This window comes from Actinoplanes auranticolor (assembly GCF_018332655.1).
GTDB classification, from domain to species: Bacteria; Actinomycetota; Actinomycetes; order Mycobacteriales; family Micromonosporaceae; genus Actinoplanes; species Actinoplanes auranticolor.
Window position 1 is genome coordinate 1 of sequence record NZ_BOQL01000102.1, and the last position, 44,348, is coordinate 44,348.

General features: G+C 69.9%; 48 protein-coding genes and 1 riboswitch. Of the genes, 25 read left to right on the forward strand and 23 right to left on the reverse strand.

Features of this window, described 5'->3' with window-relative positions; all coding sequences use genetic code 11:
• The first annotated feature begins 355 nt into the window (after positions 1–355).
• The 4 genes from Aau02nite_RS45285 (at position 356) to Aau02nite_RS45300 (ending at position 3,198) form a co-directional block, all read left to right on the forward strand.
• Positions 356–1,039: a YncE family protein gene (locus tag Aau02nite_RS45285; RefSeq protein WP_212994895.1), complete on the forward strand. Its 684-nt coding sequence runs from the start codon at positions 356–358 to the stop codon at positions 1,037–1,039.
• Positions 1,040–1,306: 267 nt separating this feature from the next.
• Entirely contained in the window at positions 1,307–1,804 is a 498-nt protein-coding gene (locus tag Aau02nite_RS45290) for an NUDIX domain-containing protein (RefSeq protein WP_212994896.1), read from the forward strand.
• An 86-nt stretch (positions 1,805–1,890) separates the two neighbouring features.
• Positions 1,891–2,082 (forward strand): hypothetical protein, encoded by a 192-nt coding sequence (locus Aau02nite_RS45295; RefSeq protein WP_212994897.1) that lies wholly within the window; start codon positions 1,891–1,893, stop codon positions 2,080–2,082.
• Between the two features lie 54 nt (positions 2,083–2,136).
• Positions 2,137–3,198 carry a LacI family DNA-binding transcriptional regulator gene (locus Aau02nite_RS45300; protein WP_212994898.1) on the forward strand — a complete coding sequence of 354 codons (1,062 nt, stop codon included), beginning with the start codon at positions 2,137–2,139 and terminating at the stop codon, positions 3,196–3,198.
• 50 nt (positions 3,199–3,248) lie between these two features.
• Here the strand turns inward: Aau02nite_RS45300 and Aau02nite_RS45305 are convergent, their stop codons facing one another.
• A complete protein-coding gene (locus Aau02nite_RS45305; RefSeq protein ID WP_212994899.1) occupies positions 3,249–4,091 on the reverse strand; it encodes a PHP domain-containing protein in 843 nt (280 codons plus the stop codon).
• Between the two features lie 292 nt (positions 4,092–4,383).
• Between Aau02nite_RS45305 and Aau02nite_RS45310 the strand changes: the two genes are divergently transcribed.
• Positions 4,384–5,397 carry an alpha/beta hydrolase family protein gene (locus Aau02nite_RS45310; RefSeq protein ID WP_212994900.1) on the forward strand — a complete coding sequence of 338 codons (1,014 nt, stop codon included), beginning with the start codon at positions 4,384–4,386 and terminating at the stop codon, positions 5,395–5,397.
• A 47-nt stretch (positions 5,398–5,444) separates the two neighbouring features.
• Here Aau02nite_RS45310 and Aau02nite_RS45315 read toward each other — a convergent pair whose 3' ends face one another.
• Positions 5,445–6,104 carry a TetR/AcrR family transcriptional regulator gene (locus Aau02nite_RS45315; RefSeq protein ID WP_246595934.1) on the reverse strand — a complete coding sequence of 220 codons (660 nt, stop codon included), beginning with the start codon at positions 6,102–6,104 and terminating at the stop codon, positions 5,445–5,447.
• An 85-nt stretch (positions 6,105–6,189) separates the two neighbouring features.
• On the opposite strand from Aau02nite_RS45315, the gene Aau02nite_RS45320 reads away from it, so the two are divergent.
• Both Aau02nite_RS45320 and Aau02nite_RS45325 read left to right on the forward strand, forming a co-directional pair.
• On the forward strand, positions 6,190–6,687 hold the full coding sequence (locus tag Aau02nite_RS45320; RefSeq protein ID WP_212994901.1) for a DUF1579 family protein: 498 nt from the start codon (positions 6,190–6,192) through the stop codon (positions 6,685–6,687).
• 2 nt (positions 6,688–6,689) lie between these two features.
• Positions 6,690–7,688, forward strand: coding sequence for an LLM class flavin-dependent oxidoreductase (locus Aau02nite_RS45325; RefSeq protein WP_281421199.1), 999 nt, complete (start codon positions 6,690–6,692; stop codon positions 7,686–7,688).
• On the opposite strand, the gene Aau02nite_RS45330 is transcribed toward Aau02nite_RS45325, so the two are convergent.
• From Aau02nite_RS45330 to Aau02nite_RS45340, 3 genes are all read right to left on the reverse strand, one after another.
• Positions 7,638–8,531: an alpha/beta fold hydrolase gene (locus Aau02nite_RS45330; protein ID WP_246595935.1), complete on the reverse strand. Its 894-nt coding sequence runs from the start codon at positions 8,529–8,531 to the stop codon at positions 7,638–7,640. The two genes, Aau02nite_RS45325 and Aau02nite_RS45330, sit on opposite strands and share 51 nt — an antisense overlap.
• Before the next feature lie 19 nt (positions 8,532–8,550).
• Positions 8,551–9,120 carry a DJ-1/PfpI family protein gene (locus tag Aau02nite_RS45335; protein ID WP_212994903.1) on the reverse strand — a complete coding sequence of 190 codons (570 nt, stop codon included), beginning with the start codon at positions 9,118–9,120 and terminating at the stop codon, positions 8,551–8,553.
• Between the two features lie 90 nt (positions 9,121–9,210).
• On the reverse strand, positions 9,211–9,954 hold the full coding sequence (locus Aau02nite_RS45340; protein ID WP_246595936.1) for a GntR family transcriptional regulator: 744 nt from the start codon (positions 9,952–9,954) through the stop codon (positions 9,211–9,213).
• 363 nt (positions 9,955–10,317) lie between these two features.
• Between Aau02nite_RS45340 and Aau02nite_RS45345 the strand changes: the two genes are divergently transcribed.
• The 7 genes from Aau02nite_RS45345 to Aau02nite_RS45375 all read left to right on the forward strand — a co-directional run bounded on the left by Aau02nite_RS45345 (position 10,318) and on the right by Aau02nite_RS45375 (position 18,473).
• Positions 10,318–11,670: an extracellular solute-binding protein gene (locus Aau02nite_RS45345; RefSeq protein WP_246595937.1), complete on the forward strand. Its 1,353-nt coding sequence runs from the start codon at positions 10,318–10,320 to the stop codon at positions 11,668–11,670.
• A gap of 80 nt (positions 11,671–11,750) precedes the next feature.
• On the forward strand, positions 11,751–12,617 hold the full coding sequence (locus tag Aau02nite_RS45350; protein ID WP_246595938.1) for a carbohydrate ABC transporter permease: 867 nt from the start codon (positions 11,751–11,753) through the stop codon (positions 12,615–12,617).
• Complete coding sequence (locus Aau02nite_RS45355) at positions 12,617–13,528, forward strand: carbohydrate ABC transporter permease (RefSeq protein ID WP_212994907.1); 912 nt, start codon at positions 12,617–12,619, stop codon at positions 13,526–13,528. The genes Aau02nite_RS45350 and Aau02nite_RS45355 overlap by 1 nt, the downstream gene beginning before the upstream one ends.
• Entirely contained in the window at positions 13,528–14,595 is a 1,068-nt protein-coding gene (locus Aau02nite_RS45360; RefSeq protein WP_212994908.1) for an ABC transporter ATP-binding protein, read from the forward strand. The genes Aau02nite_RS45355 and Aau02nite_RS45360 overlap by 1 nt, the downstream gene beginning before the upstream one ends.
• Complete coding sequence (locus Aau02nite_RS45365; RefSeq protein ID WP_212994909.1) at positions 14,595–15,671, forward strand: ABC transporter ATP-binding protein; 1,077 nt, start codon at positions 14,595–14,597, stop codon at positions 15,669–15,671. The genes Aau02nite_RS45360 and Aau02nite_RS45365 overlap by 1 nt, the downstream gene beginning before the upstream one ends.
• 44 nt (positions 15,672–15,715) lie before the next feature.
• Positions 15,716–17,176 (forward strand): NAD-dependent succinate-semialdehyde dehydrogenase, encoded by a 1,461-nt coding sequence (locus Aau02nite_RS45370; RefSeq protein ID WP_212994910.1) that lies wholly within the window; start codon positions 15,716–15,718, stop codon positions 17,174–17,176.
• A gap of 55 nt (positions 17,177–17,231) precedes the next feature.
• A complete protein-coding gene (locus tag Aau02nite_RS45375) occupies positions 17,232–18,473 on the forward strand; it encodes an iron-containing alcohol dehydrogenase (protein ID WP_212994911.1) in 1,242 nt (413 codons plus the stop codon).
• 65 nt (positions 18,474–18,538) lie between these two features.
• Here the strand turns inward: Aau02nite_RS45375 and Aau02nite_RS45380 are convergent, their stop codons facing one another.
• Genes Aau02nite_RS45380 through Aau02nite_RS45400 form a run of 5 tightly spaced genes read right to left on the reverse strand, consistent with a single transcriptional unit; the run spans position 18,539 to position 23,588 of the window.
• Positions 18,539–19,198 carry an ABC transporter ATP-binding protein gene (locus tag Aau02nite_RS45380; RefSeq protein ID WP_212994912.1) on the reverse strand — a complete coding sequence of 220 codons (660 nt, stop codon included), beginning with the start codon at positions 19,196–19,198 and terminating at the stop codon, positions 18,539–18,541.
• On the reverse strand, positions 19,195–20,142 hold the full coding sequence (locus tag Aau02nite_RS45385; protein WP_246595939.1) for an ABC transporter ATP-binding protein: 948 nt from the start codon (positions 20,140–20,142) through the stop codon (positions 19,195–19,197). Before Aau02nite_RS45385 ends, Aau02nite_RS45380 begins: the two co-directional genes overlap by 4 nt.
• Complete coding sequence (locus Aau02nite_RS45390; RefSeq protein ID WP_212994913.1) at positions 20,139–20,990, reverse strand: ABC transporter permease; 852 nt, start codon at positions 20,988–20,990, stop codon at positions 20,139–20,141. Before Aau02nite_RS45390 ends, Aau02nite_RS45385 begins: the two co-directional genes overlap by 4 nt.
• The gene (locus Aau02nite_RS45395) at positions 20,983–22,023 is read right to left on the reverse strand and encodes an ABC transporter permease (RefSeq protein WP_246595940.1); all 1,041 of its coding nucleotides are present in this window, start codon (positions 22,021–22,023) and stop codon (positions 20,983–20,985) included. Before Aau02nite_RS45395 ends, Aau02nite_RS45390 begins: the two co-directional genes overlap by 8 nt.
• Positions 21,993–23,588: an ABC transporter substrate-binding protein gene (locus Aau02nite_RS45400; protein ID WP_212994914.1), complete on the reverse strand. Its 1,596-nt coding sequence runs from the start codon at positions 23,586–23,588 to the stop codon at positions 21,993–21,995. Before Aau02nite_RS45400 ends, Aau02nite_RS45395 begins: the two co-directional genes overlap by 31 nt.
• A 178-nt stretch (positions 23,589–23,766) precedes the next feature.
• Positions 23,767–23,948, forward strand: a riboswitch (cobalamin riboswitch).
• A gap of 28 nt (positions 23,949–23,976) precedes the next feature.
• Here Aau02nite_RS45400 and Aau02nite_RS45405 point away from each other — a divergent pair.
• Genes Aau02nite_RS45405 through Aau02nite_RS45420 form a run of 4 tightly spaced genes read left to right on the forward strand, consistent with a single transcriptional unit; the run spans position 23,977 to position 27,922 of the window.
• Entirely contained in the window at positions 23,977–24,996 is a 1,020-nt protein-coding gene (locus Aau02nite_RS45405; RefSeq protein WP_212994915.1) for an ABC transporter substrate-binding protein, read from the forward strand.
• A 5-nt stretch (positions 24,997–25,001) separates the two neighbouring features.
• Complete coding sequence (locus Aau02nite_RS45410) at positions 25,002–26,057, forward strand: FecCD family ABC transporter permease (protein WP_212994916.1); 1,056 nt, start codon at positions 25,002–25,004, stop codon at positions 26,055–26,057.
• Entirely contained in the window at positions 26,057–26,842 is a 786-nt protein-coding gene (locus Aau02nite_RS45415; RefSeq protein WP_212994917.1) for an ABC transporter ATP-binding protein, read from the forward strand. The genes Aau02nite_RS45410 and Aau02nite_RS45415 overlap by 1 nt, the downstream gene beginning before the upstream one ends.
• Before the next feature lie 39 nt (positions 26,843–26,881).
• On the forward strand, positions 26,882–27,922 hold the full coding sequence (locus tag Aau02nite_RS45420; protein ID WP_212994918.1) for a serine/threonine-protein kinase: 1,041 nt from the start codon (positions 26,882–26,884) through the stop codon (positions 27,920–27,922).
• Between the two features lie 17 nt (positions 27,923–27,939).
• Here the strand turns inward: Aau02nite_RS45420 and Aau02nite_RS45425 are convergent, their stop codons facing one another.
• Positions 27,940–29,115, reverse strand: coding sequence for a D-alanyl-D-alanine carboxypeptidase family protein (locus Aau02nite_RS45425; protein WP_212994919.1), 1,176 nt, complete (start codon positions 29,113–29,115; stop codon positions 27,940–27,942).
• A gap of 145 nt (positions 29,116–29,260) precedes the next feature.
• Between Aau02nite_RS45425 and Aau02nite_RS45430 the strand changes: the two genes are divergently transcribed.
• Positions 29,261–29,683, forward strand: a complete 423-nt coding sequence (locus Aau02nite_RS45430; protein ID WP_281421200.1) for a family 43 glycosylhydrolase — start codon at positions 29,261–29,263, stop codon at positions 29,681–29,683.
• Positions 29,684–29,799: 116 nt separating this feature from the next.
• Here the strand turns inward: Aau02nite_RS45430 and Aau02nite_RS45435 are convergent, their stop codons facing one another.
• The gene (locus Aau02nite_RS45435) at positions 29,800–30,522 is read right to left on the reverse strand and encodes a hypothetical protein (RefSeq protein ID WP_212994920.1); all 723 of its coding nucleotides are present in this window, start codon (positions 30,520–30,522) and stop codon (positions 29,800–29,802) included.
• Positions 30,523–30,696: 174 nt separating this feature from the next.
• Here Aau02nite_RS45435 and Aau02nite_RS45440 point away from each other — a divergent pair, with 174 nt between their 5' ends.
• The 3 genes from Aau02nite_RS45440 to Aau02nite_RS45450 all read left to right on the forward strand — a co-directional run bounded on the left by Aau02nite_RS45440 (position 30,697) and on the right by Aau02nite_RS45450 (position 32,308).
• Complete coding sequence (locus Aau02nite_RS45440) at positions 30,697–31,239, forward strand: MarR family winged helix-turn-helix transcriptional regulator (protein ID WP_246595941.1); 543 nt, start codon at positions 30,697–30,699, stop codon at positions 31,237–31,239.
• An 82-nt stretch (positions 31,240–31,321) separates the two neighbouring features.
• A complete protein-coding gene (locus Aau02nite_RS47200) occupies positions 31,322–31,612 on the forward strand; it encodes an RICIN domain-containing protein (RefSeq protein ID WP_281421201.1) in 291 nt (96 codons plus the stop codon).
• 195 nt (positions 31,613–31,807) lie between these two features.
• On the forward strand, positions 31,808–32,308 hold the full coding sequence (locus Aau02nite_RS45450; protein ID WP_212994921.1) for a cupin domain-containing protein: 501 nt from the start codon (positions 31,808–31,810) through the stop codon (positions 32,306–32,308).
• Positions 32,309–32,401: 93 nt separating this feature from the next.
• Here Aau02nite_RS45450 and Aau02nite_RS45455 read toward each other — a convergent pair whose 3' ends face one another.
• Both Aau02nite_RS45455 and Aau02nite_RS45460 read right to left on the reverse strand, forming a co-directional pair.
• Positions 32,402–32,545 carry a proprotein convertase P-domain-containing protein gene (locus Aau02nite_RS45455; RefSeq protein WP_212994922.1) on the reverse strand — a complete coding sequence of 48 codons (144 nt, stop codon included), beginning with the start codon at positions 32,543–32,545 and terminating at the stop codon, positions 32,402–32,404.
• A 143-nt stretch (positions 32,546–32,688) separates the two neighbouring features.
• The gene (locus Aau02nite_RS45460; RefSeq protein ID WP_212994923.1) at positions 32,689–33,333 is read right to left on the reverse strand and encodes an isochorismatase family protein; all 645 of its coding nucleotides are present in this window, start codon (positions 33,331–33,333) and stop codon (positions 32,689–32,691) included.
• Positions 33,334–33,417: 84 nt separating this feature from the next.
• On the opposite strand from Aau02nite_RS45460, the gene Aau02nite_RS45465 reads away from it, so the two are divergent.
• A complete protein-coding gene (locus tag Aau02nite_RS45465) occupies positions 33,418–33,993 on the forward strand; it encodes a TetR/AcrR family transcriptional regulator (protein ID WP_212994924.1) in 576 nt (191 codons plus the stop codon).
• Positions 33,994–34,033: 40 nt separating this feature from the next.
• On the opposite strand, the gene Aau02nite_RS45470 is transcribed toward Aau02nite_RS45465, so the two are convergent.
• From Aau02nite_RS45470 to Aau02nite_RS45500, 6 genes are all read right to left on the reverse strand, one after another.
• A complete protein-coding gene (locus Aau02nite_RS45470; protein WP_246595943.1) occupies positions 34,034–36,499 on the reverse strand; it encodes an ATP-binding protein in 2,466 nt (821 codons plus the stop codon).
• A gap of 343 nt (positions 36,500–36,842) precedes the next feature.
• Positions 36,843–37,118: an NmrA family NAD(P)-binding protein gene (locus tag Aau02nite_RS48000; RefSeq protein WP_212994927.1), complete on the reverse strand. Its 276-nt coding sequence runs from the start codon at positions 37,116–37,118 to the stop codon at positions 36,843–36,845.
• Between the two features lie 84 nt (positions 37,119–37,202).
• Complete coding sequence (locus Aau02nite_RS45485; RefSeq protein ID WP_212994928.1) at positions 37,203–38,267, reverse strand: alkene reductase; 1,065 nt, start codon at positions 38,265–38,267, stop codon at positions 37,203–37,205.
• A gap of 29 nt (positions 38,268–38,296) precedes the next feature.
• The gene (locus Aau02nite_RS45490; RefSeq protein WP_212994929.1) at positions 38,297–39,247 is read right to left on the reverse strand and encodes an alpha/beta hydrolase; all 951 of its coding nucleotides are present in this window, start codon (positions 39,245–39,247) and stop codon (positions 38,297–38,299) included.
• Between the two features lie 44 nt (positions 39,248–39,291).
• Positions 39,292–40,236: an NADP-dependent oxidoreductase gene (locus Aau02nite_RS45495; protein ID WP_212994930.1), complete on the reverse strand. Its 945-nt coding sequence runs from the start codon at positions 40,234–40,236 to the stop codon at positions 39,292–39,294.
• A 115-nt stretch (positions 40,237–40,351) separates the two neighbouring features.
• Positions 40,352–41,176 (reverse strand): helix-turn-helix transcriptional regulator, encoded by an 825-nt coding sequence (locus Aau02nite_RS45500; RefSeq protein WP_212994931.1) that lies wholly within the window; start codon positions 41,174–41,176, stop codon positions 40,352–40,354.
• A 481-nt stretch (positions 41,177–41,657) separates the two neighbouring features.
• On the opposite strand from Aau02nite_RS45500, the gene Aau02nite_RS45505 reads away from it, so the two are divergent.
• Positions 41,658–41,855, forward strand: a complete 198-nt coding sequence (locus Aau02nite_RS45505; RefSeq protein ID WP_246595944.1) for an alpha/beta hydrolase family protein — start codon at positions 41,658–41,660, stop codon at positions 41,853–41,855.
• Here Aau02nite_RS45505 and Aau02nite_RS45510 read toward each other — a convergent pair.
• Together Aau02nite_RS45510 and Aau02nite_RS45515 are read right to left on the reverse strand one after the other, a co-directional pair.
• Positions 41,836–42,666 (reverse strand): helix-turn-helix transcriptional regulator, encoded by an 831-nt coding sequence (locus Aau02nite_RS45510; RefSeq protein ID WP_212994932.1) that lies wholly within the window; start codon positions 42,664–42,666, stop codon positions 41,836–41,838. The genes Aau02nite_RS45505 and Aau02nite_RS45510 overlap by 20 nt on opposite strands.
• Positions 42,667–42,905: 239 nt before the next feature.
• Positions 42,906–43,133: a LysR substrate-binding domain-containing protein gene (locus Aau02nite_RS45515; protein ID WP_246595945.1), complete on the reverse strand. Its 228-nt coding sequence runs from the start codon at positions 43,131–43,133 to the stop codon at positions 42,906–42,908.
• Positions 43,134–43,135: 2 nt separating this feature from the next.
• On the opposite strand from Aau02nite_RS45515, the gene Aau02nite_RS45520 reads away from it, so the two are divergent.
• Complete coding sequence (locus tag Aau02nite_RS45520) at positions 43,136–43,543, forward strand: nuclear transport factor 2 family protein (RefSeq protein WP_212994933.1); 408 nt, start codon at positions 43,136–43,138, stop codon at positions 43,541–43,543.
• A 140-nt stretch (positions 43,544–43,683) separates the two neighbouring features.
• Here Aau02nite_RS45520 and Aau02nite_RS45525 read toward each other — a convergent pair whose 3' ends face one another.
• Entirely contained in the window at positions 43,684–44,157 is a 474-nt protein-coding gene (locus Aau02nite_RS45525; RefSeq protein WP_212994934.1) for a hypothetical protein, read from the reverse strand.
• Positions 44,158–44,348 lie beyond the last annotated feature (191 nt).

Here is a 44,348-nt window from a genome sequence, read left to right on the forward strand (position 1 = left end):
TCGGAGCCCCACGCGACTTCATGGCCCCGTACACGTGCGACGGAGATCTCCTCAAGCGGAACCCTGAACCAGCCTCGGCCCCGCCTGGCGTGCCCCGGCCTGGACTGACGCCGGGGTCTTGCCTTACTCACTGCGGCGATGACACGAACTCACCGCCATGCCGAGCGAGCCACGAGAACATCCGGGCCCTGCTTAACGCTCGGTCAGATCGTCTGCGTCTTTGGCGATCTCTGCCGTCAACCCGGACAACGTTAGCCAGCCCAACCGAGTTTGTCTAGTGGTCTGGACATAGATTTTCTCGGCGGCCGTCGCCTGCTTCGACGCACCACGCACCGTGGCCCCGCTGCGGAAGAACATGAGCGGCGACGGTCGGTACCTGTCCGCGGTGGCGCTGTTCTGCGCCAGCTCCGCGCTCGAGCCGTTGACGGAGTTCCAGGTGACCGTGTTCTCGGTCCAGGTCAAGAAGACCATCGGCAAGCAGTACGGCGCCACCGGCATGACCGTCGACAGCCAGCGGGACAACCTGTACGTCGCCCTCGCCGCCGGTGACGCGCTCAGCGTGATCGACCTGCACACGCTGAAGGAAATCGCACGGCACGACACGGGTCCGCGCACGTGCCCGACCCACCTGGCCCGCATCGGCGACAACGTCTGGTTCGGCCACGGCTGCGACGACAACTGGACCGGCGGCGTCGGCCCGCTGGACACCGCTGTCTACACCGCGAGCCGGTCGACCAACGACTTCCCGGCGTACGAGACCACGGCGCTGGCCGGCCGCGGCGCGTACCGCGTCGGCTGCTACCCGGTCGCGGTATCCGTGTCCCCGGACGACCAGTACATCGCCCTCGGCATTCAGAACCCCGACAACGACGTGGTCAGCTACGAGCCGGGTGGCGTCCTGCCGGTGCAACGGCTCGACATCACCGAGGACGTCGTGGCGCTGCGCGGCCTGGCCCGGGCGCGGTACACCAGCAGGTTGTTCGTGATCACCATGGGCGCGACCGGCGGTTCTCCGGCGCTGCGCATCATCGAACTCTGATCGCCGGACCTGGGCGCGATCTTTTCCGGATGCATTCCCGCCTACGCGGAAAGGATTTGTTCCGCCCGGCATTACGGCGGGTTCGGCTTTCGCCGTGCATTCCGCGCCGGAACGAGCAAAGGCGCTCTTCCGGAATCGCCGGCGGTCGCCTATCGGGCCCTGCTCGATCCGCGAAGCCGCAAAGGCCGTATACCACCTTGAGGCTTCGCGGATCGCATCCCGCCCGCGGATGGCTGCTCGGTTCACGCCGGCTCTAGCATGATCTCCATGAGCGACGACAACGCTGGTGAGCTACCCGAGCTGGCGTTCACACTGCCGACCGTCCCGGCCTCTGCCGGAGCTCTGGTACGCGGCCGCAAGGGCCGATTGCTGATCCTGAAGCCGACGTACAAGGGCGGCTGGACGATCCCGGGTGGGGTCGTCGAGATCGGCGAGTCACCCTGGGAGGCGTGTCGCCGCGAAACCAAGGAGGAGTGCGGCCTCGACGTCGCCACGGGACGGCTCGTGTGTGTGGACTTCCTGCGCCCACGACCTGACCGTCCGGGTGGTATGCGGTTCCTGTTCGACTGCGGCGTCCTCGACGGCGCCGTCCTGGACACCGTGGTCATCCAGCCGCTCGAGATCGCCGAGAGCCGGGTCCTGCCGATCGACACCGCGCTACCTCTGCTCAGCGGACCGGTCCGGCGCCGGGTACGCGCCGCCTGGAAGAAGAAACGGGTGCGATACCTCGAGGACGGCCGTTCCGTACAGGGGATCAGTCTTTAGCGCGCCGTCGTTGTCCTGCAGTCGCGCAAACCTTCTTGACCGGTACAGAAGACGTGGTTACTGTACCGGTATAGAAGGAGGTCGTCATGGAACTACCCACCGCCATGATCATTGCTGTCGACCAGGTCAGCCGCCAGTTCGCGGAGTGCGCGCCGGACGCGCCCGCACAGCCCCACGTCGAGCGCTCGCCCGAAGCCCGCCGGGTACGTGTGGCGCTGGCCCGCGGGTTGATCCGGCTGGCGCATGTGATCGCCCCGCCCGAACCGGCCTGCCGCTGACGTCCTGACCTGCCATCAACGGCCGTGTCCCAGGGGTGGCGCTATGGTGACGCGATGGCGGCACGGGTGACACTGCAGACGATCGCCGACCGCGTGGGCGTGAGCCGGATGACCGTGTCCAACGCGTTCTCCAAGCCCGATCAGCTTTCCGTCCCGTTGCGCCAACGCATCCTCGCCGCCGCCCAGGAGCTCGGCTACGTCGGGCCCGACCCGGCGGCGCGTGCCCTGGCCAAGGGCACGACCGGCGCGGTCGGGGTGGTGTTCACCCACTCGCTGCGCTTCGCCTTCACCGATCTGGTGGCCACCGGCTTCCTCGGCGCGATCGCCGAGGAGCTGGCCCCGACCGGACTCTCGCTGACCTTGCTGACCTCCTCCGACGACGGCGACATCGTCCCGGCCCGGGACGTCGCGATGGACGGGGCGCTGGTCTACTCGTGCGACTGGACCTCACGCGCGGTGGACTTCCTGCACCGGCGGCGGCTGCCGCTGGTCTACGTCGACCAGGACCCGGTCGACGACATCCCGAGCGTCAACGTCGACGACCGCAGCGGCGCCCGCGCGGCAGCCCGGCACGTGCTCGACCTGGGACACCGGCGGATCGGGCTGCTGCTGTCCGGCACGCACGGCCCGTACGGGCTGCTCGACGACCCCGGTGTCGTCGACGGTCACTCTTCCCGGCAGCGATTGCTGGGCTGGCTCGACGAGTTCGGCCCCGCCGGGGTCGAAGTGATGTCGGCCCGGCAGGACGGCACCGGCCTGGAGCAGGCGCGCTGGGGTGCCCGGCTGCTGCTCGACCGCCCCGACCGCCCGACCGCCGTACTGTGCTTCTCCGACGCCGTCGCCTACGGGGTGTTGCAGGTCGCCGCCGAGCTGGGCATCGAGGTCCCCCGGCAGTTGTCGGTGGTCGGCTTCGATGACAACCCCCTGGCCACGCAGGTGCGGCCGACGCTGACCACCGTCCGGCAGGACATCGCCGCGAAGGGCCGGGCCGCGGCGGCCACGCTGACCGCCACCATCGCACGGGCCAAGGCCGGCACCTCCGCTCCCGCCGAGCACGTCCTGCTACCCACCGAGCTGGTGGTGCGGGAAAGCAGCGGCCCGGTCAACCCGCAGTAATCTTCGCCGCCAGGCCGCGGCGCGTTCTCTGCGCGCGCTGGGGGTGACGGTCACCCCGGGAGGGTCCACCGGTCGTACGGATGACGGCCCGGCCGGAAACCGTGTGCCTCGACCATGTCGGCGGCCGCGGACAGGCCGGTGCCGACGGCGTCGGGGACGTGGGCGTCACTGCCGAAGGTGACCACCTTGCCGCCCTCGTCGCGCCACCAGCGGACGATCTCCGAGGCCAGCGGGATGCGGGTGTTGACCTCCAGCGTCCGGTCCGTGGCGGCGAGGATGCGCAGCGCGTGCCGGAACTCGTCCTCGAAGGCGTACAGGTCGAACGGCCCGGCCTCGGCGGGCCAGCCGCGGATGGCGTAATCCAGGTGGGCGAGGACCGCGAAGGCATCCGTACGGGAAATCAGCTCGGCGATCTCGGCCAGGTAGAGCCGCATCACCTCGACGGCGGGGCGCTGTCGGTAGAGCGCGTTCGCCTCGACGAGGTGGTCGTCGACGGGCAGGGCGTGCAGCGAGCCGAGCACCCGTTCGTAGTGGCCGGTGCCGAGCAGTTTCGCCACCGGTACGGCGTTCCAGTGGGGTTCGCCCAGCTCGACGCCGCTGATGACGCGCAGCGACGGGAACATCTCGCGGCACCGCTGAACCGAGGCGAGATAGCGCTCCTGGTCCAACTCGGGCGGGACCAGCACGCCGTCGGGGCCGGTCAGCTCGCGGCGCAGCGGTGAGCGCTCCAGGACCACCTCGTCGACCGTCCACCGGGAGTAGTCGACGTGCTCGGTGAACGCGACGGCCGGGAGACCGAGCTGCACCGCGCGGGCGCAGGTCCGTTCCATGGAGCCCTCGGGAGCATCCCAGGAGAATTCGGTGTGTACGTGACCGTCTGCGGGCTGAATCACCTGGCCACGGTAGCGATCATGGTTCAGGCGCTGCGGAGTGGGTGGGCCTGCCGGCCCCGGCACAGTGGCTCGGCCCGGGACGAAAGGCGGGCCTGGAAGATCTGCGAGCTGGTGACTAACGTCGGTCTATGTTGACCCGACGCAGCATGCTTCGCCTGATCACCGTGGGACCGGTCGCTACGGCGGCCGGCTCGGGACCGCCGGCGCCGCCGCGGCCACGCCCCCGGCGTACCGGCTGGACCTGCCGGAACCCACCGGGCCGCACCCCATCGGCACCGTCGAGGTGCACCTCGTGGACCGGAGCCGCCCGGACCCGTGGGGGCTCGGCGACGTCCGCGAACTGATGGTCAGCATCTGGTACCCGGCGTCGCCGGTGGGGCCGCGGGCCCGGTACGCCCCGCCGCGGGCCGGCGCCCTGCTGGCCGACGAGCTCGCCACCGCCCTCGGCCTCCCGGCCGGTTCGATCGACTACGCCGGCACGGTCACCCACGCGCGGGCCGGCGCGCCCGCCGTGGGGCGGCACCCCGTGATCCTGTACTCGCCGGGCGGCGGCACCTCCCGGATCCTCGGCACCCACCACGTCGAGGACCTGGCCAGCCGCGGCTACGTCGTGGTGACCATCGACCACACCGGCGAGGCCCCCGTCGAGTTCCCCGGTGGCCGGGTCACGCCCGTCCAGCGTCCGACCGACTTCCGCAAGGCGATCGGTGTCCGGGTCGACGACACCCGCTTCGTCCTGAACCGCCTCAGCCGCCTCCCCCAGGCCCGCGCGATGGACCTGCGCCGGATCGGCATGGTCGGCTACAGCGCCGGCGGCTTCACCGCCGCCGAGACGATGCTGGTCGACCGCCGCATCGACGCCGGCGTCAACCTGGACGGCACGATGCAGTACGGCTTCCCCGACGGCGATCTCAGCGACTCCGCCCGGCTGGGCCTGAACCGCCCGTTCCTGCTCTTCGGCGCCGGGGGCCACTCCCACCGGCCGCAGGCGGGCAACCCGCTGAACGACCCGTCATGGACCAGCTTCTGGGAGCAGCAGCGCGCCTGGAAACTCGACCTGAGCATCCCGGACGGCACCCACGGCGCTTTCACCGACCGGCAGTTCTCGGTGCCCGCGATCGCCGCCGCCTTCAACCTGCCGCCCGCGATCGTTACCGAGAGGCTCGGCACGGTCGACCCCGCCGGCAGCGTACGAGCCCAGCGTGCATACCTCGGCGCCTTCTTCGACCAGTTCCTCCGCGGCCGCGCCCAGCCGTTGCTGCGCCGCCCGTCGCCCCGGTATCCCGAGGTGGTGTTCACCCGCTGAGCCTCGATCGACTCCAGAAGGAAAACGCACCCCTGCCGACTCGCCTGTCAGCGGTCGGGTCGTGCGGTGTGCTCGAGGGCGCGGTAGAGCTCGCGAGGTTCGGGCGCCGGCGGGAGCGGACCGGTGTTGGTCGCCTCGAAGGACTGCAGCAGGTAGCCGAGCAGTCGACGGCCGCCGAGGGCAAGGGCCTCGTCGCCCGGCCGGGCCAGCCCGCTGGTGGCCAGCAGGACCAGTGGCAGGTCGTGCGGAGAGAAGTCGTCGCGGAGCCGGCCGGCTGCCTTCGCGCGGTTGATGAGCCGGACGAAGTCGCGGAAGGCCGCCTGCCGCTGGGCCTCCAGGCGCTCGGCGGCCGGGAACATGGTGGTCAGTACCTGGTTGAAACCGCGGTTCTCGTGCTGCACGCGGCAGAGGTAGGCAATGAAGTCACTGAAGCCTTGCCAGGGGTCCGGGCTCGCCGTTGCGGCAGCGGCCGCGGCAGCGTAGTCGGCCATCGCGTGGTGGAACACCGCTTCGATCAGTTCCTCGCGGGTCGGGAAGTTGCGCATCAGCGTGGCGATGCCGACCTGGGCCTGGCGTGCCACTTCGCTCATCGGCACATCGATGCCGGAACCGGCGAACACCGTTGCGGCCGCTTCGAGGATCCGGGCCCGGTTACGCTCCGCGTCCGCCCGGCGCGGTCGCTGCTCGCCCTGTGTCGCCACACTCACCTCCGAATATCTGGAAGACCCCTTCCACCTATGCTACCTTCGCAACTGGAAGAGGTCTTCCATTTCTTGATTTCCGGAGGTAATGATGGCAGAGAACAACGCGCAGTCCGGGCCGCGCCCGCACGAGCGGGTGACGGAGCTGGACTTCTTCGTGGGGTCGTGGCGTGCGGAGGGCAACTTCCACGACACTCCGTTCGGCTCGGGCAAGCCGATCGAGATGACGATCACCGGAAGCCGCGAGGACCGCGGCTTCTGGACGGTGGTCCGCACCGAAGAAGTGCCGACCGAGCACAATCCGGATCCGCTGACCGCCCGGTACCTGTGGGGCTACGACGCCGCAGCGGGCGAGTTCGTCGCGGAGTGGTTCGACAGCAACGGCGGGCGGGCCACCCAGCGGTCGCAGGGTTGGGAGGGCGACACCCTCGTCTTCGAGGGAACGATGAGCATGGGCGGTCACACCGTGCCTCTGCGGGATTCGTTCACCCGCTCCGGCGACGACCGCTACTACCACATCGGCGAGACGGACCTCGGCGGCGGCTGGATCACCGTCGACGACGAGCACGTCACCCGGGTCGGCCGGTAGCTGTGGCCGTACAGATCGGGGTCGCGACCTTGACCGACCTGCCGGCCGGCGCGGACCCGCGGGCGCGGATGCAGCAGATCGTCGATCTCGGCGTACGCGCCGACGATCTCGGACTGGACGTGTTCGGCGTGGGAGAGCACCACAGCGCCGACTTCCTGGTGTCCTCCCCCGTGCCGGTCCTGGCCGCGGTCGCGGCACGGACCCGCACCATTCGACTGTCCAGTGCGGTGACCGTGCTGAGCGTGCACGACCCGGTACGGGTCTACCAGGACTTCGCGACCCTCGATCTGCTCAGCGGGGGCCGCGCCGAGATCGTCACCGGGCGCAGCGCCTATCCGGACCCGTTCGCACTGTTCGGCGTGGACATCACCCGCTACGACGAGATGTTCGTCGAGCGCCTCGACCTGCTGTTGCGGTTGCGCGACGGCGACGCGGCGCGCTGGTCGGGCCGGCACCGTCCGCCGGTAGTGCCCGCCGCCGTGGTGCCGCGCGCCGTCCAGGACCGGCTGCCGGTGTGGATCGGCGCGGGCGGCAGTCCGGGCAGCGTCGAGCGTGCGGGGGCGGCCGGGCTGCCGCTGATCCTCGGCTACATCGGCGGCACGCCGGCCCATGTGCGCCAGCTGATCGACCTCTATCGGGCGGCCGGCGAGCGAGCGGGCCATGCCGAGCGCTTGCAGGTCGGCGTGGCGGTCCACTACTACGCCGGCGACGAGCCCGAGAAGACCTACGGTCACTATCGCGACTTCCTGCGGCCGAAGGGTCCCGGACGCCCGGGCTTCACGGTTTCGCCGCAGGACTTCGCCGACGGGTTGCGCCCCGACGGGCACCTCATGATCGGCACCACGGAGCAGGTGACGGAGAAGATGCAGCGGCTGCACAAGGTCGTCGCCTTCGACCGGGTGCAGGCCCTCGTCGACTGGGGCGGCATCTCCGCGGAGCGGGTGCGGCAGTCACTGGACCGCCTCGGCACCGACATCTCCCCTGCGCTGCGCGCCCTCTGACCCGGCCGGACCAGGTATGCCCGGGAACTCGAGGGGCCGGCGGAGGAAGCAGGACAGGAGCTGCCTGAACTCGTTCGGGTGCTCGACCGCCGGCACGTGACCACATCGGCCGAGCACGTGCAGACGGACATCGGCCAGGTGTTCGAGCAAGGGCAGAGCCGCCGTCCCGAGCGGGGTGACTCGGTCCTCGGCGCCGTGAACGAGCAGCACGGGCGCGCGGACCGCTGCCAGCGTCTGCGCCGAGAGGGTGAGCTCGTCGACCCACCGCGCCCTGGGTGGTGGGAACAACGACGCGAAGGCGGCCTCCCCCGCTCGCATCGCAGCTGCACGGGCATCGACGGCCGCATCGGTCACGAGCGCCCGGTCGAGGACGAGGCGACCCAGCATGTCTCGTGCCCCGAGCAGGCCGGCCGGGGCGGCCCAGATCGCGTCGAGTTCGGCGGACAGCGGCGCCCCGGGGGCGCCCATCGTCGAGACCGCCACGACACAGGTGACTTGGTGGGGGCGCGCGGCCGTCAACGCCAGCGCCACGGCACCGCCCATGGAGTGACCCACCACGGCGTAGTACTCGTGACCGAGAGCGTCCATCAGGCCCGCGGCCTGCTCCGTCCACAGCCGGAGCCCACCGCGGGAGCCCGCCGGGACAGGTGTACGACCGAACCCGGCCTGGTCAGGAGCCACCACGTGCCAGGATCCGCCCAGCGCCTGCGCCGTCGCTGCCCAGGCTCCGGACCCCGTCGTGCCGGGTCCGGAGCCGTGCAGCATCAGCACCGCGGGCCCGGTGCCGCTCTCCAGGACGTGGACCGGGGAACCGTCGACTGTGACGGTCCGAAGTGCCGTCACCGGGGCGGGCCAGGTGTGCTCATGCCGATGCGGAGCTGACGGACTTCGCGAAGAGCTCCATCATCGCCCTGCCGAACTGCGGCATGTCGGGCCATCCCCGGCAGGAGACGAGATTGCCGTCCACGACGTCGGGAGCATCGATGACCGTCGCGCCCGCATTTTCCATGTCACCTGTGATGGGCGGGAAACACGCCGTCCTCCGACCCTTCAGCAGCCCGTACACCGCCGGCACCTGCGCACCGTGGCACACCAGCGCGATGGGGAGGTTGCGCGCGAAGAAGTGCTCGGTGATGCGCCTGACGTCGGCGTCGACCCGGATCCACTCGGGGGCACGTCCCCCGGGGATGATGAGGGCGTCGTAGCGCTCGACGTCGACCTCGGCCCAGGGCACGTCGACCGGCAGCTTCCGGCCGTTCTTCTCCACGTAGGCGTCGGAGTTGGGGTCGAACTCGTGGATGACCAGTTGCACGTCACGCATCGTCCGTGACGAGACGTCGACGTCCCAGCCGCCTTCCTGCACGCGATAGTAGGGATACATGGTGTCGAGCTCCTCGGCGGCGTCGCCGGTCAGGAGCAGCGCTCTGGGCACCTGCTTCTCCTCGCATCTGGGGGGCGCGTGAGGTAGATCCAATCCGATCCGAGCCGGTTGAGTCAGCATTGCCCGGGGCCGACACGCCCGTCAAGCCTCTGCCGCCATTCCATCCGCGTCCTTGACCTCGTCGAACAACCGCCGGAAACGCTCGCCGGACCGCAGGATGTGCCGACGCATCGCGTAAGCGGCCGCGTCGGGGTCCCGCGCAGCGATCGCGGCCACAACCTGCTCGTGCTCAGCCATGGCCAGGTGAGTGACCTGGGTGTCGTGGTGCAGCCGGAAGAGGTGCACGTGGCTGTGCAGGCGAGCGAGCGCTTCACGGATGATCTGGTTCTCCGCGCTCAGGGCGACGAGATCGTGAAAGGCGGCGTCGCGGAGCCCGAAGGCGCCGTAGGCCATGGGCCCGCTGCCCCCCTCCAACTCCGCCATCTCCCCCAGCATTCGCCGCAGACCGTCCACCTGCTGCAAGGACGCGCGTTCGGCGGATCTGCGCGCCGCTGCCGGCTCGAGAAGCAGGCGGACCTCGAGCATGTCCTCGAATCGGTGACGGGTGATCTGGGGCGGAATGCGGTAGCCGGCATGGGGCACGCGCACGACCAGGCCCTCGGCCTCCATGCGGTTCAGCGCGTCCCGGATCGGCGTCTGCGAGACCCCCAGCTCTCGCGCCAGGACGTCGATCGTGACGCGGGAGCCAGGCTCGATCCGAAGCGACATCAGCTGTCCGAGCAGCGTGTCGTACACCTCGTCGGCAAGCCGGCCATGAGATCTGCCCGGCGGCATCCCGCCCGTCATGGCGCCCCGGTCCCGCGCGATCACCGCTTCGTCGTCCATCGTGACGTGAGGTCCTTTCCTGGGTCTCGGCGAACCTGTTGACATCGATCACAACGCTGCGACATGCTGGCGCCCTCACCAGATCGTATAGGAAACGCGGCGACCGCTCGCCATCGCGGAACCGCCCGCCATCGCTCTACTTCGATCGCGCGGAGCTCCCTCCCGGTCCGCGGGCCGGCCCCCGCGACAGCCCGGCACCACGCCTGAACAAACCCAGTAACTGCTCGGCGGAACACGTAGCGAGGCGCTAGAAGTCCGATCCAGAAAGCAGGCAGGAAGATGCGGTATTCCAAGCGAACAGGACGACTGTCTGTTCCCGGTCGGAAGGTGCGGCTGGCCACGGCGGCCATGCTCCTAGTGACCATGACCACGGCGGCGGCCTGCAGTGACGGCCAGGACGACGGCGCCAAGGCGAGCGCCCCCAAAGCACCGGCGACCATCCCGGAGCTCACCAAGGACCCGCTGACCCTCAGCTTCATCTGGTTCGAGTGGCCCCCTGCCCAGGCGTTGGAAGCCTTCGCGAACGAGGAGTACAAGAAAGAGCGACCCAACGCGACCATCAAGGTCAACACCGTACCGAACGCGAACTGGCACGACGCGATGTTCACCCAGTTCGCCGCGCGCAAGACCGACTTCGACATCGCGATCCTGGACTCGCAACACATCGGCGAGGCCGTGACGAACGGCAACATCCTCGACCTCACCGACTTCGTCAAAACGAACATCGACGTCAAGGCCTACAACCCGTACCTGCTGGCCGCCTACGGCCAGTTCCCGCAGGCGGAGACCGGCAAGCGCGACGAGAACGCCAGCCTGTACGGACTGCCGTTGCTCGGCGACACCTGGACGATGATCTACCGCAAAGACCTGATCGGCGACAAGCCACCGCAGACCTGGGACGAGATGATCTCAGCGGCCGAGAAGTGCCAGGCGGACAACCCCGGCGTCAGCGGGCTGGCTTTCCACCAGGCCAACGGCTCCGACGCCGCGGCCGTCACCTACAACACGGTCAACGGCGTCTACGGCGGCAACCTCTGGGACGCCAAGACGCGCAAGATCCAGGGCGTCATCAACGACCCGGCGGGCCAGGAGGCGATGGACGTCCTGGTCAACAAGATGAAGCCGCTGACGGCCAAGGGCTCCGGCAACTGGTTCATCGACGAGGTGAACGCAGCGGTCGCCCAGGGCAAGGCATGCATCGCGTTCAACTGGATCGCCGCCAGCGGCGGCCTGCTCGACCCGAAGCAGTCGACGCTCGGCACCACGCGGAACCAGATTCTCGACAAGCTGGGTTTTGCCACCCTGCCGAGCCAGAAGACGAACCTGGTGCCTCTCGGCGGCATGGGGATGCACGTGTCGGCCTACTCCTCCCCGGCGAACCAGGCGGAGGCCCTGAACTTCATGAAGTGGTTCGAGCGGGCCGACGTTCAGAAGAAGTGGGCCGCGGCCGGCGGAGTGCCATCGCGTACGGACGCCCTGGAGTCGCCCGAGTTCCTCAATGCCGGGCCGTTCAACCGGGTCTACGCCGACTCGGTTCCGCGGATGCGGGACATGTGGAACGTGCCCGAGTACGCGCGCCTCGTCGACATCGAGAACACCAACGTGAACGCGGCTCTCAACGGCGCCAAGAAGCCGAAGGAAGCGCTCGACGACATCGCCAAGGAGCAGCAGAGCGTGCTCGACTCCAGCAGCCGCAAGGGCGGCGGCGGGCTGTGAGCGACCCCGCCCCTTCGACGATCGACCGCCCCGGGCAGGTGGCGTCCGCGACTCCGCCTGCACCGGGCCGGTCCCGCCGGTTGAGCGACCGTGGGCTCGCCGTGGCCTTCATCTCCCCCGCGCTGCTGCTGTTGCTCGCCATGTCGGTGTTCCCGTTGCTGTGGGCGTTGTACCTGTCTTTCACCGACTACTCGGCCACCCGCGGCGGGCCCGCGAATTTCGTCGGGTTCGGGAACTACACCGCCATCCTGACTTCGGCGCAGGTCCACCTGAGGGCCTTGACGACGGTGATCTACGTGGTCGGCGCGGTCGGCCTGCAGACCGTGCTCGGTTTCACCATCGCCTACCTGATCTCCCGGCGTACGCACGGGCGAGGACTGCTGACCACGCTGTTCCTGGTGCCGATGATGCTGTCGCCGGTCGTGGTCGGGCTGTTCTGGCGATTCATGCTCGACGCGCAGTTCGGCGTGGTCAACAGCATGCTCGGCTCGCTCGGCCTGGGGCAGGTGGAGTGGCTCACCCGGCAGCGTACGGCGTTGATCTCCCTGATCGTGGTCGACACCTGGCAGTGGACGCCGTTCATCATGCTCATCGCACTCGCCGGCCTCACCGCGGTACCCAAGTACTTGTACGAGGCCGCCTCGATCGACCGGGCGTCCGAGTGGTTCCGGTTCCGCACCATCACCCTGCCGCTGGTGTGGCCGCTGCTCCTCATCGCCGTGTTGTTCCGGGCCATCGAGGCCTTCCGGCTGTTCGACCTCGTCTACATCCTCACCAGCGGAGGTCCGGGGGTCTCCACCGAGACGTTGTCGTTTCACGTCTACAAGGTCGCGTTCCTGGGCTTCAACACCGGAACCGCCTCGGCGTACGGAATCCTCATGGTCCTCGTCGTGATCGTCCTCACGCAGCTCTACCTGCGCTACCTGAACAAGCTCAAGGAGGACTGATGGCCGTCTCCGTCAACGAGGCCGTCTCCCCGGGTCCTGTGCGCGACCACCCGCCCCCCGCGCGCCGCCGTAGCGGCCGGGGCCGCACCGTGCTGGAGGTCGCGCTGCTGACCGTGCTGGCCGTCGTGATGCTCTTTCCGGTGCTGTGGATGATCGAGACGTCCATCAAGGAGAACCGGGACGTCTACGCCGTCCCGGCCAAGTTCTTCGACTTCAAGGTCACTCTGGACCATTACCGGGACGTGTTCGTCGCCTCCGGCGGCGGTCGCTCGACCTTGTCCGTCTCGTTCCTCAACTCCGTCATAGTCGCCGGGGTCTCCACCGTGCTAGCCACCGTGCTGGGGGTCCCGGCGGCCTGGGCCTACTCACGCTTCGCGGTGAGGGCCAAGAAGGATCAGCTCTTCTTCATCCTGTCCACCCGCTTCATGCCGCCCGTGGTGGTCGTGATCCCGATCTTCCTCATGTACCGCCAGGTCGGGCTCATCGACAACGCGCTCGGCCTGATCCTCATCTACACCGCCTTCAACGTCCCGTTCACGATCTGGATGATGAAGGGATTCGTCGACGAGGTGCCCGCGGAGTACGAGGATGCCGCCATGCTCGACGGCTACACCCGCTTGCAGGCGTTCCGGAAATTCACCCTTCCCCTGCTCGTGCCCGGCATCGCCGCGACGGCGGTCTTCGCACTCATCTTCTCGTGGAACGAGTTCGTGTTCGCCATCTTCCTCACCTCCAGCGACGACGTGCGGACAGCTCCACCCGCCATCGCCGGCCTCATCGGCGGCACCACTGTGGACTGGGGCCTCGTGGCCGCCTCCTCCGTGGTGTTCGCCCTACCGGTGCTCGTCTTCGCCTACCTGGTGCGCAAGCATCTCGTCGCCGGTGTGACGCTCGGGGCGGTGCGGCGCTGATGGCCGGCATCGAGGTGACCGCGTTGCACAAACGCTATCCGGACGGGACGGTCGCCGTTGAGCACGTGGACCTGTCCATCGCTGACGGCGAGCTGTTCGTGATGCTCGGCCCCTCGGGTTGCGGCAAGACGACCACGCTGCGGGCCATAGCCGGCCTGGAGAGGCAGACGACGGGCGACATCCGCATCGGCGCCACGCTGGTCAACGAGCTGCCGCCCGCCGAGCGCGACATCGCCATGGTGTTCCAGTTCTACGCCCTCTACCCGCATCTGAGAACCCGCGACAACCTGGCGTTCCCCCTGCGGGCCGAGGGACTGCCCAAGGCGGAGGTACGGGAGCGGGTCGACGAGGCCGCCCGGTTGATGCGGCTCGCTCCGCTCCTGAACCGGCGACCGCGCCAGTTGTCCGGCGGGGAGCAGCAGCGCGTCGCGCTCGCTCGTGCCCTGGTGCGACGACCGCGCGCCTTCCTCATGGACGAGCCCCTCACCAATCTGGACGCGGAGCTGCGGGCGGACATGCGTACGGAGATCAAGCACCTGCAGGGAGAGCTGGGGACGACGATGGTCTACGTCACCCACGACCAGGTCGAGGCGATGTCGCTCGGTCACCGGATCGCCATCCTCAACAAGGGCCGGGTCGAGCAGATCGGTACGCCGCTGGAGGTCTACGACCGTCCGGCGAGTCTCTTCTGCGCTGCGTTCATCGGCTCCCCGCCGATGAATCTGATCGAGGTGGAGGTGGCCGACGGGAACCTGTGCGGTCAGGGCGGACTGACCCTCACCGCACCACCGGGCCTGCCGCGCGACCGTCGCCTGGTCGCAGGCGTCCGGCCGGAGGCGCTGGAGGTCGCAGAACCGGGGGCGGAACATTCGGTCCCGGCCCGCGTGGTCTCGGCGGAGTGGCTGGGCGACGAGATCATCTACGTGGTCGACCATGGCGGCCGGCGCGACGTACGGGTGCGGATGCCATCGACTGTCCGGTTCGCCGCTGACGCCAAGGTCGGGCTGCGGCACAGCGGCGGCGCCCCGGCGGTCTATGACGTGGGCACGGAAGAGCTGGTGGCCTGATGGGAACCGTGGCGACGCACGGGCTGGGCAAGTCCTTCGGCAAGGTCCAGGCCCTGGACGGGGTGACGCTGGACGTGCCGGACGGCTCGTTCTTCGTCGTGCTCGGGCCCTCCGGGGCAGGCAAGACGACGACCCTGCGAGCGATCGCCGGCCTGGAGAAGCTCGACGCCGGGTCGGTGCACCTGGACGGGAGGGACGCGACCGGTGATCCCCCGGCCGCACGGGATCTGGCCATGGTCTTCCAGAACTACGCCCTCTACCCGCGGCACACGGTGTACGAGAACATCGCTTCGCCGCTGCGGGCACGCCACTGTTCTTCGAGCGAGATCGCCGCCGCCGTCGAGCGGATTTCGAGCCTGCTGCACATCGAACGTCTGCTGCGGCGTCGCCCCGCGCAGTTGTCGGGCGGTGAGATGCAGCGTGTCGCCCTGGCCCGGGCGCTGGTCCGTAGCCCGCGCGCGTTTCTCATGGACGAGCCGTTGACGAACCTCGACCTCAAGCTCCGCGTCGAGATGCGCACCGAGCTGACCCGCATCCACCGGAGTCTCGGAGCCACCTTCGTCTACGTGACCAACGACCAGGTCGAGGCCCTGTCCATGGCCGACCAGGTCGCGGTTCTCAGGGAGGGGAGGGTGCAACAGGTCGGAACGCCGACCGAGGTGTACGAGCGTCCGGCCAACCAGTGGGTCGCCGGGTTCGTCGGGAGCCCGCCGATCAGCCTGCTCGCCTGCCACGCCGAGGGAGATCGGCTGGTCGGTGCCGAAGGCTGGACGCTGCCGCGGCCCCGCTGGACCACGGCTGAGGACGGTCGTCCTCTGCTGCTGGGCCTGCGCGCGGAGGACCTGTCCGTCGAGCGGCGTGGGAACGCGTCGTTGCCGGGCGAGCTCTACGGGCTCGAGCCGCTCGGTGACCGAACGGTGGTCGACGTCCGGGTGGGGACGGAGATTCTCAAGGTCAAGGCACGACCCACCGTCACCGGTACGCCGGGCGAGCGGCTGCTTGTCGCGGTCGACCTGGACCGTGCGCACCTGTTCGATGCCGGCACCGGGCTGTCGCTGTCCGAGGCCGGGCGGTAACCGCGCCGAACGCCGGCAGACGCCACATCGCAGGAGGCGACGCAATGAGTGACCCGATGAACGTCCTGGCCCCCGAGCACCGGCGGCTCCGGATCGGCGACGCCTGGCGCGACGCCGCAAGCGGAGCCACCTTCGCCGTCGAGGACCCGGCCACCGGCAAGACCATCGCCGAGGTGGCGGACGCCGGCATCGCTGACGGGCTCGCCGCTCTGGACATGGCGAGCGGGGCGATGGCGCAGTGGGCGGCGACCCCGCCGCGGAAGCGGTCGGAGTTGCTGACGGCGACGTACCGGGCACTGACCGGGCGATCCGAGGAGATCGCCCGGCTGATAACGCTCGAGATGGGCAAGCCGCTCGCCGAGGCGCGGGCCGAGGTGGCCTACGGCGCCGAGTTCTTCCGGTGGTTCGCCGAGGAGGCGGTGCGCGTCGAGGGGCGCTACAGCATCGCTCCCGCAGGTGGATATCGCATCCTCACCGTGCCGAAACCGGTCGGGCCGTGTGTCTTCGTGACGCCCTGGAACTTTCCGTTGGCGATGGGTGCCCGCAAGATCGCTCCGGCGCTGGCGGCGGGCTGCACGACGATCACCAAGCCGGCAGCCCAGACCCCCCTCACCATGCTGCTCCTGGCCCGCATCATGGAAGAGGCCGGCGTTCCCCCCGGCGTCGTCAACGTGGTGACCACCAAGCGTGCCGGCGAGGTGGTCTCAGCACTGCTGGCCGACAGCCGGACCCGCAAGCTCTCGTTCACCGGGTCGACCGAGGTCGGGCGGGTGCTGCTACGACAGGCAGCGGACAACGTGCTGCGCACCTCCATGGAACTGGGCGGCAACGCGGCCTTGATCGTGTGTGCCGACGCCGACCTGGACGTCGCGCTCGACGGTGCCATGGTGGCCAAGATGCGCAACATCGGGGAGTCCTGCATCGCGGCCAACCGGATCTACGTCGAGGAGCCCGTGCGCGAGGAGTTCACGGCGCGCTTCGCCGAGCGGATGGGCGCGCTGTCGGTGGGCCATGGTCTCGACGACGGCGTGGACGTCGGGGCGTTGATCGACGCGGCCTCGGTCACCAAGATCGAGGAGCTCGTCGCCGACGCGGTCGATCGCGGGGCCCGGGTCCTGGTGGGCGGCGAGCGTCCGGATGGGCCGGGCCACTTCTACCCGCCTACGGTCGTCGTCGACGTGCCCGGAGATGCCCGGCTGCTGCGGGCGGAGATCTTCGGTCCGGTGGCGCCGATCATCTCGTTCACGTCCGACGACGAGGTGCTGGCGAAGGCCAACGACACCGAGCACGGCCTGGTCGGATACGTCTTCACCCGGGACCTTCAGCGGGCGCTGCGGTTCACCGAGGGGCTGGAGACCGGGATGCTCGGCATCAACCGAGGTCTGATCTCGGACCCGTCGGCTCCGTTCGGAGGCGTCAAGCAGTCCGGGATCGGCCGGGAGGGGTCGCACGAGGGCATCCTCGAGTACCTCGACGTCACCTACGCGGCGATCGACCTACCGTGACCAAGGACGACGTCCACCCAGCACATCGCCGCCGACGTTCCGGGGAGGCCCTGACATGCTCGAGACCGTCCGCGGACCACGCCAGCTGATAGTGGGCGAAGGGGTCGCGCAGAACATCCCCCGAGTGGTGGCCGAGAGTGGCTCGCGAGTCCTCATCGTGACCGACCGGGTTCTTCTGGGGCAGCCGGGCGTGGCCGAGATCGTGGCCGCCGTGCGGGAGAAGGTCGAGGTCGTCGAGGTGTTCTCCGACGCGACTCCGGACGTGCCACTCGCCGATGTCGCCCTGGCCGTCTCGGTCGCCGCCGCGATGGACGCCGACGTGATCCTCGCGATCGGCGGTGGCACGGTGATCGACCTCGCCAAGATCGTCGGCGTCATCCGGCGCCACGGTGGAACGCCGCGCGACTACTACGGCGAGTCGAAGGTGCCGGGTCCGACGATGCCTCTCGTCGCTGTCCCGACGACGTCAGGCACCGGCTCCGAGCTCACCCCCGTCTCGGTGCTGACCGACCCGGACCGCGAGCTGAAGGTGGGGGTCTCCAGCGTCCACATCGTGCCCGACTTCGCCATCGTCGACCCCGAACTCACCTACACCTGCCCGGCGACCGTCACCGCCCACTCCGGCATCGACGCGTTGTGCCATGCGGTGGAGAGCTACACCGCGCGGCCGCGGGCCCACGGACCGCGTGACCCGGTGGAGCAGGTCTTCCTCGGCCGCAATGCGATCACCGACCACTACGCGCTCCTGGCCGCGGAGCGGATCGCCCGTAGCTTGCGCCGTGCCGTCAGGGACGGAGGCGACACGGACGCGCGCGCGGACATGTCCTACGGGTCCATGCTCGCCGGGCTCGCGTTCTCCCACGCGGGCAACGCGGCCCCGCACGCCCTCCAGTACCCCATCGGCGCAGCCACGCACACGCCGCACGGTCTGGGCGTCGGGCTGCTACTGCCCTACGCCCTGGATGCGGCCAGGGATGCCATCGGCGACCGGTTGGCCGTTCTCGCCCGGGTGTGCGGACTCGACGTGACCGAAGCCTCGGATGCCGAGGCCGCTGACACGTTCCTCACCTGGCTCGACGGGCTCCTCGCCGACATCGGCATCCCTCCCACCTTGGCCGACCTCGGCGTGGCACGCGCCGACCTTCCCCGCTTCGCGGAGATGGCCGGTGGCGTCACCCGATTGATCCAGAACCATCCAGGCCCGACCGACACCGCCAGCCTGACCGCGATCCTCGAAGCGGCCTGGACCGGGGACCGGAGCCGACACAACCTGACTCCGAGCAGAGACAGTGACTGAGTGTCCTTCGGATGCCGGTGGGCCAGCCGGTCGCGAACCGCCGATCCGGCTGCGGGTGCGGAGCGTCAGCGTGCGGTGGCCGGCAGGTCGGCCAGATCGAGGGTGCGGTCGGCCCAGCGGGTCATGAGCGCCGGGTCGTGGGTGACGATCAGCACGCCGGCGTTGTGGCGTTGCTGGTAGTCGGTGATGACGGTGGCGATCAGCGCCTGGGTGGCGGCGTCGAGCATGGTGGTGGCCTCGTCGCAGAGCAGGTAGTCCGGTGTGTGGGCGAAGGCCCGGGCGAGGCAGGCGCGTTGCAGTTGCCCGTCGCTGACCGCGTGCGGGCGCCGGCTCAGCAGGTCGGCGGTCAGTCCCACGGTGTCGGCCAGGTCGGCCACCCGGGCCGAGATGTCGGACCGGCGGGCGACCCGCAGCGGTTCAGCGATGATGTCCGCCAGGGACAACCGGGGGTCCGCGGCGGCGCGGGGACTCTGGAAGAGCACGCCGATGCGGGTCCGCACGGCGGCCGGCACTGTGTATCGGGTGCCCGTGATCGCCGTACCGTCGATGCTGACCGTCCCGGCCGCCGGGCGGTGCAGGAGCGCCAGGACCCGCAGCAGGGTGGACTTGCCCGCGCCTGACGGGCCGCGCAGGCCGACCGTCTCGCCGCGCGCGAGGCTCAGCGACACGCCGTCGAGGACCCGGCGGCGGCCGTAGGCGACGGTGATGCCCTCGGCGGTGATCACGGGCGGTCACCGATCGGGTGGTGGCAGGCCACGTCGGGGTGCAGACCCGGCTGGATGCCGCAGTCGTCGGCTGCGTGAGGGCAGCGGGGCGCGAAGGCGCAGCCGGCCGGAAGAGCGGTCAGCATCGGCGGGTGGCCGGGAATCGGCGCGAAGGCGCGGTCGGGCAGGGCGTCGAGCAGGGCGTGGGCGTACGGGTGCCGGGGCCCGGCGAAGAAGCCGGCCGCCGGGCGGTGTTCGACGATGCGGCTGGCGTACATGACCGCGACGGAGTCGGCGACGCGTTGCGCGGCAGCCAGGTCGTGGGTGATCAGGATGACCGCCGCGCCGTTGTCGCACCGCTGGCGCAGCACGTCCAGGGTGGCATCGACCAGTGGCCGGTCGAGGCCGGAGGTGGGTTCGTCAGCCAGCAGCAGCGGCGGATCCGGCGCCAGGGCCAGGGCTGTGGCGAGGCGCTGGGCCATGCCACCGGACAGCTCGTGGGGGTACAGGTCGAGGTCGGCCGGGGTGAGTCCTACGCCGGCGGCCACCGTGTCGGCTTCGGCCCGGGGCCGGCCGTGGGCGCGCAGGGTCTCCTCCAGGAGGCGGCGGCCGGTGCGGACCGGGGTCAGCGCGGTGGCCGGGCTCTGCGGGACGAGACCGATGCGGCGTCCCCGTACCGAGCGGGCCAGGATCTTGTCGTCGGCAGTCAGCAGGTCGATCGGGGCGCCATCGCCGTGCAGCAGCGCGGTCCCGGTGACGGCGGCGTTGGCCGGCAGCAGGCCGAGCAGGGCGTGGGCCAGCACGGATTTGCCGCACCCGGACTCCCCCACGACGGCCAGCAGCTCGCCCGGCGCCACGGTGACGTCGATGCCGGTCACGGCGTGCACGGTGGCATCGGGCAGCCGGAACCGGACGGTCAGGTCGCTGATCGCCAGCAGCGAGGACGTGCGCACGGTCGTGGTCACAGTTGCAGCTCCGCCCGTACGCGGGGGTCGAGGCGGTCGCGCCAGCGGGCGACGACCGTGGCCAGCGCGAGCGTGACGATCACGATGACCAGGCCGGGCATGAGGCTGGGCCACCAGGCGCCGGTGAGCAGTGAGCCCTGACCGTCGTTGATCATATTGCCCAGCGAGGCGAGGTGCGGGGGCAGGCCGAGGCCCAGGAACGACAGGGCGGTCTCGTGCCAGACCGCGTGCGGGACCATCAGCGTGGTGGCCAGGGCCAGTTTCGGCAGCACGTGCGGCAGCAGGTGCCTGGTCAGCACGCGCAGCCGGCCCGCGCCGCCGGAGATGGCGGCGTCGATGAACGGCCGGGTGCGCAGGCTGAGCAGTTCGGAGCGCACGATCCGGGCGGTGGAGAGCCAGTGGGTGAGCCCGACCGACAGGACGACCGCGCCGAGGCCGGGTCGCAGCATGGCGACGATGAAGATGCCGAGCAGCAGGTGCGGCAGCGCGGCGACGGTGTCGACGATCCGCATGAGGATCCGGTCGACCGGGCCGCCCAGGGTGCCGGCGATTCCGCCGACGATCCCGCCGATAATGGTGGCGACCAGCGCGGCGACGGCGCCGACGAGCAGCGAGACCCGCAGGCCGTAGACGGTCCGGTGGGCGACGTCGCGGCCGAGGTCGTCGGTGCCGGCCGGGTGGGCCCACGACGGCGCCAGCCGCGTCTGGGCGAGGTCGACCGCGCTCTGGTCCAGCGGCCACAGCACGGGTGCGAGCAGGCCGGCTGCCGCAGCCGACACCAGGACGGCTGTGGCCACGGTGATGGCCGGTCGCGGCATCCGGCTGCGGCGCAGGGTCAGTTCAGCCATCGAGACGCACCCGGGGGTCGGCGGCGGCGTAGGCCAGGTCGGTGAGCAGGTTCGCGGTCAGCACCACGGCGGTGGTGACCAGGGTGATCGCGGCGAGCAGCGGGAAGTCGCTGCCCAGTGCGGCCTGCACGGTGACCGCACCCAGGCCGGGCAGCGAGAACACCGTCTCCACCAGCACCGCACCGCCGACCAGCTCGGGCAGGTGCGTGCCGATCAGCGTGAGGAACGGCAGCAAGGCGGTGCGCATCGCGTGTCCGAACAGGACCGTCCGGCCCGGCAGCCCGCGTGCCCGGGCCGCGAGGACGTGGTCGTCGCGCAGACTTTCAGCGACGGAGTCGCGGACGAACAGCACGAACCACGGCGCCTGCGAGATCGCCAGCACGCCGACGGGCAGGATCAGGTGCCACGCGACATCGGCCGCGGTGGTCGTGGTGGCGGTGACCCCGGTCAGGCCGCCGGCGGGCAGCCAGCCCAGCGTCAGGGCGAACACCGCGATCGCGGCGAGGCCGAGCCAGAACACCGGCATGGCCTCGACCGCGTAGGCCGCGGCCCGCAGGCCACGGTCGAAAAGGCCACCCCGGCGGTACGCGGCCAGCGTGCCCAGCACGAGGCTGGTGACCAGGACGAGGGCCAGGGCGGCACTGACCAGCAGCAGTGTCCAGCCGGCCCGGGCGCCGAGGACTGCGGTCACCGGCTCGTGGCGGCTGGTCGACCAGCCGAGGTCGCCGCGGAGCAGGTTACCGACCCAGCGGACGTACTGGACGGGCAGCGGGTCGTCGACGCCCCAGTTCGCGCGGATCTGGTCGAGGTTCTCCTCGGTGGCGGTGAACGCGGCCGCGCCCGCGTACTGCTTGGCGGGGTCGATCGGTGAGGCGGCGCCGAGCAGGAACATGCCGATGCTGGTCGCGATCAGGACCGGCACCGCGACCAGCAGCCGGCGGCGGACCACGGCGCCCGCGCCGGCGATCCCCCGCCGGCGACGACGCGCTGTCGCTGTCGGCGTCACTGCCGGGTCCAGGTGTGGATGTTCCACCACAGGCTGTTGGCCACGTCGTGCTCGTGCGCTTCGACCCGCGGGCTGACTCCGGTGATGCCGGACTTCACCACGTAGGTGTGTTTGAGGTAGGTGAGGAACACCCACGGCGCGTCGGCGACCAGTTGCTGCTGGAACGTGGCGTAGGCGGCCTTGCGCTGGGCCGGGTCGGCCTGGTCGCGGCCGTCCTGCAGGGCCTTGTCAGCGATCGGGGACCGGTAGCTGCCGGGGTTGAAGTAGCCCTGCCCGGCGAACTTCGACCCGAACAGCTTGTAGGAGACGAAATCCGGGTCGTACGGGGTCCCGAATCCCATCAGCAGGGCGTCCTTGGTGATCCGGGTGTCGATGGCGTCCCAGGTCAGTCCTTCCGGGCTGATCTTGATGCCGATCTTCCGGGCGTCCGCGGTGACGGCCAGGGCCAGCTCCTTGCGCAGGCTGTCACCGGCCGGGTACATGAGCGTGAACGCCGCTTGCACGCCGGCCCTGGCACGGATCCCGTCCGCGCCGGGCACCCAGCCGCCCGCGTCGAGCAGCGCGGTCGCGGCCGCGGTGTCAGCCGACGCCCTGCCCACCGTCGCCGGGTCGGCGTACTCGGAGGTCGGCGGGATCGGCCCGAACGCGGGCTCGCCGGCTCCGGCGAGAATGCCGGTCACCATGGCCGCGCGGTCCACGCCCACCGACAGAGCTCGGCGGACGGCCAGGTCGCCGGTGACCGCACTACCGAAGGGCAACATCACCCCGCGGTAGTCGGCGGTCGACACCCGCTGCACGGTGTAGCCGGCGGCGTTGTCGAACCCCGCCGCGAGTTTCGGCGCCAGTTCGGCGGCGTCGAACTCTCCTGCGCGCATCCGCTGCGCCCGCACGTTGTCGTCGGGGACGAACGCGACGATCAGCTTGCGGTTAGCGGGTCTGCCGCCCCAATAGCTGTCGTTGGCCGCGAGCACGAGGCGGTCCCCGGCGGTCCAGGACTCCACCTCGTACGGGCCGGTGCCGACCGGCTGCCGGTTGAAGCCCGCCTTGTTGATGTCCTGTCCGTCGAGCACCCCGGCGGGCACGATGCCCAGGGTCAGCCGCTGCAGGAACGGCGCGTAGGCGTACTTCAGGGAGAACACGACGGTGGCCGGGTCCGGGGCGGTGACCGCGGTGAGCATGTCCAGGTCCGAGCGCAGCGTCGAGTCGACCTTCGGATCCAGCACGGCCCGGTAGGTGAACACGACGTCCGCCGCGGTGAGCGGGCTGCCGTCGTGAAAGGTCACCCCGGAGCGCAGCGTCGCCGTGACCGTCCGGCCGTCGCCGGAGACGGTGGGCAGCTCGGCTGCCAGGGCCGGGACCAGCGCGTTCTCGGCGTCCCGGGCGACCAGACCGTCGAAGATCAGCGACGCGCCGTCGACGCCGTAGTTCAGCACCGGGTTCAGCGTGTCCGGCTCGCCGGCGGTCGCCACCACGAAGGTGGCACCCGCCGCCGACGACCCCGGCGCGGCCGGTGTCGCAGAGCAGGCCGCCAGCACCAGGACGCCGGTGACCGCGGCGACGAGGCGGCTCGGCAGAGGCTGCGATCGAACCATCACAGGGGTGACTCCCAGGGTCTGGGCAGGCCGGTATCACCCGGCCGGCGAAGGCTTCCGGTGCGATCGAGGGAACAGTCAACCGCCATGCTGACGCAGTTGCACAGAGTTTGCAATAAGGCGGCGAGCTCGCCGGTCGAGAGGCGTTCATCACCGTGGTCAACTCCGTCCACGGCGGCTAAGGTGGCGCTGCCGTGGTGTTCGGGAAGCCGGTGCGGAACCGGTGCGGCCCTCGCCACTGTGATCGGGAAAGTCTGCGGCCCTCGTCGTTTCGCGAGGTCACTGAGCACCAGCTCGGGAAGGCCGGCCGCAGACGCACGTCCCGTCAGCCAGGAGACCGGCCACGGCACCGAACGACCCGTCCACGAGGTGCTGGAAGGCGGTCCCCATGCGCGTACGCGCTCTGCGGTCCACTGTGTCCTGGCGCGCTGCCGCGCCGTTGTCCGTCCTTGCCGTCCTGCTCGCGGGCTGCTCCGCCACGGCGAATGAACCCGAGACTCCCCCGTCCGTGTCGGCCGGACCGGTCACGCTCGCCAACTGCGGTGCACCGCTGACCGTCCCGGCGCCGCCGGCCCGAGCGGTCACGATGAACCAGCCCGCCACCGAGATCATGCTGGCCCTGGGCCTGCAGGACCGGATGATCGGCACCGCCTACCTCGACGACACGATCCTGCCGCAGTACGCCGCCGCCTACGCCGAGGTCCCGGTGCTGGCGAAGGAGTACCCGTCGAAGGAGAAGCTCCTCGAAGCCGAGCCGGACTTCGTCTACGCCTCGTTCGCCAGTGCTTTCACCGATGAAGGCGCCGGTGACCGCCAGAGTTGGGAGAAACTCGGGGTGAGGACGTACAACTCCCCCGCCGGCTGCGCGAAGGAGACCCGGCCGGCCAAACTGAGCACCGAGGACGTGTTCGCCGAAATTCGCGACATCGCCGCGATCTTCGGCGTCCGCGACCGCGCCGAGGCGCTGATCGCCGACCAGCAGGCCCGCATCGCCGCAGCGGCCGCCACGGTCGCAGACGCCACGGCCACCACCGTGCTGTGGTGGGACGGTGGCAGCGACGCGCCCAGCGTGGGCGCCTGCTGCGGCGCCCCCGGCATGATCATGCAGGCGGTCGGCGTCACCAACGCCTTCGCCGACCTGAGCGGCAGCTGGGCCGACTCCAGCTGGGAGACCGTCGCCGACCGCAACCCGGACGCGATCGTGCTGATCGACGCGGGCTGGGATCCCGCCGCCGCCAAGCGGGCTTTCCTGCAGCGGAATCCCACGCTGAAGGACCTGCCCGCCGTGCGCGGCAACCGGTTCATCGCCATCCCGTTCTCGTCGACCGCGGCCGGCGTCCGCAACGTGCTCGGCATCGAAGCACTCGCCAGGGGCCTCAGCGCCCTGCCCGCCAAGGCGGGCAGCTGACCGCCGTGACCACCCGCCCGACCGCAGTCCGGTACCGGCTGCGGCAGGCGGGTGGCACGGTCGCGGTGCTGATCTTCTTCACCGCCGGACTCGCCGGGTCCATCGGCGCGGCGATCACTGTCGGCCCGGCCGACCTGTCTCTGGGCACCGTATGGACGGTCGTCGCCGACCACCTCGGTATCGCGAGCGGGGACGTACCGCTGCTCCGTGACCACATCGTCTGGGAGCTGCGGCTGCCGCGGGTCCTCGGTGCGGCCGTCGTCGGCGCCGGTCTCGCCGCGGCCGGGGCGGTCCTGCAGACCGTCACCCGTAACCCGCTCGCCGACCCGTACCTGCTCGGCGTCTCCTCCGGCGCCTCCCTCGGCGCCGTCGCCGTCATCGTGCTCGGCCTCGGCACCGGCACCGCCGCCCTGGCCGGCGGCGCGTTCACCGGTGCCCTGGTGGCGTTCGCCCTGGTCGTGGCCATCGCCGGCCGCGAGGCCGGGCGCGCACCGACCCGGGTGATCCTCGCCGGCGTCGCGGTCGGGCAGCTCTGCGCCGCGCTCAGCTCGTTCGTGATCATCTGGGTCGCCGACCCGCACGCCACCCAGAGCATCACCTTCTGGCTCTCCGGCTCCCTCGCCCGCGCCGACTGGACCGCCCTAGCCTGGGCGGCGCCCACCCTGGGCGTGATCGCAACGCTGATCCTGGGGTACGCGCGCAGCCTCAACGCGTTCGCGTTCGGCGAGGAGGCCGCGGCGACCCTCGGCGTCGACGTGGGCCGGACGCGCTGGATCCTGCTGATCGCGACGGCCCTGCTGACCGCGGTTCTGGTCGCGGTCAGCGGGGCGATCGGCTTCGTCGGGCTGATCATGCCGCACGCCGTCCGCCTGCTGACCGGCCCGGACCATCGTCGGCTGCTCCCGGTGGTCATCCTGGCCGGCGCCAGCTTCATGATCTGGGTCGACACCGCCGCCCGCACGCTGTTCGAGCCGCGCGAGCTGCCCGTCGGGGTGCTGACCGCGTTGTTCGGTGTGCCCGCGTTCCTGGTGCTGCTGCGTCGCCGACGGGCGGGCCGCTGATGCTCGAGATCAGCGACGTCTCGTGGGCGGTGCCCGCCGCCCGGATCCTCGACGCCGTCACCTGCACCGTGCCGGCCGGCAGCCTCGTCGGGCTGCTCGGCCCGAACGGCTCCGGCAAGACGACCCTGCTGCGTGTCGTCGCCGGGCTGGTCCGCCCCCGGACCGGGCAGGTGAGCATCGGCGGAGAAACCGTCGCTGATCTTCCCCGCGCCGTCGCCGCCCGCCGGATGGCCGTGCTGGCCCAGTACGCCGAAACCGACCTCGACCTCACCGCGCTCGAGGTCGTGCTGCTCGGCCGCACGCCGCACCGCCGCTCCCGCTGGTCGGACAGCGACGCCGACCACACGGCCGCCCTCGCTGCCCTGGACCGGGTCGACCTGAGCGGATACGCCCAGCGCAAGTGGCACACCCTGTCCGGCGGGGAACGTCAACGCGTCCAGCTGGCCCGGGCCCTGACCCAGGAACCCGAACTGTTACTGCTGGACGAGCCGACCAACCACCTCGACATCGGCCACCAGCTGCAGCTGCTGCACCTGGTCCGCCGCGCCGGTATCACCACCCTGGCCGCCCTGCACGACCTCAACCTGGCTGCGATGTTCTGCGACACCGTCGTGGTCCTGCAGGCCGGCCGGGTGGTCGCCACCGGGCCGCCGCACGCCGTACTGACCGCCCGGCTGCTCGCCGAGGTCTACGGCGTCGACGCCCGGATCGACGACCACGACGGCCGCCCGGTGATCAGCTACCGCCCACCCGCCACACCGCCACCGGGTACGGCCGGCGAGTAGCCTCGATCACCTCAGCGCCCCGCCACTGGCAGGAGGAAGATGATCACACCGTTGCGCGTCGGCGATCCCACTCGCCTGGGCGGCTATGAGCTGGTCGGCCGCTTGGGCACGGGCGGGATGGGCACGGTGTATCTCGGCCGCGGGCACAACGGGCAACGGGTCGCCGTGAAGACCATCCGCACCGAGTACGCGTGGGACGACACCCTGCGGGGCCGCTTCCGCAGCGAAGTGAACCGGCTGCGCCAGGTGCCGTCGTTCTGCACCGCGGCGGTGCTCGACGCCGACTCCGACCACGATCCGCCGTACCTGGTGGTGGACTATGTTTCCGGCCCGAGCCTCGCCGCGGAGGTTCAGCAGAACGGTCCGCTCAGCCCGGACTCGCTGCCCGGTGTGATCATCGGCGCCACTGCGGCGCTGGTCGCGATCCACCAGGCCGGGGTGGTCCACCGTGATCTCAAACCGGACAATGTCCTGATCACCCTGGGTAGCATCAAAATCATCGACTTCGGTGTCGCCCGCTCGCTGGACCACACGAGCCAGCACACCGCGAGCGGGCAGATGATCGGCACGGTCCAGTACATGGCACCCGAGTCCTTCGACACGACCGCGGGTGGCCCGGTGACCGCCGCCGCGGACATCTTCGCCTGGGGCGTGCTCGTCACCTACGCGGCGACCGGGCGCACTCCCTTCACCGCGAACACGCCGCCGGCCACAGCCCTGCGCATCGCTACTCAGCCTCCCGACCTGACCGGCCTCACCGGCGTACTGCGCGGCCTGGTCGTCCAGGCACTGAGCAAGCGGCCCGAGGACCGGCCCACCGCACGCCAGCTCCTCGAGACCCTGCTCGGCATCACACCGGCCCCGGTCCCGAGACCACACCGGACGCCCCTGCCCCCGTCGCGCCCTCGATCGACACTCCCGCCCGCAAGCCCCCGGCCGGCTCCGTCCTTGCCCACACCGGTGCCGCCCTCGGGCGAGAAGCGCAGCCACACCGTCGCCTTCATCATCCTGATGGTGCTGACCGGCCTGCTCGGCGTGACGCTGACCAGCGTCCTGTTCTACCTGGTGGACAACACCTGAGCCCGACCGCCCGGCCGCTAGAACAATCGACCCTCCCCCTCGTCGCCTTCGAACTCGTCCTCGGACAACTGGTTCGCCGATCCGCGGTAGACCCAGTGCCAAGCCTCGGCCGGGTACGGTTCGAAGTGGTACGTCGCGGCGTTGTCGCTGAGCCACCGGTGGAACCAGTCCGTCCGCTTGATCCGCCGGAGGCCACCCGACGGCCCGCTCCCGGTGCCCAGGTCCACGGCCAGGCCGTCCTGGTGGTTGCTGTATCCGGGCGCGGCGATGTACTTGCGCATCAGCTTCGTCAGGATTTCCACGGACTGCGGGCCGTGCGGGTCGCCGGTCGCGCGCCGGTCCGCCGCGGACTCGGCGTAGTAGTACGGGAATCCGCGCTTGCCCTTGCCGTCCTTGCCTTGCCAGATCTCGAACTGCCGCCAGGCCGACCTATACGCGCTGGTCAGCCCGATCCGGGTCCGGCCGGCGAGCCCGGCGGCGGCGAGCGCGGCCCGCGCCGCATCGAGCATGCGCTGCGCCGCCTCGGCGGCGTCCGCACGCAGCCGCATCTTGTCAACCCGACCGAGTGTGTCTCCCGGGAGACTATCCACGAAGGATCCCTTCGAGGTGGCCATGTGACGCTCGAAGACGGCCCGCATGAACGCCATCAACTCCGGTGTCGCGGTGCCGGGCCCGTACCAGGCGAGGCCGGCGGCCGAGATCTTGCCGTGCGCGGGGGCGCCTGTCGCGGGGGCGGCCCGCAGGGCCGGGCGGACGATGGTGTCCCGGATCTCCAACCAGGACCGCGTCAGGTCGGTCTCGTGTCGCTGGATCTTGCGGCCGGCCGCCTCGGGGTGCCGGAAGTAGAAGACGATGTTGGTCAGGTCGTTCTCCGAGTCGTACCCGGCCGCCCGGGCGAGGGCGATCGCCGAACCCCAGGCCTGGCCGGCCAGCGCGTCCATCACCCGCGTCGGCAACCGGAACAGCCGCATCAGCGGGTGGTCGCTCGATTCCTCCTCGATCTCGCCCTGCAGGTGGTCCCGCATCGCTTCGAAGCCGTTGACGCGGTGCTTCAGCCATTCCGGGTGGGTCCGGATTCCGATGGTTCCGAAGCGGCCGAACGGATGGGACCGCTCGTCCCGGGCCGGCACCACGTGCACCGCGTCTGGTTCGTGGCCGGCCCGATCGCGCACGTTGTGCGCGGCGGTCAGCACGTGCCGCGGTCCGACGACTCAGCACCGACTCGTCGGCCGGCCGGGATCCGTAGGTCGCGAATAAGGGTCTGCGAGGGAGCCTCGGCCAGACTCGATCGCATGCAGAAATCCATCATGCCTCCAGCCGAGCCATCTGGGCGTTGACATCGGTGTAGTTGGGCAGGGTGGGGCCGTCAACGAGGGCCCGTTCGCCGTCTACAACGGCGGGAAGACTTTCCTGACGTACTCGGCGAGCCACTGCAACACCCCCGACTACAAGCTCGGCACCCTGACCTGGACCGGTGGCGACCCGATGTCGGCCGGCTCATGGACCAAGCGGTCCACACCCATCTTCCAGCGCAGCGACGCCAACGGCGTCTACGGCCCCGGCCACGCCTCTTTCTCCCGCTCCCCCGACGGCGCCGAGACGTGGATCATCTACCACGCCAACTCCTCGACCAGCCAGGGCTGCGGCACCACCCGCACCACCAGAGCCCAGAAAATCGGCTGGAACTCCGACGGCACACCCAACCCCGGCACGCCGGTACGCACCGGCGTCTCGATTCCCGGCCCCTCCGGCGACTCCTGACCCGCACACGTCATCCGTAATCGAACAACCGTTCCACGTGCTGGCGCGGCGGCCGGTGAGCCGCCGCGCCGCGCGGTCACCGGCCCCCTGTGGTTCGTCGACGGCACCGGCGGAGGTCAGCTGATCGTGGCCGCCCGCTGTGCGGCCTTGCCGATCAGGTCCCGGACCAGCTTCTCGGAGCCGCCGGTGTTCTCCCAGCCCAGGTCCGTGACCACGACGATCACGTCGCCCACCCGGGCCATCGCCGCGTACCGGCTGACGGTCTCCTTCTTCTCATCGGCGTAGCTCTCTTTCTGCTCGATGCGGACCAGCACCGACTGGTCACCGGCGCTCGGGGTGCCGAGAACCGTCCAGCGCCGCTGACCCTCGCCGAGGCCGCCCGGGCATCGCTTCAGGGCATCACCGATCTCCTTGAACTGTTCGGCCGCGCCGCCCGGCGCGTGCTGCCCCACGAACTCGGTCACCACGGCCGGAACGTCGCCGCCCGCGGGAGGCTCGATGAAGTACCGCACAGCGACCGCTTCCTCGCGGGAACCGTCGCTGGAATACCGCTCGTCTCCGCAGGGACGCAACGGCCGCAGGTGGGAGAACTCTCCTTCCGGCAACGGTTGCGCCTCGGCGTCGCGCACGTCCGCCGGCTGCAGCAGCGCGCCCGCCGGAATGCCTGATCCGCCGGTCGACGACGGCTGCGGATTCGCGGTCGAGGTTTCGCTGCCGGTGACGGTCGGCGCCGATGCCGATGCCGACCCGGCCGGCGAGTCGGTGCCGGAAGTACATCCGGCCAGCGAGACACCGAGAATCGAGGCGCACGCGGCGAGGCGGACAGAGGTGGTCCTCATCGGAAAATTCCTCTCGGTCAACGGGTCGCATCACAGTGCCCTGCACAGCCATCCGCCACACTTCATGGTCCGGGCGCACCTTCGCCTGATCCCTCCGGTGCCCCCGGAGGGCGACCACGGCCGGGCGATCGGCGTGGCCCTCCTCGGCACGAGCGTCTTGGCCGAGATGCGGCGATGCATTTCGAATTCAAAGCAAGTACGATGGATCGCGTGAGTGACCCGACGGCCCGCCTCAACACCGAACAACTTGGTGCGTACCTCGCCCTGATGGAGATCAGCAGCCTTCTCCAGTACGCCGTCGACGAGCACCTGCGAAACGCCGGCGATCTGAGCTACGTGCAGTTCCAGATTCTGGCCCGGCTGGTCGGCGCACCCGACGGCAAGCTCCGCATGACCGACCTGGCCGACGGCATCGTCTACAGCCGCAGCGGACTCACCTACCAGGCCGGCCTGCTGGCCAAGCGCGACCTGATCACCCGCGCGCCGTCGCCGGACGACGAACGGAGCGTCATCGTGTCCGTCACCGATGCCGGCCGTGCACTGTTCGACCACGTGCTGCCCGGGCATGTCGACGACGTGCGGCGGCTGCTGTTCGAGCCCATGACCGACAAAGACCTCGCCGCCCTCAGCACCGTCCTCGGTCGCGTTCGCGCCCATATGCGCGCCACCCCGCCACGGTCGGCCAAACCCCGCGCCGGGCGTAACCGAACCGGCTGAGGCCGCTCAGCGGGCAGCGCCCGCTCGTCCCGGGCGCCCAGCTCCGGGCCGGAGACGTCCCGGGGCGCGGCCGCCGCGCCCCATCGTCCCGTATCGGGACGCGAGGCGACGCAGACACCACGCCACGCGCGGTCGCTCCGCTGACCGTCAGCGCGAATGCTGCGTGCCCGCCTTCAACTACCACGACGGCCAGCGGCTCGGCATGTGGATCTGCACCAACGGTGAGAACCGGAGGTGGGAGTTCACCGGGGGCACGCTGCGGACGCGCAACAACATGTGCATGGACATCAGGAACTGGAACGTCGCCGACGGTGCGGAACTGCACCTGTGGGAGTGCAACGGCGGCACCAACCAGAAGTGGCGTCGCGGCTGACCTCGTGGCATTCGCGCACGGGAGGCCACGTCATCCAGGGTTCACCTGTGCCTGGATGACGTCGGCACGCTCGCACAAACTCGCAGCATGACGAACTTGTTCGAGTTGGGCCACGCCTGGCGAGGGATCCGGCGGACCGTGGCCGGACAGTGACCCACGTTGCCCTTGCTCGAGACATACCGAAAGAGGAGTTCCATGATTCCCGATGACGACCCCACCCGTACGCTGACCGTGGCGGACCCCGACGATCCGGCAACGACATTCGTCTCCCTGGTCGGCAACACCTACGCCATGCTGATCACCGGCGCCCAGACCAACGGCCGGTACTGCCTCATCGACATGTGCGTGCCCGACGGTGGCGGCCCGCCGCCGCACCGGCACGACTTCGAGGAGATGTTCACCGTCCTCGAAGGAGAGCTCGAGTTCACCTTCCGCGGCGAGAAGCACGTCGTAAAGGCCGGATCCACCGTCAACATCCCGGCCAACGCACCGCACTTCTTCCGCAACACCTCCGGCGCACCGGCCCGCATGCTGTGCATGTGCACCCCCGCCGGCCAGGACGAGTACTTTCTGCGGATCGGCACCGTCGTCGACGGCTGGGACGCGCCCCCGCCGCAGCTGACCGACGACGAGCGCGCCGACCAGCGCCGCCGCGCCGGCGAGCTGGCCTCGACCTACCGCAGCGAGTTCCTCTGAACCGCCTTCCGGCCCGGCGGGCGTAGACCGCGGCGCACAACGTCGAGGGTCACGCCCGCCGGGTACTGTGCCGAGCAGATCGGCACCGCGGAATCAGGCTTCCAGGGTCCAGGAGACGAGGCGGCCGGCGGTCTCGCCGTAGCGATCGGGCACCTCGAGCGTCCAGACCCCGTTGGCCGGCTCGGACGACAGGTCCACCCGAGGTTGATTGACCGACAAGGTGATCTCGGGGGTCATCCCTGCCTCCACCGAGACGACAGCCGGCCCCTGCGCCGTAGCTCCGGCGGAAACCGTCCCGGCGAGAACCGGGCGCCGCCGTACCCCGGGACGATTCGGCGGGCGGGTGAAGGTGCGTGAGAGCTCACCGTGCCTGCGCTGCGCTATTTCGTGGCGGCGGGAGTCCGGCCGAGGTCGACGCCGGCGAAGAAGGTGCGACCGCCCATGGTCATGGCGGGCTGGAACTGGCTCATCAGCCGGGTGCGCACCGGTGAGTCGGCGAAGCGTGGTTCGAGCTGGTACTCAGCGGCCAGCGACCACCAGGTCACCGGAGTGACACCGGCCATGATCATGCGTTGTACGGCCATGTCGTGGGCTTCCTTGCTGGTGCTGGCGGTGGCGTCGACGACCACGTACGCCTCGTAGCCTTCGCGTACCGCGCCGAGGGCGGTCTGCAACACGCAGCCATCGGTGGCGATGCCGCCGATGACCAGCCGGTTGTTGCCGGTGGCCTTGACCGCCGCGGCGAACCGTTCGTCGAGGAACGAGTTGAACGCGGTCTTGCGTTCGATGACTTCCTGATCGCCCAGGGCCGCCAGCAGTTCCGGGTAGAGCGGGCCGGAGGGCTTGGACGCCTCCCCGTTGGTCACGACCAGCGGCGCGCCGTAGAGCCTGGCCGTCGTGGCCAGCCCGACGACGTTGGCCAGGTGATCGCGCAAGTCGTGAGAGCGCAGCAGATTGGCGAAGCCGACGGCATAGTCCACGAGCACCACGGTGGAGTTGTCGGGAGAGAGCGGTGCGAGGTTCATGACGTGTCCCTTCATCGCGCGAGAGCCTTACTGACCACGTGGTCACTACCGTACGCCCTACTGACCAGCTGTACAGTAAGAGCCATGTCACAGGCGTCCGGCTCCCGGCGAACCCGCAACCCCGAGGAGAAGCAGGCCGCGATCATCGCGGCGGCGCGCGCCGTGTTCGCCGAACGGGGCTACGACAGATCGACGATCAGAGAGATCGCCCGCCGGGCCGGCGTGACCCACGGCCTGGTGATCCTGCACTTCACCAGCAAGGAGAAGCTGCTGCTGGCGGCCGGCTCCGGTCCGCGGATCCTCGTCGACCACGTCCCCGGCGACCTCGAAGGGCTGGCCGGGCGGATCGCCCGCGCTTTCGTCACCCGGATGGAGTCGGCCGACGGCGCGGACCCGTTCATCGCCGTCGTGCGGAGCGCGGCCGGTGACCAGCAAGCGGCCAAGGCCCTGCTGCAGGCCATGCGGGAGGAAAGCGTCGCCGCCTACCGCCAGGTGCTTCCGTCGGCGGACGTGGACGCGCGGGTGGACCTGGTCGGCGCGCACCTCATCGGCGTCACCCTCAACCGTTACGTGCTGGGCGGTGGCCCATTGGCCACCATGCCGCCCGAAGACCTGATCGCCCGGTTGACCACCAGCCTGCACGCCATCCTGCTCGAGTAATGCCGCGTTCCCGTGGTGCCCGATACGCGTTGCTCGACGATCAGACTCCCATCAGGCTGCGTTGCGCCTCCGCTTGTCTTCCGGTCCGGGAAACCCACAGTGCGACCTCCACCCGGGTGCGGACGTTCAGCTTCAGGCGGATGTTCGTCAGGTGGCTGGCTACCGTACGGGCGCTGATGGAGAGCTCTTTGGCGATCTGAGCATTCGTCAGACCGCTGGCGACCTGCATTGCGACCGCGAGCTCCCGACGAGTCAGGACGCCCGTGGGATCTTCGTCGTTCGGCCGGCCACCACGGACCGCCAGCTCGATGAGCTGCGGAACGGTCATCGAGGAGCCTGCCGCCGACGCCGCCCGAGCCGCCGTGAGGCCGATCGCGTGTTGCGCCGTACTGGTCGCCGCGGCGAGCTGCCGAGTCCAGAATGCCTGCACCGGGCGGCCTACGGCGGTCGTTCCGGCCATCAGGGTGAGCGCCTGCGAGTGCTTCTTCTGCCGTACAGTGAGGATCGCCGCACACTCGATGGCGCTGAGAACGGTGTCGCGATCAGGAACCGGCATGGTGAGGACGGCCGCGACGTACTCGGCGGCCGCCGCATCGTCTCCCTGCATGGTGGCGGTCACCGCGGCGGTGTGCAGCAAGCTCATCCCGGAGTGGTTGGCGAAGCGGTCGGCGAGCGGCAGCGTCTGATCGGTTCGCGACTCGTACGTCCGGATGGATTCCGTGATCGCCTCGCGCGCCGCCGCCAGGTCTCCGCTCGTGACGAGCAGCCATGCCTGCTTGTGGAGGACCCAACTGGCCACCTCCGCACGGTCCATGCGAAGGAGCAGTTCGATCAGTTCATCGCCGACCTGAACACCGCCGCGGAGGTCGCCGGTGGAGCCACGCGTGAACATCACGCTGGTGAGCGCTGTCGCCAGCGTATCCAGGTCATCGAGCTCACGGGCCAGCTCGAGAGCGCCGTTCGAGTGGCGGACCGCGGCTTCGAGATCGCCTTGACGAGTGTCGTTCTTCGCAAGCCAGGAGAGGGAATTCGCGCGATGGTGCGGTGACGACAGAGGGTTGTTCAGCACGTCGGAGAGGAGTCTTCGGACCTCGGTCAGGTCGGAGACGTTGGCCAGGAACCGCGAGAGCAGAATAGCCAGGTTGGGGTGCAACGGATGACTGATGGCGGCCGCGGCGTCCACCCCGTAGCGGAGGTTGTCCATCTCGGCTACGACCCTTCGCTCGATCATCGTCAGCTCGTCGCCACCCGGATGCCTCAGGAGCTGCTGCTCGAAGGCGGCCAGCCATTCCAGCAGCCGGATCTGCGTGGGAACGAGTTCGCCGGCATCGGCGAGACGTTCCTGGCCGAATGCCCGCAGTGATTCGAGCATCCGGAATCTGCCGACCCGCTGCGCATCGGTGACGATCACCGATTTGCGGGCCAGGTCGGTCAGCAGCGCCCACACCCGCGCCGGGGTCAGGATCAGGTCGGCCGTCACGGCGGCGGCGCTCTGCTGATCGAAGCCGCCGGGCAGCAGGGAGAGCCGGGCGAACACCTGTTGTTCCGTGTCCTCCAGCAGGTCATAGCTCGATTGAATCGCGTCACGAAGGCCGCGCCGGCGACCGATCGCCCCGCGCCGCGCATGGACGAGCAGATCGAGCCGCTCGGCCATCTTGGGCAGCAGAGACTCCGGTGTCAGCACGTCCATCTGATGTGCGGCAAGTTCGATCGCGAGCGGCAGGCCATCGAGCCGATCGCAGATTTCCGCGATGACCTCGGCCCAGGAGCCCGGATCGAAGTCGGCCCTCGACTCCAGCGCCCGCGTGGCGAACAGGCGAACCGCGTCCGCCCGCAGCGGCTCGAGCACCATGACGGTCTCGCCCTGCGTGCGCAGCGCTTCCCGGCTCGTGGTCAGGACATCGAACTCCGGCGCGGTGACACGCAGCTTCGAGACGACGTCGACCACGCCGTCGATCACGTGTTCGCAGTTGTCGAGCACGAGCAGAGCAGCTCCGGCCGCCGTGGGCTCCCGGGCTGGGCCCACCGCCGACGTCACCTGCCACGGCTTCGTGACCGAGGCCAGGTCGACCCATCTGACGCCACCGGGGTAGGACGACTCGACACGCCGGGCCCACTCCGCGGCGAACCTCGTTTTCCCGACGCCCACCGGGCCGACCACGCTGAGCAGCCCCGTTCGGCGCAGCATGTCGGACAGGTCGGCGAGCTCCCGCTCGCGGCCGACGAAGCTGTCGAACGCTCTCGGAATCGGCCCCGCGCTCGAAGGCGCCTCGCGGTCGTCCGGCCGTGATTCGGGGGCCGACAGGATGGCGGCACCACTGCGGTACTGGCGGTGCAGCGTCGAGGCCGGAATGTCGAGCAGGTCGGCCAGCTGCCGCCAGCTGAACCCCCGGGCGCGACCGAGTTCCACGGCCGATCGAAGTCCCCAGGCGGCCACGCGCTGCGCCTCGGCGAGCGCCGACGCGATCGCCGCCGTCCCCGATGCGTTACTCGCGGAGTCGGCCACGGCAGCAAGCTGTCGCAGGTGGGACTCGACGTCTTTGACCAGATCGCCGTCTCCGTGTCGTACCACCGCGCCTCCGTGAGCTCATGAGGACCAGCAGTCACCCGTTTACCTGCCGTGCGCCGACGACGCTGTGCGAGCGTACTTCGGCTTGCCGAAGTGGTCAGCTCGTCGCGATGGGCGGCCACGAAGTCCGCCAAACTGAGCCGGTTCGGGTGCGGCACTCGACAGCCGTCCTCGAGCTTGGGCATCCGGTCGTCGTCGGCCGCAATGGCCTCCCGGGTGTCCTCGAGCGTCGACCACACCACGTGCCGCAGGTCGGCTGCCTGGGCCGCGCTGATCAGATTCAGCTCCCGGGCCGGTGAGCGGTGCTCCCAGAACGGAGTGACCATGAAGGCGCCGTACGCCCCGTCGAAGGCCGCGCGCAGGCTGCCTCGTCAGTGAGGTCCGCCTCGACCACCTCGGCGCCGAGCTCGACCAAGGTGAGCGCCTTGGGCGACGTGGCGTTGCGCGTCACGGCCCGAACGTCGAAGGTGCCATCGGCCAGCAATCCTCGCGCGACGCCGCCGCCCTGGCACCGGTCGCGCCGAGCACCGTGATCACTTGTTGTCGGACATTGCATCTCTCCTGATGGTGAGGTGCTGGAATTCGAATTCGAATCATGGAGCAGCCGCCAGGCGCTCCGATTCAGGGCGGGCCGGCCGAGTCAGCGCGATGCGGCGGCGAGGGCGGGGTAGTCGGTGTAGCCACGGTGGTCGCCGCCGTAGAAGGTGGCCGGGTCGGCCTCGTTCATCGGCGCGCCGGCCCGGATGCGAGCCGGCAGGTCGGGGTTGGCCAGGGCCAGCGTGCCGACTGTGATGACGTCGGCCAGACCAGCGTCGAGATCGGCGACGCGCGCGTCGAAGGGAGCGCCCGCCCTGTTGAGGAGCAGGGCAGCCGGCCATGCCCGGCGCAGATCGCGCAACAGGTCCTCGTCGCCGCCGTGGACCAGGTGAAGGTAGCTCAGGTTCACCGGCGCCAGGGCCGCGACCAGCACCGGATACAGCTCGCGGGTGTCGTGCTCGACGATGTCGTTGTACGGGTTGCCCGGGGAGACGCGCAGGCCGGTGCGTCCGGCACCGATCTCGTCGGCCACCGCCGAGGCCACCTCGACCGCGAAGCGGATGCGGTTGCGGTTGGAACCGCCGTACTGATCGGTGCGCTGGTTGGCATTGCTGGAGAGGAACTGATGGACCAGGTAGCCACTGGCACCATGGATCTCGACACCGTCGAAGCCGGCCGCGATCGCCGCCGATGCCGCCTGACGGAACTCGTCGACCACACCGGCGACCTCCTCGGTGGTCAGCGCCCGCGGAGCGGGCATGTCGCGCAGGCCCGAGGCGGTGAACATCGCCCCCTTGGCCTGAATGGCCGACGGGGCGACCGGCTGGCGGCCGTGCGGGGTGTTGTCGGGATGCGAGATGCGGCCGGTGTGCATGAGCTGGACGACGATGCGCCCACCGGCGGCGTGCACCGCACTGGTGACCTCCTGCCAGCCGGCGATGTGCGCCTCGGTGTAGATCCCCGGCGTCAGCAGGTAGCCCTGACCGTCGTCGGAGGGTTGGGTGCCCTCGGTGATGATCAGGGCCATCGACGCGCGCTGACGGTAGTACTCGCGGTTGAGGTCGGTGGGGACACCGTCCGGCCTCGATCGGTCGCGGGTCATCGGCGCCATGGCGAGGCGGTGCGGAAGCTCGATGGCGCCGACAGTGGTGGGGGTCCAGATGGTCATGGGAGTTCTCGTTTCGCGAGGGATTGCGGTCAGAGGGACTTGAGGACGCGGATGCGGTCGGCGACGGCCCGCCGGGCGACGTCGGAGCCGAACGCGATGGAGTCGAACTCGTGCGGGGCGCCGGGGTGCAGGTGGGACTCCACCGGTACGCCGGCCCGGCTGAGCCTCGCCGCGTAGGCGATGTCCTCGTCGCGGAAGACGTCGAGCTGACCGACCTCGATGTAGGCCGGCGGCAGGCCGGTCGCGTCCTCGAGCCGGGCCGGAGCCGCCGTGGCCGGGACGTCGGACCCGCCGGCGGCGTCACCGAGCAGCGCCGGCCATGCGGTACGGCTGTCGTCGTAGGACCACAGCAGGTAGGGCCCGATGTGCGGGTCGGGCGTGGCGGTCCGGTCGTCGAGCATCGGCATGAGCAGGATCTGCCGCGCGATCTTCGGGCCGCCCCGCTCGCGGGAGAGGATCGCCAGGGCAGCCGCCATGCCACCGCCGGCGCTGTCACCCATCACGCCGACCCGGTCGGGGTCGACGCCCAGTTCGGCGGCGCGCTGATGCAGCCAGCGCAGTGCCGCGTAGGCGTCCTCGAGCGGTGTCGGGAAGGGGTGCTCCGGCGCGCGGCGGTATTCGACCGACAGCATGGGCACTCCGCTGCCGGAGACGTAGCGGGAGACGGGCCCGTCGAACAGGTCGATGTGGCCGAAGATGTACCCGCCGCCGTGGAAGAACAGCACGGCCGGGCCCTGCGGGGCGCCGTCCTTGACGTACCAGCGCATCTTGATCTGCGCACCGTCGTCAGCCGTCGCGTAGTGCTCGCTCGTGCGCACATCGGCCGGGATGGGCTGCGCCGTTCCGGCAGCGCCGATGATCGGCTCCCACATGGCACGGCGGCCCTCGACATCGCCCACGGCCGGCGGGGTGGCCTCGGCCATCGCACCGGCCATCGGGGCCAGCGCGGCGGCGATCTCAGGATCCAGAGAGAGTGACATGGTCGTTTCCTTTCGCTCTTGCTTGCGGGATGGGAGGACCGGGGTCAGGCGGTGGGAGCGACGACGACGACCTTGCCGGGCAGTGCGCCGGCGGCGGCCCGGGCGTGGACCGCACCGAGTTCGGCCAGGGGCACCCGCTGGGCGACGGCGACGTGCAGCTCGCCGGAGTCGATCAGCGCCACCAGTCGCGACAACTGCTCGGCGTCGCTGCGGACGAACAGGTCGATTCCCCGGACCTGGCGCTGCTCGTCGGAGGGCGCGGGCATCCACACCGTGGTGTTCACCAGAGCGCCGCCCGGGCGGATCAGGGTGAGCAGGGCGGCCAGCTGCGCCGGTTCGATCGGGGCGAGATTGAGCACGACGTCGACCGGCTCGGTCACCGCCGCGGTCACCTCGGTGGTGGTGTGGTCGACGACTTCATCGGCACCCGCCTTCGTGACCTGCTCACTGCTGCGGGGACTGGCGGTGGCGATGACGTACGCGCCGGCGCTCTTGGCCAGCTGCACGGCGTAACCGCCGACCCCGCCGCCCGCACCGTTGATCAGCACCCGCTGCCCCGGCGTCAGCTCGGCGTGGTCGAACAGCGCCTGCCACGCGGTGAGACCCACGATCGGCAGCGCGGCGGCGTCGGCCAGCGGGATGCTCACCGGCGCGGCCGTCAGGACCTCGGCCGGGGCCACGACGTACTGCGCAGCCGCACCGTCGGCGGCCATCGGCAGGAATCCGACGACCCGGTCGCCGGCCTCGAAGCCGGTCACCCCCGCGCCCAGCGCTTCGACCGTGCCGGAGACGTCGAGGCCGGGAGTGTGCGGCAGCGTCACCGGGATGGGGCCCTGCATGAAACCCCCGCGGATGTTGCCGTCGACGCCGTTGAACGATGTCGCGGCCACCCGGATCAGCACCTGCCCGTCACCCGGGACGGGCTGCTCGACGTCCTCGTACCGCAGCACACTCGGGTCGCCGTACTCGTGGAAACGCACTGCCTTCATCACAATCCCTCTTCCCGTACCGGTTGGTTGCTTCGTATTCGAAGCACTCTTGGACCGTAGCACGCTTCGAATTCGAAGCAACATCATTGGCTGTGATCCCGCCGACAGCCGGCGGCTAACCGCCCACGGCGGGCAGAAGCTGGAGCTTCTCGTAGCTCGGTGAGCCGGGCGTCGCGGAGAAGACCAGCAGCTCCTGGTTCTGGTCGGGGTCCACCAGGCGCTGGCAGTAGAGCTCCAGCTCCCCCAGCTCAGGATGCCGGTATCGCTTGAGGTCGTGATGGTGGATGACGTCGACTTCGTGTCGCCGCCACACCTCGGCGAACTCGGGGCTGACCTGCAACAGGGCCGCCACGATCTCACCGGCCCGGCCCTCGGGATCCGCCGTGTACGCCGCCCGGATGTCAACAGTGAAGACCCGGCCCCGCAAGGCGTGGTCCTCAGCGGGATACAACTGCCGTTGCGCCGGGTCGGTGAACCAGCGATACACCAGATACCGCGACATGCCGCTGAACCGGGTGTAGTCACCGAGCAGAGCAATGGCCGGACGGGTCTGCACCAGAGTCCCGCCGAAACGGGACATCACCAACGCAGGCGTATCCGACAGACGCTCGACGATACGCATCATGGTCGGGCTGACATGATCCTCGCGCAGCACCCGCCGCGGCGCCGGATGCCCACCCAGATCGAACAGGTGATCCCGCTCGCTCACGCTCAGCCGCAGCCCCCGGGCCAGCGCGGCGAGCACCTGCTCCGACGGCATCGGCCCGCGCTGCTGCTCGATCCGGCCGTAGTAATCAGCCGACACACCAGCCAGCGCCGCAACCTCCTCACGCCGCAAACCACTGGTGCGGCGCCGAGACCCCCGGGCAAGCCCGACATCCTCCGGCTGCAGAACCTCACGACGCGCCCGAAGAAAATCAGCCAACAATGCCCCGTCCATCTCCACCTCCCGCGTTCGACCGGTCGAGCATCGCGTGATCCGGAACCCGGATGAAGGTCGCACTTATCCACGGACTAGTTGTCCGTGGCAATTCACGCGATGCCGAGCCGGACGGTCCCGCTACGTCCACATCGGCCTGACCATCGCCAGGACCTGTCCATCCGGGTTGAACCGGTCCTTCATCCACGAAGCACGCCTCGTCATGGACGTTCAAGGAGACAGCGATGAGCGGACAACAGCGCGAAGCCCTCGACACAGCTCTGCGCCGGCCCCAGCAAGCGTCGGCCATGGATTCGATCGAGGAGCGCCGTGCAGCTTTCGCCGCTTTCATGACGACCGCCGTCGTGCCCACCGCAGTCCGCCAGAAACAGACTGTGCTGGGCGGGCGGCCGGCGGTGATGGTCGAACCCGAAGCCTCCTCCCGGCCGGCCTCGACGACTGCCTGGCCGCCTACCGGGAGCTGCTGGACGACGCCACCCGGATGGCGGAGCGTGCCCGAGCCGCAGAGGTGGACGTCATCCTCGACGTCGTGGCCGGCGTCCCCCACGTGTTCCCGATGTTCGCCGGTGGTTCCCTCGAAGAAGCGGACCAGGCCCTCGACCGCGCCGCGCTCTTCCTGACCCAGCAGCTGCGCAACGGACTTGGCACTGAGTGGCGCTTCAATCCCGGGCGACGATAGCGGCCAGCTGCTGGAGCTTCTCGTAGCTCGGTGAGCCGGGCTTCGCGGAGAAGACCAGCAGCTCCTGGGCCTGATCAGGGTCCACCAGACGCTGGCAGTACAGCTCCATCTCGCCCAGCTCGGGATGCCGGTAACGCTTGAGATCGAGATGGTGCGTGACGTCGACCTCGTGCAACCGCCAGATGCCGGCGAACTCCGGACTGACCTCCAGCAACGCCGCCACGATCTCGCCGGCCCGGCCGGTGGGGTCCGCGGTGTACGCCGCCCGCAGATCGACGGTGAAGACCCTGCCCCGTAGCGCGTGATCCTCGGGCGGATACAGCTCGCGTTGCGCCGGGTCGGTGAACCAGCGGTAGACCAGGTAGCGCGACATGCCGCTGAACCGGGTGTAGTCCCCCAGCAGAGCAACCGCCGGACGCGTCTGTAACAACGTCTCGTTGAACCGGGACATCACCAACGCGGGTGTGTCCGAAAGCCGCTCGACGATACGCATCATGGTCGGACTGACATGATCATCACGCAGGACCCGCCGCGGCGCCGGATGGCCCCCGAGATCGAACAGATGATCCCGCTCGCTCAAGCTCAGATGCAAGCCTCGGGCGAGGGCCGCGAGCACCTGCTCGGACGGCATCGCACCACGCTGCTGCTCGATCCGGCTGTAGTAATCAGCCGACACCCCCGCCAGCGCCGCGACCTCCTCACGGCGCAAACCTCCGGTACGACGCCGCGAGCCCCGGGGAAGCCCGACATCCTCCGGCTGCAACACCTCGCGGCGGGCCCGGAGAAAATCAGCCAACAGCGCCCGGTCCATCCCAGTCCTCCCAGCCCCGCAAATACGACACATGCCAAAAGCAATGCCCGGCCGGCAAGATCACCGTAGCGAAAAAGGCGGCTCACCCGAATCAGCACTTCGCGCAACCGCTCGGGCGGCTCTGCGAACAGCTTGCGTCACATTGCCGCTCGCACCCGTTAATCCCTCGCTACTCGGTCCAGGCTCCTGTCCCATCCTGGGACAGCCGGGGCTGTGGATGCAGTTCAGCGCCGAGCCGGTCAGGCTGCCGGGGCGGTCAGGACGGCCTTGGCCGCCAACCGGAAACTCCTGATCATCGGATTCGGGTCGCCCTTGCGGCTGACCACGACGACACGGCTGGGGGGAGCACCTTCGATCGGGACGGTGACCAGGTCGGGACGCAGTGAGCTGCGCAGATCGCCCACTGGCAGCACGGCGATCGCCCGGCCGCTCGCGACTAGTTCGAGCTTGTCCTCGTAGCTCTCCATCGGTGGCACACCGGGCGAACTTCGCTCACGCCTTGGACGAGCTGAACGTGCCCGCGCTGGAAGCGTTTCTGGCCCAGGACACCACCTGGACCTTCACGGTGCCCGGACGGGGAGTGCTCGACCCTGTCGCCGGACGCACGGCGGTGCTCGACTTCGTCCGTGACGGGCACGCGGCCCAGACCGGAACGGTGCGGCACCACCTGAGCAACGTCGTAGTAAAGACGGCGGACGCCGACAGAGCTGAAGTGCGGGCCTATCTCATGCAGACGAGGAACACCGGCGAGCACGTGCAGGTGATCTCGACCGGCGTCTACTCGTTCGAACTGCGCCGGTCCGCCAGCGGATGGCGGATCGCCGAACTCACCTTCCCCCTGGACAACGCCCCAGGGGGAAGCGTCGGCGGCCTCTGAGCACCGCGGTCCCGCCCGGCGGGTCTGCGGCCGGCGCCGGATGGCGAACGGTCCAAGACGCCTTATGCGGATCAGTCGGATGGTCACCGGAGCTGAACCCAGGTCGGGGGTGGCATGCGGTCAGCCCCTTCCGTTCACGTTCAGGTAGCAGTCATCGATGAGCGCATCAGCGACTCCGGCCGGCACAGCACAGTGATGCGATACGACAGGCCGACGTTGGACCAGATCTGGCCCCGCAGCGTGAGGCAGATGCCGACCCGGTCGTCGTGCTCGGGGTGCTCGAAGAAGTCCGCCCGCGGGTCCGCGATCGCGCCGACCAGACCTTGCGTGCCCTGCGTGGTGCCAGGCACTTGGAGCAGGCCGACGACAACCTGCACCTCGGCGTCGTCGAGTTCGAGGACGGAGTACCAGTGGGTGTCCGGCAGAAACAGTTGCGAGTCGACAGCGCGCCGCTGGTAACGCGGTCCCATCATTCCGGATGCCGGGTCGGGGACGTCGCCGATCCAGGCCGTCCCAGCGAAGTCGGTGCGCAGCCGCTGAGCGTCGGAGGGAAACACCGTCACGAGCGTGTCGAGGCGAGGCTGGGCGGCGAGGTACACGGATGCGTCGGTCACGATCGCACTCTAATCTGCTCCGCAACCGTCGCCTCATACGCCGCTACGAGCGCAAAGCTGAACACTTCCAAGCCTTTGCCAGCCTCGCCTGCGCCCCACTCGCCTACCGTCGACTCCGCAGAAGTCACCATCTGAGACACGCCTTCATAGCCCGACGCCGGCCAGAAGCCGTCTCGGCGTGGTCACTGGTC

Coding starts and splice junctions, on each gene's coding strand:
- Aau02nite_RS45460 (WP_212994923.1), bottom strand. CDS start 33,333: ATGAACCTCGCACCGCTCTCTCCCGACAACTCCACCGTGGTGCTCGTG.
- Aau02nite_RS45495 (WP_212994930.1), bottom strand. CDS start 40,236: ATGAAGGCAGTGCGTTTCCACGAGTACGGCGACCCGAGTGTGCTGCGG.
- Aau02nite_RS45415 (WP_212994917.1), top strand. CDS start 26,057: ATGCTCGAGATCAGCGACGTCTCGTGGGCGGTGCCCGCCGCCCGGATC.
- Aau02nite_RS45420 (WP_212994918.1), top strand. CDS start 26,882: ATGATCACACCGTTGCGCGTCGGCGATCCCACTCGCCTGGGCGGCTAT.
- Aau02nite_RS45405 (WP_212994915.1), top strand. CDS start 23,977: ATGCGCGTACGCGCTCTGCGGTCCACTGTGTCCTGGCGCGCTGCCGCG.
- Aau02nite_RS45375 (WP_212994911.1), top strand. CDS start 17,232: ATGCTCGAGACCGTCCGCGGACCACGCCAGCTGATAGTGGGCGAAGGG.
- Aau02nite_RS45345 (WP_246595937.1), top strand. CDS start 10,318: ATGACCACGGCGGCGGCCTGCAGTGACGGCCAGGACGACGGCGCCAAG.
- Aau02nite_RS45455 (WP_212994922.1), bottom strand. CDS start 32,545: ATGACCCCCGAGATCACCTTGTCGGTCAATCAACCTCGGGTGGACCTG.
- Aau02nite_RS45370 (WP_212994910.1), top strand. CDS start 15,716: ATGAGTGACCCGATGAACGTCCTGGCCCCCGAGCACCGGCGGCTCCGG.
- Aau02nite_RS45505 (WP_246595944.1), top strand. CDS start 41,658: ATGGCGGAGCGTGCCCGAGCCGCAGAGGTGGACGTCATCCTCGACGTC.
- Aau02nite_RS45515 (WP_246595945.1), bottom strand. CDS start 43,133: ATGGAGAGCTACGAGGACAAGCTCGAACTAGTCGCGAGCGGCCGGGCG.
- Aau02nite_RS45355 (WP_212994907.1), top strand. CDS start 12,617: ATGGCCGTCTCCGTCAACGAGGCCGTCTCCCCGGGTCCTGTGCGCGAC.
- Aau02nite_RS45290 (WP_212994896.1), top strand. CDS start 1,307: ATGAGCGACGACAACGCTGGTGAGCTACCCGAGCTGGCGTTCACACTG.
- Aau02nite_RS45340 (WP_246595936.1), bottom strand. CDS start 9,954: ATGGACGACGAAGCGGTGATCGCGCGGGACCGGGGCGCCATGACGGGC.
- Aau02nite_RS45365 (WP_212994909.1), top strand. CDS start 14,595: ATGGGAACCGTGGCGACGCACGGGCTGGGCAAGTCCTTCGGCAAGGTC.
- Aau02nite_RS45485 (WP_212994928.1), bottom strand. CDS start 38,267: ATGACCATCTGGACCCCCACCACTGTCGGCGCCATCGAGCTTCCGCAC.
- Aau02nite_RS45400 (WP_212994914.1), bottom strand. CDS start 23,588: ATGGTTCGATCGCAGCCTCTGCCGAGCCGCCTCGTCGCCGCGGTCACC.
- Aau02nite_RS45300 (WP_212994898.1), top strand. CDS start 2,137: ATGGCGGCACGGGTGACACTGCAGACGATCGCCGACCGCGTGGGCGTG.
- Aau02nite_RS45500 (WP_212994931.1), bottom strand. CDS start 41,176: ATGGACGGGGCATTGTTGGCTGATTTTCTTCGGGCGCGTCGTGAGGTT.
- Aau02nite_RS45440 (WP_246595941.1), top strand. CDS start 30,697: ATGCATTTCGAATTCAAAGCAAGTACGATGGATCGCGTGAGTGACCCG.
- Aau02nite_RS45435 (WP_212994920.1), bottom strand. CDS start 30,522: ATGAGGACCACCTCTGTCCGCCTCGCCGCGTGCGCCTCGATTCTCGGT.
- Aau02nite_RS45320 (WP_212994901.1), top strand. CDS start 6,190: ATGGCAGAGAACAACGCGCAGTCCGGGCCGCGCCCGCACGAGCGGGTG.
- Aau02nite_RS45450 (WP_212994921.1), top strand. CDS start 31,808: ATGATTCCCGATGACGACCCCACCCGTACGCTGACCGTGGCGGACCCC.
- Aau02nite_RS45490 (WP_212994929.1), bottom strand. CDS start 39,247: ATGTCACTCTCTCTGGATCCTGAGATCGCCGCCGCGCTGGCCCCGATG.
- Aau02nite_RS45465 (WP_212994924.1), top strand. CDS start 33,418: ATGTCACAGGCGTCCGGCTCCCGGCGAACCCGCAACCCCGAGGAGAAG.
- Aau02nite_RS45295 (WP_212994897.1), top strand. CDS start 1,891: ATGGAACTACCCACCGCCATGATCATTGCTGTCGACCAGGTCAGCCGC.
- Aau02nite_RS45285 (WP_212994895.1), top strand. CDS start 356: ATGAGCGGCGACGGTCGGTACCTGTCCGCGGTGGCGCTGTTCTGCGCC.
- Aau02nite_RS45360 (WP_212994908.1), top strand. CDS start 13,528: ATGGCCGGCATCGAGGTGACCGCGTTGCACAAACGCTATCCGGACGGG.
- Aau02nite_RS48000 (WP_212994927.1), bottom strand. CDS start 37,118: ATGCAATGTCCGACAACAAGTGATCACGGTGCTCGGCGCGACCGGTGC.
- Aau02nite_RS45510 (WP_212994932.1), bottom strand. CDS start 42,666: ATGGACCGGGCGCTGTTGGCTGATTTTCTCCGGGCCCGCCGCGAGGTG.
- Aau02nite_RS45390 (WP_212994913.1), bottom strand. CDS start 20,990: ATGGCTGAACTGACCCTGCGCCGCAGCCGGATGCCGCGACCGGCCATC.